The following is a 57,671-nucleotide window of genomic DNA, read 5'->3' as shown; positions in this document are numbered from 1 at the left end:
AGTAACGTGGCATGAAATGTCCACTGCAGCAAGAGAGACGATTCTTCCTTACACACCACAACATTTGTCAAATGAGCTCATTTCACTTTATAAACGGATATTGACCTTGTGAATCAACAGCATATACTTTTTATCATTGATGGATTACCTGGCGGCGGTGCTGAAAACGTCACATTGCGCCTTGCTGATGGTTTTCATCAAGCCGGATATCAGGTCACACTATTATCATTACATGAAAAATTAGCTTATCAATTACCTGATTTTATTAATTATATTGTTGATCACGATAGCTATCGTGGTATTTTTAGAAAATTAACTGAAATATCACGTAGATCTAAATCTCTTGATAATGTACTAACACAGCTATTTACAAAAAAAGGGCGACCTGCGCTCGTCTTATCTAATTTACATAAAACTGACCGCATTGTTTCACGTTCAAAACAGCTGGCGACATGTAATGTTTGGTACTGTATTCACGGTATTTATTCCCAATCATATCTTGGCAACAAATCAGGTTTTTCATATTGGTTAAAGAGAACTAAAATTCAGCAAGTATATAAAGATAAAAACCTGATTTGTGTCTCTAATGCAGTGAAAGAGGATTTAGTTAATCAAATTGGCATTCAAACTCACCAATTAAAAACGATTTATAACCCTTTCAATATCGAAGAAATTCAACAAAAAGCTAAGCAAAATAACCTTTTTAATCAACAAGATTACATTTTACATGTTGGACGTTTACATGAAGTAAAAAGGCAGGATAGATTAATCAACGCTTTCGCTAAAGCTAATTTACCTTGTCAGCTTATCCTATTAGGCGAAGGTACCCCAGCTATTAAGCAGCAACTAGAGCACCAAATTAAGCAACTAAATCTTACTGAAAAAGTGGTATTAGCAGGCTTTATCTCTAACCCATTACCCGCAATTCAAGGCGCGAAAGTTGTTGCATTAAGTTCAGATAGTGAAGGGTTACCTACTGTACTAATTGAGTCTCTTATCTGTGGCACTCCCATTGTCAGTACACGTTGCCCTGGTGGTGTTAGTGAAATTATGACAGATGAGCTTGCCAATTACCTTTCTGATATGAATGCCGACTCACTCGCAGAGAAACTTAGACTAGCTTATTATTCACCACCTCAAATATTGCCATCATCATATGCAAAATTTGAGTTAAACCATATATTAAAGCAGTATATCGCTTTAATTCCTTAATCCGAGCCTGGTTGTTTTTACACACTTTCCGCTACACAGTGTGGTACTATAGGTCTTCGTCCAGATAAGTGAATTTGATAGCATGTTGTTGCGTTTATATCAGGTACTTCTTTACCTTATTCAACCTCTGATTTGGTTGCGTCTTTTGTTACGTAGCCGAAAAGCACCAGCCTACCGCAAACGGTGGGCAGAGCGCTATGGCTTTTGCAAAGGCAAAGTCGCCGCGCATGGTATATTACTGCACTCTGTTTCTGTCGGTGAAACACTCGCCGCAGTACCACTTGTACGTGCTTTACGTCACCATTACCCAGATTTACCCATCACTGTCACCACCATGACACCAACGGGTTCAGAGCGTGTTCGTTCTGCTTTTGGTGATGACGTTTATCATGTCTACCTTCCTTATGATTTACCCGGCTCAGTTAATCGTTTTCTTTGTACCGTTGATCCTAAATTAGTCATTATTATGGAAACCGAACTCTGGCCAAATCTTATTTCTCAGCTTCATCAACGCAAAATACCTTTAATTATCGCTAATGCACGCTTATCAGAGCGTTCTGCTGCGGGCTACCAAAAATTAGGTAATTTTGTTAAACATATGCTGAGAAAAATCACCTTAATAGCGGCGCAAAATCAGGAAGATGGCGAGCGCTTTATTGAGTTAGGTCTAAAGCGCTCTCATTTGCATGTCACTGGTAGCCTGAAATTTGATATTTCAGTAACACCAGAGTTAGCCGCAAGAGCCGTTGCTTTGCGTCGTCAGTGGGCTGCTCATCGTCCTGTGTGGATTGCAACCAGTACTCACGAAGGCGAAGAGACTATTATTTTAGATACCCACAAAAAACTACTTACCCAATTTCCACAACTGTTACTAATTTTAGTCCCTCGTCATCCAGAACGCTTCTCTAAAGCGGAGCAACTCACTCGCGAAGCGGGATTAAAATATATATTACGTAGCACAGATGCCGTACCTGATGCGCAAACTCAGGTTGTGATTGGCGATACCATGGGTGAATTGATGCTGCTCTATGGCATTGCTGATTTAGCCTTTGTTGGTGGTAGCTTAGTTGAGCGCGGTGGTCATAATCCTTTAGAAGCTGCGGCTCATGCAATCCCTGTTTTAATGGGACCTTATACTTTTAATTTTAAAAATATTTGTGCCAAGCTTGATCAAGCAGAAGGTCTTATTACGGTTACTGATAGCGAATCAATGGCAACCGCTATCGCTTCACTGTTGAACGACGAAGATTATCGTCGTTACTATGGTCGCCATGCTGTTGAAGTGTTGCATGAAAATCAGGGCGCACTATTACGCTTACTCACTTTACTTTCTCCTTATCTTCCTCCTCGGAGCCATTGATGAGCCAAAGCAAGCGTCTTTCCGTTGTGATTATCAGTAAAAATGTGGCTGATGTGATTGGCGAATGCCTAGATTCAGTACAATGGGCTGATGAAATTATCGTACTAGATTCTGGCAGCCAAGATGCAACCTGTCACATAGCAACAGAGAAAGGCGCAAAAGTTTTTGTAAATAGTGAGTGGCGCGGTTTTGGCAAACAACGTCAGTTGGCTCAGCAATATGCGACTGGTGATTATATTTTTATGGTTGATAGTGATGAACGCGTAACGCCAGAGCTAAAAAATAGTATTCAAGCAACGTTACAACAACCTGACAATAACTGTGTTTATAACTGTGCTCGACGTAATTTATTTATGGGGCGTTTTATGAAACACAGCGGTTGGTATCCTGATAAAGTCACTCGCCTATATGCCCGTGAACATTATCAATATAATGATAATTTAGTTCATGAATCATTAGAAACTAAAGATGCTATAGTTAAAACACTGCAAGGTGACCTACTTCACCTTACTTGTCGTGATTTAATCGAGTTTCAGCAAAAACAGCTAAAATATGCCGCGGCTTGGGCACAAGAGCGTGCTCAAAAAGGTAAAACAACGCATTATAGTGCTATATTAACGCATACCTTAGGTGCTTTTTTTAAAACATGGTTACTGCGTATGGGATTTTTAGATGGAAAGCAGGGCCTAGCACTGGCATTGGTTAATGCACAGTATACCTTTAATAAATATGCCTCTTTGTGGGAACTTAGCCAAAAGAAACCTGAAAATGAAAAATAAAGCTATCTACCCAGGAACATTTGACCCCATTACTTATGGTCATCTTGATATTTTGACCCGCGCTGCAGGTATGTTTGACTCTGTTTTATTAGCCATTGCCTCAAGTGCACGCAAAAACCCAATGTTTACACTTGAAGAGCGCGTTGCATTAGCTAAAGAAGTAACCAGCCACTTACCCAACGTAGAAATTGTTGGTTTTAGCGAGCTTATGGCAAACTTTGCTCGTGAGCAGCAAGCGACTATTCTTATTCGGGGTGTCCGCAGCGTTTCAGATTTTGAATACGAATGGCAACTTGCCAATATGAACCGCCACTTTGCACCCGATCTTGAGAGTGTATTTTTACTGCCATCTCAAAATCTTTCGTTTGTCTCTTCTTCTTTAATTAAAGACGTTGCGCTGCATGATGGCGATGTATCTACATTCTTACCTGAAGTTGTAACAACCGCAATGTTACAAAAATTAGGAAAAATTTAAGCGTCATCTTCACCGTGCTGGCAGTGGCGACAAAAAAATGTACTACGCTGCCCTTGCTTAATACTTTCAATGGTATTCCCACAAATTAAACATGGTTTATCTTTTCGCCCATAGACAAACAGTTCTTGAGCAAAATAGCCCGGTTTACCATCAGATTGCAGAAAATCCTTTAGTGTTGTCCCACCTTGTTCTATCGAACGCGTTAATACTCGTTTAATTGCCGTGACTAAAACTTCAGACTCTTTTTCGGTTAAGCTGCTCGATTTTCTGTCGGGCATGATTCCTGAAGAAAATAATGCTTCATTAGCGTAGATATTTCCCACACCCACAACGAGCTTGTTATCCATTAACCACGGCTTTATTGCTGTTTTTTTATTACGTGATTGTTGATACAGATAATCTGCATTAAATGCATCAGAGAGTGGTTCAGGACCTAAATGAGCCAATACTGAACTGGTTGCCAAATCTTCACACCATAACCAAGCACCAAAACGCCGAGGATCGGTATAACGCAATACCTTACCATCACGGAAAATCAAATCGACATGGTCATGTTTTTCTTCTGGTTGCTCTTCTAGTAAAATCCTTACACTACCAGACATACCTAAGTGAATAATAATCCAGCCTTTATTGAGTTCAATTAATAGATACTTAGCACGACGTTTTACACTTAAAATCGGCTCATCAAGCAATGTTTTTATTTTTTCTGATACAGGCCAGCGTAATTTACTGTTACGTACCACCGCGTAATGCAATACATTACCAACCAAATGAGGCTCAATACCTCGGCGACTGGTTTCAACTTCGGGTAATTCGGGCACAGGTCACTCCATTATTGTCAGTAGAGAAATACAGCGATAACATCATTTTTATTGTATGATCGCAACCCAATATAGGAATTCAGGAAGACAGCAGATTATGATGATGTGGTTTAAAGACTATAATAAAAAATCCCTTTGGAATTTATCCATTATTGGGCTTTATATTATATTGATCTACTTACCCGATATCACTCGCTATAAAAATATAGTGATGGGCTTAATTGGCGCAACCGCACTGTGGTATCTAGTACGCGATTTTCGTGCCATCTGCAAAGTTTTTAAAAATAATCTGTCGCTCTCTTTGCTCTTTTTATTACTGGCAATTGGTTGGTCAATCGTCATTTCAGTTGAGCCAAGTATCAGTATAAAAGAGATTAACAAACCTATTTTAAATGGCTTACTGCTCTTTGCCATCACCTTTCCTATTGTACTGTATAAAGAAAAACCTGCTGATATTGCAAAAATGGTGATGGTGGCTTTTGCTATAGGGTTGTTGGTGATTATGGTAAAAGAGTTGGTGCAGTATTATTTGGAGTATCAGAAAGGTATTTGGCCTTTTACAGTAAAAAGCCAGTTAGCTCATAGAGAGATTTCCTATGGATTACTATTTTTCTTTCCAATTATTCTTAGCTGTTGGGCACTAAAAAAACACCATAACTTAATTAATTGGTTTTTATTAGCATCATCAGGCGTTTTATTTTTATTTTTAATGTTAGGAACATTAGCCAGAGGTGCATGGGTTGCATTAGCATTAAGTGCATTTCTTATGTTAATTATTAATCGCCAATGGTTGCTAATGATAATTGGTTTAGTTGTTTGCTCTCTTTTCTTTATTGGTGCAACTCAACTACCCGCTAACCAATTTATTGGTAAAAAACTTCAATATAAATTAACCCAAACCAATAGTGGGCTACGTTTTGATAATGGCACCCAAGGTTCCGCTTTAGATCTTATTTTAGAAAAGCCCATCCAAGGTTATGGCTATGGCAATCAGCTTTACCATAATGTTTATAATAAACATGTAAAAGACTATCCAAACTGGGTATTCAAAACCTCTATTGGTCCCCATAATAGCTTTTTAGCTTTCTGGTTTGCTGGTGGAATATTTGGCTTATTGGGTATTCTCTATTTTTGCACCTCAATTATCGCTCAAGGTGTTCAGCTAATAAGAAAAAACCACGGTGTAATTAGACAAGCTTCTCTCGTGCTACTAATGTCATTTTTAGGTATGTATCTATTGCGAGGTCTATTTGAGAATGCCTATATTAATCAGGTAGGTATTTTGGTGGGGTTAATGCTAGCACTGCGTTATTCACTATTAAATAACCCATCAGCGACATCATCTAATGAAAAATCGCACAGCGAAGATTAGTTAATTAATTTTTCAATTGTTTTTAATATCGTCTCAGCCCGTTTATCCCAGTTGTAATAGTTTTCAACTAAAGAGCGGGCATGAGCGACTTTTTCAGCCGCTCGCTGTGGGTTTTCTCTTAACAGTACAATTTGCTTAGCGAAACTTTGAGCATCACCACTATCAGCAAAACTTACTGCTTTTTCATCAACTACATCGCGAATTGAAGGAAAGTCTGATATCACCACAGGCTTTCTCATTGCCATATACTCGAAGAGTTTTAATGGCGATGTGTAACGACTACCAATACTGGTTAACGTCAGTGGTAAAACACAAATATCATGCTGTGCTATTGCTGCAAACCGTTTTTGGGGATCAATAAAACCAAGAAAATTGACGTTATCTTTTACGTCCATCTCTTGGGCTAATAATGTTAATCCTTCAATTTGTTCTGGTGTTCCACCAGCAATATTAAGTCTTGCATTATCAAGGTATTTCATCGCTCGCATCATGGTAGGAATACCTTTCCACTTATGCAAACTACCTAAATAAAGTACTTCGGTTTGATTATTTAATTCAGACGAAGAGGTTTTATGTTGGCAAGCTGCCACCGCATGTAAATCAACACCATCTGCAACGATAGTAATAGGCGTTGTGACTTGATATTGCGATAAAATATCATCTCGCAGCAATGAAGTAAGCACAAAAATTCCTGTTGCTTGGCTATAAACCTGCTTTTCCATTTTTAATAATTTATGGTATTTGGCACGATTTTTTTTCTTCTCAAATGAATGAGACTCAGCAAAAGATTGTGCGAAAATTTCATGGCTTTCAAAAAAGAGAGGAATATCAGGGTGATTCTCACAGAGGTAACAGGCGAGCTTTAAATTACGAGTAAAGAGTGCATCAACCGGATTTTGCTTTAACCAACGGGCGATTTGTAATGAAAATAGCTTTTGTGAATTAAATGGAAAATACCATTTTCGTCTGATATCTCTCAGTGAAACTAAGCTTGCATTAGAGTGAATCGAACGCCCTAAAATATCACTATCTCGATATTGTCCTTTTGGGGTAACCAGTGTTATTTGTGCGCCAGCACGGGCAAAAGCATCGACATTTTGCAAAATCTGCAATGAAGCCACACGTAAATCGGGCACTGGATAAGGGTCGAGATAAGCTATTTTCATAGTTACAAAGTCAAAGCACGTAAAAGACGTTGTGCCGAATGCTGCCAAGTATAACGAGACTCAATACGTAAACGTGCATTTTCGCCCATTTTTTTACCTTTATCGGGTAGTCCACGAAGATAAGTAATCGCAGCCACAATAGATTGTGCGTCGCCTGGCGTAACTAATAATCCGGCGGTTTCTTCATTACCAACAACTTCTGGAATTCCACCAATATGGCTAGCAATTACTGGTTTACCACACGCCATGGCTTCAGCAATCGTGATACCAAAGGCTTCATCTCCAACACTTGGGAAAATACCTGCATCACAAGCGGCATAAAATTCAGGAAGCTCACTATGCTCAACAGGGTGATGAAAAATAACCTGCTCAGAAACACCTTTTGCACTGGCTTTTTTCTTTAGTCGATCAAGATCATCTCCTGCTCCCACAATCAGCAGCTTTACATCTTTATCTTGTAAGGCACTGATTGCATCTATCGCAACACTTAATCCTTTCCAGCCAACTAATCGCCCTGCAAATACCAATAAGAAGGTATCATCACTAATTCCTAACTTTTGGCGTAAAGGTGTCATCATTGGCTTAAATTTTTCAATATCCACACCATTGTAGATAACTTCTGGGAACTGTTTAAAGTGATGCTGTATCTGCCAAGCATTAAAGTGGCTACAAGCCACCCACGCTGAAATATTTTTACCTAAGCGGCGGTCACCTTTAAAAAAACTGGTGCCACCACTCATATAACAAAATCGGGTAGAAGATGATTTAGGCATCAGTGAAGGCCAAAAAAAGTCAAAAGGTTTAGTTAAGATAACCCAGTCAAACTTTTGGCTAATCACATCTTTCTTGGCATGTCTGGCAAAGGTATAGCGTTCAACAATACGGCGAAAACGTCCACCCAAATCAATCACTTTATCTCTTGGGGTATAAGGATAGGTGTGGATCTGAATTTGGCGTCCAGCTAAATTTTGTCGAACATCTCCGTTTCCACCATAAAGATGAACTTCATGTCCAGCATCATGCAATTGCTTTGCCAGTTCCCACACTGCTGTTTGGATCCCGCCATAAGACATTGTGATTGTGACATCAATTAATCCGATCTTCATGAGTTACTGTTTCACCTTCATTCCATTTAATATATCACTAACAGCGTTCCAAACATTTTCTACCGAAATATCGGACATCGTATCTTCACGACTTGCCGATGCCAACGGTATTGGATGTTGAATAACACGACAACACGAATGCTGTAAAGGTGCTAAATAGCACCCAGGGTGATAGCTATGATATAGCGCCACCATAGGAATATCTAAGGCACCAGCCAAATGTGTAGGACCTGTATCGACACCAACATATAGCGATAAATTTGCCATTATTGCTGCATTTTGGCGCATTGTTACACATCCTGCTATAGCTAAGCAGCGCTCTGTACCTATTTTTTTAGCCAGATCTCTTGCTAGCGGCTTACTCTCTTCCCCTCCTAATAACAAAAAATAGACCTGTTCGTCATCAGTAATAATCTGTTTTGCTAGTTGGAGAAAATTTTCTACTGGCCAGTCTCGATAAGCTTTAGCTGGGAAACTCTGTAGTTGAAAGCCAATAATCTTTTTATTAATTAATGAATTAGATATTAAAAATTGTTGAGCAAATACTTTTTCTTCATCACTGATGGTATAACGTAGTTGCCAACAACTCGGATAAATCTCTAATGGATTAATTAATAAGGCACGTTCTTTTTGTGCCACCATAGGTACTGTTGGACGAGCGACCCATGTTATATCAGTTTGTTTTTTTGAAATATTTGCAAATGCAAAAGTATGATGTGATTGTCTGCGAGCATAACTGACTAATTCACTCTCATTACCATAAACAAATGCAAGGTCATAAGGTTTATTGGGTAACCAACCAGACCAACGCGCTCTTTTTTTAGAAAAAATCTTAATGCTATATAAATCTGGATTACCATTGAGAATACACGCACTGCGCTTGTGTGCCAGCACATGAATACGAGCATTAGGCCACCGCTGCTTTAATGCGTGAATAGTCGGTGTAATTAATAACGTATCACCGAAACGAGCGATTGCGATAATCAATATATTATCTGGATTCATACACTTTTTATTTGGCTTAAATGATACATTTACTTCTCAGACTATACACTAAAAAGCATTACAAATATTCATCAATACTATGAATATACCTGTGACTAATCAGGATGATAGTTTCTTATCATCGACTTAGTACCACCTGATAGCTATTACAAACACATCCATCATACTTATTTATTTTTAGAATTGATTGCCTGAATAAATATATTTTCCATTTTATTCAACATATTATCTAAACCAAACTGTGCTATAGCATGCTCGAGTGAGGCTTGCCCCATTTGCTGGCGCAGTTCATCAGATGCCATTAACTTAGCAAGATAACTTGTTAATGTTTCTTGCACTTGAGGCGCTAAAGTAAATCCTGTTTTTCCATCAATAACAGCTTCACTAATTGCACCAACAGTCGTTGAAACAACTGGCAAGCCACACGCCATTGCCTGCATAATACCTTGTGGCACACCTTCATTACCAAAAGAAGGCAATGCAAAAAGATCCATCGCATTAAGGCAATCAGGCACATCATCACGATTGCCTAAGAAAAAAATACTCTGCTCTAATCCTGCCGCTTTTACCATAGGTTCTAAATTTTTACGTTGAGGACCATCTCCAACAAAAATGAGCTGCCAATCAGGAAACTGTTGATGCAATGTTTTCCATGCTTCAACCAAATATTTATGTCCTTTCCAAGTACGCATTGTTGCCACAATACCGAGCGTCTGTTTATTGGGAAGTCCAATTTTTTCTCTAGCGAGCTGTTTCTCTTGCGGATAAAAACGTTGTAAATCAATGCCTGTTGGCACTGATGTCATACGCTCTAAAGGAAAACGGTTATGCAGATGTAGGGTTTGACGTAATTTTTCGCCTGTCGTGGCAATGTGCGCACTTGATGAAAGATAGAGCCAGCGAGTAGGTAACGAGCGAGAAACATCCGTTGATACATGACGGGTACGAACAATAACCGGTGGTTTACGCAATGTTGCACACGCGACAGCAACTAACCAAGCATCTGTAGAGCTATGCGTGTTAATTACATCAAATTGTTGGTGATGTTTTTTCAACCACTGGCAAATTGCTTTTAGTGCAGACCAGCGTTTTTTCTCTATCGGTAAGGTAATAACATGGATGCCATACTCAGAGGCAACTTTGGCAATTTTAGAGTTAGGGCAGCAAATCAGAGATACACGATGCCCTCTGCGGATCATTCCTTGAGATTCAGTCAATATGCGAATTTCCTGACCACCCCATCCACAAGAAGACTCTGTATGTAATATTGATAACACAGGCTTATCCATCTACAACCCATTACCGAATGACCCAAAAAGGAGAGTCAGTATAACGAAAGTGTATGATAAGTTCATAATGGCTTTACCTAGTTATACTTATCAGACCCCAGATAACAAAAAACCCGACACTAGGTCGGGTTTTTTAAGAAGACCAAAATTATTTAATTTTAGCTTCTTTATACAGCACATGCTGGCGAACAACTGGATCGAATTTTTTCATTTCCAGTTTTTCTGGCATAGTGCGTTTGTTCTTCGTAGTGGTATAGAAGTGACCTGTACCAGCAGAAGAAACGAGTTTAATTTTCTCGCGAATACCTTTAGCCATTTTTCAGCTCCTAGAACTTCTCACCACGGACACGTAAATCTGCTAACACAGACTCGATGCCTTTCTTATCAATAACACGCATACCTTTAGCAGATACACGCAGAGTTACGAAACGTTTCTCAGACTCAACCCAGAAACGGTGAGAGTGCAGGTTTGGCAGAAAACGGCGTTTAGTCGCGTTTAATGCGTGAGAGCGGTTATTACCACTCACAGGACGCTTGCCGGTAACTTGGCAGACTCGGGACATGTCTATTCTCCAAAAATCTAATCAGCTCGAGCTTTAGTATCAGGTTTGGCCGCCTCGTCAGGCTTTGGAGCCCATCTCAGCAACTTTTTAACGAACGAAAAACTATGTAATCACCTCAGGAAAAACTTGCTGAGATAGGCTCTTCTCGCCAAACCCAAGATCCTCAAAGGTGGCGTAGTATACGCCCAATGGCGTCAACGCTCAAGACCCGTACAAATAAAGATTGACAAAAATTACAAAAAAGATCTGTTATAACCAACCCTGTTCAGCAAAAGAAACACAGTTATCATGCCCAATAACGAGGTGATCGAGCACATTTACACCCACTAACTGACAGGCAGCAAATATTTTTTCAGTGATCTGTTTGTCTGCAAGACTAGGCTCAGAAATACCAGATGGATGATTATGAGCCAGAATAATAGAAGATGCATTTCTTTTGATGGATTGTCGAACAATTTCTCGAGGATGCACTTCAACACGGTTAATTGTGCCTTTAAACATCTCTTCAAAACCAATCATTTGATTTTGATTATCCAGAAAAAGTACGACAAAAACTTCTCTTTCACGCCAATTTAGTAATTTCTGTAAATAATATTTGGTCTCTTCTGAAGAAGATAACACGTTTTTATACATAAATTGTGTAGTGGAGAAACGTTGCGCCATCTCGTTAATTGCTTGTAGTTGGCTAAATTTTCCAATACCTACACCTTTAAAGCGACCTAATATTTCATAATCCGCACTGATAACATGATATAAAGAGCCACACTCTTTAAGTAAGAAATCAGCGAGCTCTAATACTGACTTTTCATAAGTACCTGTTCGTAAAAATATGGCAAGTAATTCAGTATCAGTCAGTGATTCAGCACCATAAAGAGCGAGTTTTTCTCTGGGTAAAAGAGCGCTTATAGGTAGGTTTTCCATCCTTGGTTCTCCTTAAACATGATATTGCTGAAACCATAATCACGTAAAAAATAATCACAAAATGCATATCATAAAATGTATGTCATAAAACAACTGTTGTTTTATACAGTTGAATTACTATAAACTGCTCAGATTGTATAAAAAAGCCACTTTTAAAAATTATGAGAGATAAGCGGCAAGAATTAATTTTATAAAACATCGCATTACATAGAGTTCCTAATTTACTTGTTCCTTGTGGTAAAATTACGGGTATTTATTTATGTACTTAGGCATTCAATCATGACTACACTTCACGAAAAAAAGATTATTCTTGGGATCAGTGGCGGTATCGCGGCCTATAAAGCACCTGAACTTGTACGCCGTTTACGCGATAAAGGCGCTATTGTACGTGTCGTCATGACACCCGCGGCTCATGCCTTTGTTACACCATTATCTTTGCAAGCGGTTTCTGGCTTTCCAGTGGCAGATAACTTACTTGATCCCGCAGCTGAAGCCGCAATGGGGCATATTGAGTTAGGTAAATGGGCTGACCTTATTTTACTTGCTCCAGCAACTGCTGATTTAATTGCACGTTTACGGGCTGGTATAGCAAATGATTTGTTAACAACACTCTGTTTAGCAAGTACAGCACCTATTGCGATAGCACCTGCAATGAATCAACAAATGTATAGGGCACAGATAACACAAGAAAATTTATCTGCATTAGCTCAAAGAGGCTGCTTAATTTGGGGACCTGATTCTGGTAGCCAAGCCTGTGGTGATGTAGGACCAGGTAGAATGCTTGATCCACTTGATTTAGTCGCTTTAGCAGAAAAACAATTAGCACCTCAGCCGCAAGACTTTGTTGGTAAAAAAATAACGATAACCGCCGGACCAACTCGTGAAGCACTTGACCCTGTTAGATTTATTAGCAATCACAGCTCAGGGAAAATGGGCTTTGCTATTGCACAAGCAGCGGCACTTCGTGGTGCTGATGTCACGCTGATTGCAGGTCCTGTCACATTACCGACACCCGCTTGTGTTAAACGTATCGATGTAGAAAGTGCACAAGAGATGTACGAACACGTGATGAATTTAGCGCCGTCACAAGATATTTTTATTGGCTGTGCCGCTGTTGCTGATTATCGAGCTAAAATCATTGCTAACGAAAAAATAAAAAAACAAGGTGATGAAGTGACTATCACCATGGTAAAAAATCCCGATATTGTAGCCAGTGTAGGAAAAATGACCGAATATCGCCCTTTTGTTGTTGGATTTGCAGCGGAAACCCAGAATGTGGAAGAATATGCTCGCAAAAAAAGAGAACAGAAGGGGCTTGATTTAATCTGTGCCAATGATGTTTCTCTTGAAAATCATGGTTTTAATAGTGATAGTAATGCATTACACCTTATTTGGGCTGATGGAGAAACACGTTTGCCCCACAGTAGTAAAACACAACTTAGCCATCGCCTACTTGACGAGATAGCCAAACATTATGATGAAAAAAATTGACGTTAAAATCCTTGATCCACGTATTGGTCAGGAATATCCACTACCCGCTTATGCAACAACAGGCTCTGCAGGTTTAGACTTACGTGCTTGCCTTGATGCGCCACTTATTTTGGCGCCAGGACAAACTGAGTTGCTTCCTACTGGTCTTGCTGTGCATATAGCAGATGAAGGATTAGCGGCGATGGTGCTCCCTCGTTCAGGTCTAGGACATAAACACGGAGTAGTACTTGGGAATTTAGTGGGATTAATCGATTCTGACTATCAAGGACAACTTATGGTATCGGTATGGAATAGAGGTCAACAACCTTTTACCATCGAACCTGGTGAACGTATTGCTCAAATGGTTATCGTACCTGTTGTTCAAGCTGAATTTAATATTGTTGAAGATTTTACCGCAACGGAACGTGGTAGTGGTGGCTTTGGTCACTCAGGTCGCAAATAATTACAGCGATCTATATTAATTAAATCAATGACGATATCACTCCCTTTGCACTGATAACCTTCGTGCAAAGGTTTACTGATTTGTTTTGCTTTTAGCAGGGGCCTTATCAGTCATGGCAGAAGAAAAAGAAACAAAAAAGAAAAGAAATAGACGGGATGAGATATTACAGTCACTTGCCCAAATGTTGGAATCAAGTGATGGTAGCCAACGTATAACAACAGCAAAGTTAGCTGCTACAGTCGGTGTTTCTGAGGCAGCACTCTATCGACATTTCCCGAGTAAAACCAAAATGTTTGATAGCTTAATAGAGTTTATCGAAGACAGCTTGGTATCTCGTATTAATTTGATCTTGAAAGATGAAAAAGAGACTATCGCAAGAATTCGCCTTATTCTTATTTTGATCCTTGGTTTCGCTGAAAAAAATCCGGGTTTATCTCGTATTCTAACGGGTCATGCCTTAATGTTTGAACAAGACCGATTACAAAGTCGGATTAATCAGTTATATGAGCGTATTGAAGTACAACTTCGACAAGTCATTAAAGAACGCAAAATCCGTGAAGGACACGCATTCTTACATGATGAAGCACTATTGGCATCACAACTACTCGCATTTTGTGAAGGCATGTTAGCACGCTTTGTACGCACTGAATTTCGTTATCAACCAACACAAGAGTTTGAAGCCCGTTGGCCATTAATTCTGGCACAATTACAATGAAATGATAGGCTTGTGATTTAACTCAAAAATTGAAAACGACAGATATGCCGTTTTTTACTTATTTGTGTTAACATGTGTTATTGGGTAGATAAGACCCTAGAAATATTTATCAGGAATGGCACTAATGCGATTCCTCTCTTGTGACTTAGGCTACAGCCTTGTCCCTGCTATAAAAAGTCCTTTTTATATTTCAATGTCTGTGATAATTCTCACAGAGATTTCATTGTACTACTCACCCCGCCCATTATTGGGCGAGGGCTTTTTTTTGCCTATTCTTAATTGACCAATCTACTTATCTATTTGCTTTTAATTTATTTATGCATTTACACCATAGCGTTCACGGTAAGCTTTAACTGCAGGTAAGTGCTCAGATAACGTTTTACTTTCACTTAGATAACTAATTAAATCATCTAAAGTAATAATGGAATAAACCTGACACTGATAATCACGTTTTAACTCTTGAATTGCCGAAAGTTCTGCACGCCCTTTTTCTTGTCTATCAAGGCTTAATAGTACAGCCGACAATGTCGCATCATGCTGCTTAATAATTTCCATCGATTCACGTATTGCAGTCCCTGCTGTAATAACGTCATCGACAATCACCACATTACCTTTTAGAGGGCTTCCTACTAACGTTCCCCCTTCACCATGATCTTTTGCTTCTTTACGATTAAAGCAATAAGGAATGTCGATATCATGATGCTCAACTAATGCAACTGCAGTAGTCGTTGCAATAGGAATACCTTTATAAGCTGGTCCAAATAACACATCACAAGACACATCATTATCTAATAATGTTTGTGCATAAAACTGCCCCAATAAAGCCAAATCACGTCCGGTATTAAATAAACCCGCATTAAAAAAGTAAGGGCTAACACGCCCAGATTTCAGCGTAAACTCACCAAATTTCAATACATTTTTTGCTAATGCTAGTTCGATAAAGCGGCGTTGGTAGGCTTTCATTTTGTTCTCCTCTCTACGTTACTTGATGACAAATTTTAGGCATAAAAAAGGCGACTTCTCAGTCGCCTATTAAAATAGAATTTATTGCTTAAGCGCCTCTTTTTGCGCTTCAAATATTTTCTCTATTCCCCCCTTCGCGAGGGAGAGTAAAGAGAGTAATTCTTCGTGGCTAAAAGGTTCGGCTTCTGCCGTTCCTTGCACTTCTATCATGCGACCATCATCGATCATCACAACATTCATATCGGTTTCTGCTGCAGAATCTTCAACATATTCAAGATCACACAGTGGTTCGCCATCAACAATACCTACCGAAACGGCAGCTACCATCGATTTTAGAGGGCTTTTCTTTAACTTGCCTTCTTCAACCATTTTATTTAAAGCGTCCACTAATGCGACACAAGCACCAGAGATAGATGCTGTACGTGTACCGCCATCAGCTTGAATAACATCACAGTCAACAGTAATGGTAAATTCGCCTAGTGCTTTTAAATCAACCGCTGCACGCAATGAGCGAGCGATTAAGCGCTGAATTTCCATTGTACGACCCGTTTGCTTACCACGAGCAGCTTCACGGGCATTACGACTATTGGTCGCACGAGGAAGCATGCCATACTCAGCGGTTATCCAACCTTGACCTTGTCCTTTTAGAAAACGTGGTACACCTTCTTCCACTGTTGCATTACATAAGACTTTAGTATCACCAAATTCGACTAATACAGAACCCTCGGCATGTTTTGTATAATGACGAGTAATAGTAATAGGACGCACTTGATTTGCTTGTCTGTCTGCTGGACGCATGGTGTTCTCTCCGCTTTCTCTGACATATTGGGGGCGCATTATACGACCTAAAAAGGCTTATGCCTATCCTGTATTGATGCCTAGGGTTATAATCCTATCATCTTTTACTACATTGAGACCCAATTATGATCCGTAGCATGACCGCTTTTGCTCGCCGAGATATCAAAAAAGAGTGGGGTACTGCCGCTTGGGAACTACGTTCTGTCAACCAGCGTTACCTTGAAACTTATATTCGTTTACCTGAACAATTACGTAGTTTAGAGCCCGTTATTCGTGAACGCCTGCGTAATCGTTTAACCCGAGGCAAGATAGAGTGCAATTTGCGTTTTGATCTTAATGCTCGTTTTCAAGGAGAGTTATCTCTTGATGAAAATCTAGCAAAACAGTTGGTAGTTTCTGCCAATTGGGTAAAAAGCCATAGCCATGAAGGAACAATTAATCCATTTGATATTTTACGTTGGCCGGGTGTAATTTCTGCACAAGAACAAGATTTAGATGCAATTGGTACCCAATTACTAGAAGAACTTGACCTTGCTATCGATGCCTTTATTGCCAGCCGTGAAGCAGAAGGACAAGCACTAAAAACATTGATTGAGCAACGCTTGGATGCTGTCAGTGCTGAAGTTGTGAAGGTTAGAACACAGATGCCAGAAATTTTACAATGGCAACGTGAGCGCCTTACTAGCAAGCTAGAAGAAGCTCAAGTTCAAATTGATAATAATCGTTTAGAACAAGAGTTAGTAATGTTAGCGCAACGTTTAGATGTCGCTGAAGAGCTGGATAGATTAGAAGCACATGTTAAAGAGACACATAAAATTCTCGTGAAAAAAGAGGCTGTTGGTCGCCGCCTTGATTTTATGATGCAAGAATTTAACCGCGAATCAAATACTTTAGCGTCAAAATCAATTAATACAGAAGTCACTAATTCAGCCATTGAATTAAAAGTTTTAATTGAACAAATGCGTGAGCAGATCCAAAATATTGAGTAAGATTTCTTAGCGGTTTACAGCCCATCATTAGCCAGCCGATACCTTGTATTTGCTGGCTTTTTATTATAATAAATTTCTAATTTTAGTTGCTTCATTTTTATAAATCGAACAATGTACATCTGAGATATACAATTTAAACGTACAATAAAGAAATGAGAAAAACAGTTATGCATACCTATACTTCTACTCAAGCTCGGGCTCATATTTCTGAAGTTTTAAACACCGCTATTCATGGTGAGCCAGTGGAAATAACCCGTAGAGATGACACCTCAGCTGTAGTTATCAGTAAGGTTGAATTTGAAGCCTACCAAAACACAAAACTGGACGCTGAATTCGATATAATAATGCAACGTCATGAACATACAATAAAGGCATTAACAAACCGATGAATTGGGTAAGTGCAAAAGAAGTCATTGCTTTGGAAAATTTAACGGTAGAAGCCGCTACAGGTACTAAAAATACACAACAGTTAGCACAATACCTAAGAAAATTAAGTGATAAAAACTAAAACTATTTAATCACTCACCCAACGCCTTTCTAATAAACCCTCTATTTTCATTAAGCATTTTCGTAGCTTGCTGGGCATCAACACCCGCTAAAATCATTAAAATTGCCGTTTTACAATGGCGATGACATTGTGATAATGCCTCTTCAGCGACAGATCTTTCACATTCTGTTGCTTGCATAACGATACGAATTTGGCGCTCAACAAGTTTGGCATTCGTCGCTTCTACATCCACCATTAAATTACCAAAGATTTTGCCGATTTTAATCATTGCGCCAGTGGTTATCATATTGAGAACCAACTTCTGTGCGGTGCCCGCTTTCATACGTGATGAACCGGTTATCACCTCTGCTCCAACAATCGGTGTAATAGCGATATCAGCAATGCTGGCAATAGGACTTTCAGGATTACAGCTAATCGCTCCCGTTGTTGCACCCAATGATTTGGCATAGTTCAATGCGCCAATCACATAAGGTGTTCTACCACTTGCCGCAATACCCACTAGCACATCTTTTTGGTCAAATTTAAGTTGGCGTAAATCTTGTTCTCCAAGTTCTTGGTTATCTTCAGCATTTTCGACAGCTTGTAAAATTGCTTTATGACCACCAGCAATTAAACCAATCACCATTTCATGAGGCGTACCATAAGTTGGAGGACACTCACTGGCATCGAGAATTCCTAATCGACCCGATGTACCCGCCCCACAATAAATTAAACGCCCACCTTGATGAAAAGCTTCAGCAACTTTATCAACTAGCTTAGCAATATCGGGTAATGTTGCTTCAACGGCAAATGGCACCTTTTTATCTTCATTATTGATAACTTTTAGCATGCTGAGTGTTGAAAGTGTGTCGATATTCTCACTTTCACTATTTCTGCTTTCAGTTATAAGATTGCTAAGATCGATTGCCATTTTATACCTCGATTTTTATTATTTATTTTTTTAAACTGAAGAAATTAACTGCTTTTATATCATTATTCTTACTAAGATTTTCAAAATCATTACAAATGGTACTCTACATGACATATTTTAAATTTATTCGGACTTTTATCAGTCTAATCACTATTTTATTTTCATTTTCGCTACAAGCAAACTTTGAACAACAAGATAAAAAGCTTTTTGAAGCAACACAAAAAGAAGCGTTAAGCCATAATGCACAAGCTCAATATCAATTAGCAGAAATGTATTTTATGGGTAGAGGTACAGAACAGAACTTATTGAACGCACAATTATGGGCACAAGAGGCAATAAAAAAAGAGTACGCAGATGCCTATGCATTGTTAGCTGAAATCTATTTATTTAATAGCGATCCCTATTTTAAAACCCTTTATGTGGATGCCAGAGAACTTGCCACAATATCGGCAAACAAAGGGAGTAATCGTGGAAAAATCAGCTTAGCTACTTCATTAATAGCCCCCCTTTCCGGTGAAACCGATTATAAAAAAGCGATTTCACTGCTTGAAGACGTTATCGCGGCAAACGATCCAGAACTTGTTTATGCACCCATTTGGCTCGGTGTTATTTATAGTGGTGTAGGTGATGTTCCTGTTGATACAAAAAAAGCCAATATGCTATTTGCTAAAGCTAATGAAACAACCTTTGCTGGGTTTGCTCAAGCCATGGCGTCTTTTATGTTTTCAGGTCAATATCATATTATTCAGCCCAATAAGCAAAAAGCCAAAGAATTAATGCAACAGGCTTGTGAAGAAGCAAAAAAAGTTGGCAATGAGTTTTATTGCCAACAATAACTAAAAATTAACCCAAATTTTAATACGATAAATAACCCTAACTTAATTGAAGACAAGAGACTGTGAACGAGCAGTCTCTACTCTTCTTTTATCCCTATCTGCCTATAGCCTAATATTTACAATGCCATACGGTATTCTATTACACCTGGCTTTTCAGCTACCCAATCATATAAACGTTGCCCACGTAAATTAGTCTCTTGCGTATGCCAATATAAACGTGCGCAATGACGTTTTTTCGCTTCTTGATTCACAAATTCAATTAGCTGTTTTCCAATATGGCGACCTCGGGCATCAGGAGAAACAAATAAATCTTCTAAATAACAAAAATCACTCTCAGCCCATGTTGAACGATGGAAAAGATAATGAACAAAACCCAGTACTTTTTCACCCTCTAATGCAACAGCACAATACATAGGCTCTTGCTCATCAAAAAAGCGTGACCATGTTTTTAATGTTGTCTGTTCTGATAGTTCGACTTTATAAAATGCTTGGTAACTCAACCAATGAGGTAACCATTGTGCATAGTATTCTTGTTCGATAAATTTAATCGACACAGTTATTGGTGTTTGATTCATCACTCAGCTTCCCTCGATTGTTATAAAACGACATAAAACAAAACATCATCACCCTCTCTTTATGTTTGCCATGGTACGTTTTATTCTGGTTCTAAATAAGGTACACTTTTTGTGTTTTTATAGGATCCACTTGTGATGAAACAGAAAAAACCAGCCTACTTTCCTAACTTAGTTTTAGAAACGGGTCCTATTGGCTCACAGGTTTATCACGCCATTAGAAAAGCCATTTTAGATGGGCGATTAACCTCTGGTAGTCGCTTACCTTCAACACGAACATTAGCTGAAATGATGTCGATTTCACGCAATTCTGTTATTGCTGGGTTTGAGCGACTAATTGATGAGGGCTATTTATTAACTCGACGAGGTGCAGGCACTTTTGTTGCTTCGACTATTCCTGATGAACTCATTCAAACAACAAACAACCTAACCTCATTATCATCAAGTAGTGCACCTACTGATGCTCTCAACCCTAACATCCAAAAAGCACAAACGTTTTGGTCGAATTCTCAACCAAATGCTAATAGTGGTCATATGTTTCATATTGGTGTGGGATGTGTTGATCTCTTTCCACATGAACTTTGGGGAAGACTATTAGGACGAATTTGGCGACAATCGAAAAAGGCACTTGCAACCTTCAACTCACCCATGGGTTATCTGCCGCTAAGAGAGATGATTTGCCAATATGTACAATCAACACGAGGGCTTAATTGTCAGCCTGAACAAATCATCATCGTGAATGGCACACAGCAGGCAATTAATCTTACAGCAAGAGTATTATTAAAAGAGGGTGATAAAGTTTGGTTAGATGATCCGGGTTATGACAGCGCACTAGGCATATTTACGTCTTATGGCATAGAAGTACAACCCATTACTTCTGACATTCATGGGATGGATATTTCTCAGGGGATAACTAAAAACCCTGATGCAAAGTTAGTATTTACAACACCGTCTCATCAATTTCCATTAGGTAATACGCTCTCTCTTGCTCGACGTATCGCGCTATTAGAGTGGGCATCAAAAAATAACATGTGGATTTTTGAAGACGACTATAACAGTGAGTTTCGTTACCACTCAAAACCGATTCAAGCGCTACAAGGCCTAGATAAACATCAACGTGTTATTTATGCAGGTACTTTCTCAAAAATGATGTACCCAGGCTTTCGTTTAGGTTTCTTGGTGGTACCACAAAGTTTAGTGTCAGCGTTTGAAGTAGCAAAATATTACACAGACTCTCACTCAGGCTTCTTAGAACAAGCTACTTTAGCGCTGTTTATCTCACAAGGTCATTATGCTCGTCATGTACGCCGTATTAGAAAAGCGTGTTATGAGCGTTATTTAGCTCTCAAAAACGCTATTGAAACCCATCTATCTCATGTATTTAAAGTCGAACCAACCGATTCGGGTATCCATATTGTCTGCTGGTTACAAGCAGGATATACAGAAGAATATATTATTAAAAAGAGCCGGGAAATTGGGTTAGGTATACAGCCGTTGTCGCGCTATTGTATTCAACCATATCAAAAACAAGGTGTACTATTAGGGTATGCTGCACATAATCCCATTAAAATAGAAAGAGATATTATCGCCCTTGCAAAACAGTTATCTTAAATAACTGTTTATTTTCTTATTAAGAAGAAACGATAAAACACTACAAAAATAGCATAAAAATATTATTTTATTTTTGGCGTACAATAATAAACCCATGCAGGTGGGACATTTAACATCACACGTTTTTTTTCCAAATGAAAATAACGAGATAATATTTTTTCATAACGCGTAGTATATTGAAAAAGAACAAAGCAACCTTGGCTTTTTAATAATTCTTGATGTACACGCTTTAAAATTTTCAAACCTGTTTTTTTAGGAATAGATAAAAAAGGAAGCCCCGAAATAATTATATTATAATGACTATCTAACGACTCTGCCGAGGTAGTATAAATCATTAGTCGGTCATCATTAATCTTACGCAATTGTGTTGTAAAACTAGGTTCTATTTCAAAGACATCAAGCGTAGAACCAAGAGACATTCTCTTTAAAATCTGTTGCGTAATAACGCCTGTTCCCGCACCTAATTCTGCAACTTGAATATCACGTTTCCAGTTAAGTTTATCTAGCATTTCATAACATAACCAACGAGATGAAGGTGCAATAGTACCCATTGTAGTCGGCGAGATAACAAATCGTTTTAAGTACGAGTAGTATGTAGACAATGGAATAAATGTTGAGATATCCATACTCACCTCCAGAAGCCTTTTTATAAAGGTAAAATAAAAATCAGATTAAATGAAGAACATTCATCGTTATTTTTAATTTATGAAATTACGTCATCCACTCAATGACCGATCTTCAGTATAAAGCTTGGAGCCATATCTAAGTAAATACGTTTTTCTTATATATTACACTATTTTACATTTACTCCTTTTTACTCAAATTTATTAATCATTTTTTATTTATCTTTAATTTACTAAGAGATATAAGAAATAGAAAATTATTCTTAGGGCGATTAATCTTAATTCACCTCGCTTTTTAACAACTTATTGATATTTGTTCGTTCTGTCACTTTCTTTTGTTAACTCTAGTTAGACTATAAGAAACACTTCTAATTCTTTAGCTAATAATCAATAAATTCACTTGCACCGATGCTTATATTTTGTCAGGTTAGTGTGAGGTCTCTCACTAATTCCTACAGACAAGGACAGGGTAACTACAATGAAAAATGTTGGTTTTGTGGGCTGGCGTGGTATGGTCGGCTCCGTTTTAATGCAAAGAATGGTTGAAGAGCGTGATTTTGATGGGATAAACCCAATTTTCTTCACCACATCTCAACTTGGTGAAGCAGCCCCCGCATATGGTAATCACCGCAGCACACTACAAGATGCTTATGATATTGATACCTTAGCTTCTCTCGATATCATTATTAGCTGCCAAGGTGGCGATTACACCAATGATGTCTATCCAAAATTACGTAATGCAGGTTGGCAAGGCTACTGGATTGATGCGGCATCTGCACTGCGTATGAACGATGATGCAGTCATTATTCTTGATCCCGTTAATGGCAAGCATATTCAAGATAGCCTAAATAAAGGTATTAAAGCCTTCGTCGGTGGAAACTGCACCGTGAGCTTAATGTTGATGTCACTGGGTGGTCTTTTTGCTAATAATTTAGTGGAATGGGCAAGTGTATCAACTTACCAAGCGGCTTCTGGCGCAGGTGCTCGTCATATGAGAGAACTGCTATCACAAATGGGTTCACTACATAATCAAGTGGTTAAAGAACTCGAAAACCCAGCATCAGCTATTTTAGATATTGAACGTAAAGTGACTAACTTTACTCGTAGTGGTTCAATGCCAACTGAGCAGTTTGGTGTTCCATTAGCGGGTAGTTTGATCCCTTGGATTGATAAACAACTGGAAAATGGACAGAGTCGCGAAGAGTGGAAAGGACAAGCTGAGACCAATAAAATTCTCAATACAGGCTCCAACATTATTCCTGTTGATGGTCTTTGTGTTCGTATTGGTGCATTACGTTGTCATAGCCAAGCATTCACCCTTAAACTGAAGAAAGACCTGCCTGTCGCTGAAATTGAGCAACTCTTAGCTGGACATAATGATTGGGTTAAAGTCATTCCAAATGATCGCGAATTAACTATACGTGAACTTACACCTGCCGCAGTAACAGGCACATTAAGCACACCAGTAGGACGTATTCGTAAACTGAATATGGGACCTGAGTTTATTTCAGCCTTTACTGTGGGTGACCAACTGTTATGGGGTGCGGCTGAACCTTTACGCCGTATGCTTAATATTTTGCGGTGATTTCTCTTAATAAGAATATCGACCATATAATGAAAGATAAATGGTTGGTATTCTTATTCTCATTAAATAAGCCTATTTTTCATTTCCTCTCTTATATCTTATATCTTATACCTTTTCCCTTTATTTCATTTAAATAATTTTTAATTTTTAATATTTTGTTTATTTGTGTCCTTTATAAAAACTCACATCTTCTTTTATTTGAATAATAAAACTAAAGAGTACCTCAAAAACCAACAGCATAATCTGCTTATTTTTAAATAAAAATAAGATTAAAAATAAAAAACACTTTTTAAACAGAAGAAAGGTAATGATAAAAAAATAGTAATTATAATTATTTCTAATATATTTCTGGCTTATTTTTTGTTTTCCTTTGATTGCGGTAACTACTTATTATATAAAAATAATTTTACTTTATATTGCTATTTATTTAAGGTTGATTTTACTATTCTAGTAAAAAGATACATTGCAAACATGACAACAAAAACACAACCAAATAAGAAAGGCTTTCTTAACCGAGTCGAGCGTATCGGCAATATTATGCCTGATGTCACTATGTTATTTTTCTATGCATTAGTGATTTGCTGGGTATTCTCCTTCTTCCTTTCTTTCATAAGTTTTGATTATATACATCCAGTTAGTAAAGAAAAAATTGCCGTTATTAATATGTTTCAGTATGAAGAAATCATATTGTTTGTTACCGGTGCTGTAAAAAACTTTATTAACTTTCCACCATTAGGAATAACTATTGTTGCGACATTAGGTATTGGTATCGCTGAAAGCAGTGGTTTTATTAAAACAGCATTGAAAAAAATGCTCTCATTTATTTCGCCTAAAATGTTAACCCCAACTGTTGTATTTGTGGGAATTGTGGCTCACTTAGCGTCAGATTCAGCTTATGTTATTTTAATGCCTGTTTCTGCGATGATGTTTTATGCCAGTGGACGACATCCACTAGCAGGTATAGCCGCTTCTTTTGCAGGTTTAGCAGGTGGATTTACTGCAAGTTATACACCTTCGATTATCGATCCTATTATGCAAAGCTTTACACAAGAAGCCGCTCAAATAATGGCTCCAGGTTATAGTGTAAATGTTTTGTGTAACTACTTTTTTAGTCTTGGAGGAACATTTGGCGTTATTTTAACCTGTTGGTATATCACTGAAAAAATTGTGGAACCTTGGTTAAATAAAAACTGCCCAGTATCTTCAGGGATCGACACTAACGATACCCAATTAGATGAAATTACACCTGTAGAAAAACGAGCATTCCGTTTTGCAGGTTGGGCAGTAGTGCTGATGGGGATTGGTTTATTTGCACTGTTATTACCAGAATCCTCACCATTACGTTCACCAGAAGGCAGTTTAACCAGCCCTAAAGCCCCAATTATGCAAATTGTGGTACCTTTATTGTTTATCTTCTTCTCTGTACCCGGTTTAATCTATGGCTATATGACCAAGTCTTTTGCTTCCACAAAAGATATTGTTAAAGCGATGGAAAATATCACTAAATCGCTGATCCCATTTATCGTTTTTGCCTTTTTTGCGGCTCAGTTCCTTTACTCTTTCCAACACTCGAATTTAGGGACTTTATTAGCGTTATCGGGTGCAGAGTTACTGCGTACGCTTAATATGCCTTCAGGTATGACGGTATTAGGTGTGATTTTGCTGACTGCGATTTTAAATATCATGATCACCTCAGCAACATCAAAATGGGCTGTTATTGCACCGGTATTAGTGCCAATGTTAATGGCTGTTGGGATCTCTCCAGAATTAACACAAGCTGCATTTCGCGTCAGCGATTCAGCAATGAATGTCAGCACCCCAATGTTTCCTTTCTATCCACTTATTTTGATGTATTGCCAAAAGTACTATAAAGGTGCAGGGATCGGGACACTGTGTTCAATGATGATACCGTTTACTGTTGGCTTACTGATTGTTTTAACTGCTACCTTATTCCTTTTCTGGGGATTAGAGATCCCTCTAGGTTTCGATAGCGGATATACATGGCAACCAGCGCCCTAAACCCTATTGACTAGATCGAACATACTGTATTAGGAACAAAACAATAATGAATACCTTAGGTCAAAATTTAGAACAGCGTTTTTTTCGTTATCTCGCTGTTGAGAGTCAAAGTGATGCAACAGCATCAATAGTACCAAGTACTCAAGGACAACTTGAACTAGCGAAATTACTCGCTAAAGAGCTAGAAAGTTACGGGTTAAAAGATATCTATATCGATTCTCATGCCATTTTATATGCAATGAGACCGGGTAATAAACCTACCGCACCTAAAATAGGCTTTGTTGCTCATTTAGACACTGTTGATGTGGGATTATCACCTGTTATTCATCCTCAAACACTGCGTTATGAAGGTAAAGATCTCTGCTTAAATCAACAGAAGGATGTTTGGTTTAAATCTCAAGAGCATCCTGAAGCGGTGCCTTATGAAGGTGAAGATATTATTTTTAGCGATGGCACTAGCGTATTAGGTGCCGATAACAAAGCCGCAATCACTGTAGTGATGGAGTTAATGGATAAACTACAACAAAATAATTTTGATTGTGGTGATATCTATGTCGCGTTTGTACCCGATGAGGAAATTGGACTACGCGGTTCTAAGTTGATGGATTTATCGCGCTTTAACGTTGATTTTGCTTACACCATTGACTGTTGTGCACTAGGTGAAGTGGTATATGAAACCTTTAATGCGGCATCGATTAATGTCTCAGTTAAAGGCATTACGGCACATCCAATGTCAGCAAAAAACGTATTGTTAAATCCAATCCGTGTCGCGCATGATTTCATTGGCTGCTTTGATCGCTTTGATACCCCAGAACACACAGAGCATCGCGAAGGCTATTTCTATGTGACAGACCTTATCGCAAATCCTGATAATGCCGTGATTAAAATGGCTATTCGTGATTTTGATAAGAAAAGTTATGAAGCACGTAAACAGTTTATTAAGCAGTCTGTTGCTTTGATCCAAGCTCGCCATCCTCGTGCACAAATCGACTATGAGATTGTCGATGTGTATAGCAATATCAGTGATTCGATTGGGGAGGATCGCACAGCTATCGAACTTATTTTTGAAGCGTTAAAACAGTTAGATATTCAACCAAACGTTATTCCAATGCGTGGTGGTACTGATGGTTCAGCACTTTCAGCGCGAGGCTTGCTCACACCCAACTACTTTACAGGCGCATTAAATTTCCATTCTCGCTTTGAGTTCTTACCTGTTAGCTCATTTGAGAAAAGCTATTTAGTCACTGAAATGCTTTGCCGTTTAGCAGGACAACGCGGTTAATCGAGTCTCTAGTAGACATAAAAAAGCGGAGCCGTTTTCACGACTCCGCTTTTTTTATCTAACTTGGTATAAAACTAGATATCAATATTCGCTGCTTTTAACGCATTCTCTTCGATAAAGGCACGGCGAGGTTCTACTGCATCACCCATTAAGGTAGTGAATAGTTCATCCGTTGCAATAGCATCTCTAACGGTTACTTGCATCATACGGCGTGTTTCAGGGTTCATGGTCGTTTCCCATAACTGCTCAGGATTCATTTCACCCAGACCTTTATAGCGCTGTACACCTAATCCACGACGTGACTCTTTAGTTAACCAATCAAGCGCTTCTTCAAAACTAGCGACAGGCTGACGACGCTCACCACGTTCAATAAAGGCACCTTCTTCAATCAGGTTACCAATAATGTCGCCTAAATTCGTAATACGGTGATACTCGCTACTATGGATAAAGTCGTAATCCAGTTTATAGTCAGTATCAACGCCATAAGTACGAATACGCAATACTGGCTCATAAAGACGGCTTTCATCATTTTGAGTAATGGTATAACTGTAAGTACTGCCTTGATCTTCAGCTTCATTTAAGCGATTAACTAAACCGCTCATCCACTCTTCCACTTTTGTTTTATCAGATAAAGCGTCTTCTGTCAGTGTTGAGTGATAAACCAAACTATTTAGCATACTCAGCGGATAAATACGCTCCATACGACGAATGATTTTATGAGCCGCATGGTAGTCAATAACCAATTTTTCTAACTGCTGTCCGTGCATTGCTGGTGCATGTTCGCTCACATAAAGAGCGGCACCATCAAGGGCGATAGACATCAGATATTCATCCATCGCGTCGTCATCTTTGATATATTGCTCTTGTTTACCTTTTTTCACTTTATACAGTGGCGGTTGAGCAATAAAGATATGACCACGTTCGATAATTTCTGGCATTTGACGATAGAAGAAGGTCAATAACAGTGTACGAATGTGAGAACCATCGACGTCCGCATCCGTCATAATAATGATGCTGTGATAACGTAGTTTATCTGGGTTATATTCATCACGACCGATACCGCAACCTAATGCAGTGATGAGCGTTGCGACTTCTTGTGAAGCCAGCATTTTATCAAAACGCGCTTTTTCAACGTTCAGGATCTTACCTTTCAGAGGAAGAATTGCCTGTGTTTTACGGTTGCGCCCTTGTTTTGCCGAGCCTCCCGCAGAGTCCCCTTCCACTAAATACAATTCAGAGAAAGCGGGGTCACGTTCAGAGCAATCTGCTAACTTACCTGGTAAGCCACCTAAATCTAATGCGCCTTTACGACGCGTCATTTCACGTGCTTTACGAGCTGCTTCACGCGCACGCGCTGCATCAATAATTTTACCCACAACGATTTTGGCATCATTTGGGTTTTCTAATAGATACTCAACTAGTTTTTCGTTCATCAGCGTTTCTACTGCTGTTTTCACTTCTGAAGAAACCAGTTTATCTTTAGTTTGTGATGAGAATTTAGGATCAGGCACTTTAACAGAAACAACAGCAATCAGACCTTCACGTGCATCATCACCTGTTGCACTGATTTTAGATTTTTTGCTGTAACCTTCTTTATCCATATAGCTGTTTAAAGTACGCGTCATTGCTGTACGGAAACCAACTAAGTGGGTACCACCATCACGTTGAGGAATATTATTGGTAAAGCAATAAACGTTTTCTTGGAAACCATCATTCCACAACATCGCGACTTCAACATTAATGTTGTCTTTTTCTGTAGAAAAATAGAAAACATTCTGGTGAATCGGCGTTTTATTGCGGCTTAAGTATTCAACAAATGCCTTAATACCACCTTCATAGTGGAAATGATCTTCGCGGTTATCACGTTTATCAATTAAACGAATAGAAACGCCTGAGTTTAAGAAAGAGAGCTCACGTAGACGTTTAGCTAAAATTTCATATTGGAACTCAGTCTCACCTTTAAAGGTATCCAGACTTGGCCAAAAACGAACAAAAGTGCCTGATTTTTCAGTATCGCCAATCACTTTTAAGCGATCATCAGGAACACCATGACGATAAATTTGCTGATGGATCTTTCCTTCACGATGAATCGTTAGTTCAAGTTTTTCAGATAACGCATTTACAACTGAAACACCGACACCATGAAGTCCACCAGAAACTTTATAGGAGTTATCATCAAACTTACCGCCAGCATGCAGAACAGTCATAATAACTTCTGCTGCTGAAACACCCTCTTCTTCATGAATACCCGTAGGAATACCACGACCATCATCTCGAACAGAGACTGAATTATCTGAATGGATGGTGACAAGAATTTCGTCACAGTAACCCGCGAGGGCTTCGTCGATAGCGTTGTCAACTACCTCGAAGACCATATGATGCAGACCGGTTCCATCATCTGTATCCCCGATATACATACCCGGGCGCTTACGCACCGCATCCAGCCCTTTTAATACTTTGATACTTGAGGAGTCATATGTATTCGACATCAACGTTTCTCGCTTTATTCTTATGGTTTAACCTCTATTTTGCCACGTTCTACGCTAAATAGCCTGCTATTTACATCTAGCATATCTTTAACTTGCCCTTGTGTTATCGCACTGACAAACACTTGAGCTTGCGTAGATTTTAAACGCTCAGCCAACAATTGACGTCGGCTTGCATCTAATTCAGAAGCAAAATCATCGAGCAGATACAGGCATCTTTGCCCATTCTTACGAGTGAAATATTCACCTTGTGCCAGCCTTAATGCACACATTAATAACTTAAGCTGACCTCGTGACAACATATCTTCTACTGGCGTACCATCAGCTCGAATGCGTAAATCCGCTTTATGAGCACCTAATGAGGTATAAGCCAGTAATTTGTCACGTTCAAATTGACGCGCTAATACTTCTGCATATTCAGTTTCTTTATCCCATCCTCGTTGAAAACTCACTTTTAACGAAAACTCAGGGAGAAATAACCGGCACGTCTCTTCAATATCTTTGGCGATATCTGCAGTATATTGCGCTCGCCATTCACTTATCTGTTGTGTTAACGCGATAAGTTCTTTATCCCAAGGCATAAGCTGCCGATAAGATGACGCCTGCCTTAGTGCTGCATTACGCTGTTTTAAAACGCGTTTTAGATCTGACCATGCAGCAAAAAACTGAGGTTCATTATGAAAGCATCCCCAGTCAATAAATGCACGACGGTATTTAGGACCACCATTGAGTAATGTAAAACCTTCAGGTGTAATCAATTGCATTGGTAACAGTTTTGCTAACTCTGCAATTTTATGTCCATCACTACCATCAATCCGAACGGTACTATTACCTTCTCGGTTCTTACTTAATCCTATCGCATAACCGCGGCTATCTTCATGTCGCCCAGTTAAGCGACCATGAAGAATAAATTCATTTTCATCATGCTTGATAACGCGATTAGCTTGAGAACTACGAAATGCACGTCCATGCCCTAATGTATAAATCGCTTCAAGTATACTCGTTTTCCCGCTGCCATTGGCGCCCACAAGGAAATTAAAGCCATCCGCTAACGGCAAATCCGCCTCTTCAATATTTCTAAAATTGCGGATCAATAAACGGGATAAAATCATCTTCTTAACGATTATAAACGCATTGGCATAACGACATAAGCAGCCGCTGGACTTGCTACATTTTCTACCTGAACACTCGAAACAGCATCAGTTAGTAACAATTTAACTTCTTCACATTTTAATGTGTTAAGCACATCAAGAAGGTAACTGACATTAAAGCCGATTTCCATCTCTTCGCCCTGATACTGAACATCAACAATCTCTTCCGCTTCTTCTTGTTCCGGGTTATTGGCTGTTATCTTTAATTGGCCGTTGGTGAGGTTAATACGCACACCACGGAATTTTTCATTTGATAAAATTGCCGCACGAGAAAATGCTTGTTTAAGAATATCACAACCCGCAGTGACTGTTTTATTCGGGTTTTTCGGTAATACGCGACGATAATCAGGGAAGCGACCATCAACGAGCTTAGAAGTGAAAATAAAATCACCCACATGCGCACGTAAATTATTACTACCAATTTGCAGTTGTAATAAGCTTTCACCACCACCATCGAGTAAACGCATTAATTCAATAACACCTTTACGTGGGACAATAACAGAATGCCCGGGTAAAGATTGTCCTATATCCATAGAACATACCGCTAAACGGTGTCCATCTGTTGCGACTGTACGTAACTCTGTATTTTCTGTTTCAAACAACATACCGTTAAGGTAATAACGCACATCTTGATGCGCCATTGAAAATTGAGTGGACTCAATTAAACGTTTTAATGTTGCTTGAGGTAAAGTGAATTCAACCTCACTTTGCCAATCATCTAAGTTTGGAAAATCAGATGCAGGTAGCGTCGATAATGAGAAACGACTACGACCAGAACGAACTAAAAGGCGATCACCATCCAATTCGACACTGATTTCAGCACCTTCTGGCAACCCACGCCAAATATCAAAAAACTTACGTGCGGGTACTGTGGTTGCACCTATTTCATGAGACTGGCTGAGGTTAACTCTCGCCATCATCTCCATTTCAAGATCAGTACCTGTCAGCGATAAGGTATTTTCAGTTACCTTAAGCAACAAGTTTCCTAAAATAGGTAAAGTCGGACGACCACCTAAAGGGCCACTGACCTGTTGTAGCGGCTTTAGCAGCTGTTCACGTTCAATGATAAATTTCATAGCGCTAGGATGATAATGTTCTGATTAAGTTAGAAAAATCTTCTTTGATATCGTGACTTTCTTCACGCAGTTGCTCTATTTTTCTGCATGCATGAAGGACCGTTGTATGATCACGACCACCAAAGGCATCCCCGATTTCAGGCAAGCTGTGGTTTGTTAATTCCTTCGCCAGCGCCATTGCCATTTGCCTCGGACGGGCAACCGAGCGAGATCGTCGCTTAGACAGTAAATCTGCCACCTTAATTTTATAATATTCTGCGACTGTTTTTTGAATATTATCAATAGTGACTAATTTTTCCTGCAATGCGAGTAAATCACGTAATGCTTCACGCACAAAATCTATCGTAATAGCACGACCAGTAAAATTAGCGTTAGCAATAACTCGGTTTAATGCACCTTCAAGCTCACGGACGTTAGAACGAAGTCGCTTAGCAATAAAGAAAGCCACTTCATCAGGTAACTGAATCTGATTTTCATCCGCTTTTTTCATTAAAATCGCCACTCGGGTTTCAAGTTCAGGTGGCTCAATAGCAACCGTTAATCCCCAACCAAAGCGTGATTTTAATCTATCTTCAACACCGTTTATCTCTTTAGGATAGCGGTCTGAAGTTAAGATAATTTGCTGATTACCTTCTAATAGAGCATTAAAGGTATGAAAAAATTCTTCTTGTGAACGCTCTTTATTAGCAAAAAATTGAATATCATCAATTAGCAAAGCATCCACAGAGCGATAATAGCGTTTAAAATCTTCTATAGCATTATTTTGTAACGCTTTTACCATATCTTGTACAAAACGTTCGGAATGCATATAAACCACTTTTGCATTTGCCTTACGTTCCATAATGCTATTACCGACTGCATGTAATAAGTGTGTCTTACCAAGCCCTGTACCACCATAAAGAAACAGTGGGTTATAAGCACCACCAGGGTTATCAGCAACTTGTCTTGCTGCTGCTCTTGCAAGCTGGTTTGATTTACCTTCAACAAAGTTGTCGAATTTATGTTTAGGATTGACGTTTGAACGATAACTAAGCTCAGGTAACTGAGAAGAGTGATGATTATCCCAACTAGGACGAATAGGTTGACTATTTATCGGAGCGGGGCTAACTGTAGCAGTATGTGTAACTGCTCTTGGAACACTCTCAGTTGTACGCGTTGATATCGGTTTATTACCAACTTCAAAACGCAAAGAAGGGACTTCAGATCCACAAAAATCAACTAAAAGTGCATTAATATTATTAATGTATTTTTCTCTCACCCAATCTAGAACAAAACGATTAGGTGCATACAGCGCCAGCGTGTTATCGCTCAGTTCTGCCTGCAGGGGACGTATCCACATACTAAATTCAGTGGCAGGTAACTCATCCTGCAAGCGGGCAAGACAATGCTGCCAAAGCGAAAGTGACACGGCGGACTCCCCTCAAAAACAAGACTAAAAAATAAACAGGAAAAATATGATTAAAGACTACTTGATTAAATACTTAGGTACACAACACCGTTCCTTTACATCTTTCAATAAGGAACAACTTATGGTGACAACGATTTTTTTGTATCGTTTCCACGAAAGCAGACTGGCTACTCTGGATCGTGACGGGGGATCATATCGCAAAACGAAACGAAGATCCTCTTTCTTTTACACAGTTTTCATGGTTTTTATCCACAGGCTTACTAATTTGTGATAATGCGCCAAATGAAATATGTAAAGGCATTCTAGTGTACTTGAGTCACCCCATAAATAGCAATTGGGGATAACTTTCTCTTTAAAGAAACCCCACTTTATTATTAAAGACGATCAACAATCTGTTGATTGATCCACCAAAGATCCTTGCGCTTTCATACTGAGTCCGTATAATCTTCCACCCTGCGTGCTTGCACTAACATGTCACCCTTTTCTGTCCTATTTTAGGTCGTTGATTTGAGTGTCTGTTATGCATAAGCAAGGATTGATTTTCGGGTTTGCTAAAAAAGACGACAAAAATCGGTACTTAAAGCGTCATCTTCATTGACGCATTTGAGCGATTTTATTACAATCCCGCATCTTTCCATCATTGATGCTGCGATTGAAGTATCGGTTTGTTTATTTAGACATGCCAATCTGTCAACGCATTTGCTGAATCAGTAATTATATTAAGTAGGTAGAAATCGCCATGAAACGCACTTTTCAACCGTCTGTACTGAAGCGCAACCGTAACCACGGCTTCCGCGCTCGTATGGCCACTAAAAATGGTCGTCAAGTTCTGGCTCGCCGTCGTGCGAAAGGCCGCTCTCGTCTGACCGTTTCTTCGAAATAATAAAAGCTAACCATTCCGTGGTTAAGCTAGCTTTTCCAAGGGAGTTACGTTTGTTAACTCCCAAGCATTTCAATTTTGTTTTCCAGCAGCCACAGCGCGCGAGTTCACCAGAAGTTACTATTTTGGGTCGCCAGAATGAGCTGGGGCATCCCCGCATCGGTCTAACAATCGCAAAGAAAAACGTAAAACGTGCTCATGAGCGTAATCGTATTAAACGATTAGCCCGTGAATACTTCCGTTTACATCAGCATGATTTACCGCCGATGGATTTTGTGCTGTTAGTAAGAAAAGGGGTCGCTGAACTTGATAACCATCAATTGACGGAAATGTTGGGTAAATTATGGCGTCGTCATTGTCGCTTGGCTCAAAAATCCTGATCTTGCTGATTAGGGCCTATCAACTGGGGATTAGTCCTCTGTTGGGGCCCCGTTGTCGTTTTAATCCTACGTGCTCTCATTATGGAATTGAGGCATTGCGCAGGTTTGGAATGATAAAAGGTAGTTGGTTAACAGTGAAACGCATATTAAAATGCCACCCTTTACACGAAGGTGGTGATGATCCTGTCCCACCTAGAAAAAACGACGATAACAGAGAAAATTAACGATGGATTCGCAACGCAATCTTCTATTCATCGCTTTGCTGTTCGTTTCTTTCCTGATCTGGCAGCAGTGGGAGGGTGATAAAGTATCACAAAACACCACCACTACTACTCAGGTCTCGCAACAAGCGGACATGCCAAGCAGTGATAGTCTTGCTGTGACTGGTAACAGCAATGAGCAGGCAAAATTGATTACCGTAAAAACTGATGTACTTGATCTACGCATCAATACACAGGGCGGTACTATCGATGAGGCTGATTTGTTAGCCTATCCAGCCGAGCTTAATTCCGATACACCTTTCCGTTTACTGGAAACTACACCTCAATTCCTGTATCAGGCTCAAAGTGGCTTAATCGGCCCTGATGGTCCAGATCAGAAATCTCGCCCTGTCTATAGTGCTGACAAAGCACAATTCGTTCTTGATGCAAACCAAGATGAATTACGTGTACCAATGACTTATGTGAATGAAGATGGCGTTAAATTCGTCAAAACCTTTATTCTGAAAAAAGGTCAGTATGACATCGGTATTGATTACACCATTGAGAATACAACAGACAAAACACTGACAATGAACTTCTATGGTCAGTTAAAACAGTCTGTTAAGTTACCAGAAAGCCGTGATACTGGCAGCAGCAACTTTGCTCTGCACACTTATCGTGGCGCGGCGTATTCATCAGATGAAACCAACTATAAAAAATATAGCTTTGGTGATATTGAAGATAAAAACTTATCTCTGACAACACACAATGGTTGGGTTGCGATGTTACAACAGTACTTCGCAACAGCATGGGTACCATCCAAAGAGAGTCAAAATAACAGCTTTTATTCTATTACTCTGGAAAACAAATCCATCGCTCTGATTGGTTATAAATCAGCACCAGTAACTATTGCACCTAATAGTACTGCTGATATCACCTCTACATTATGGGTTGGTCCAGAAATTCAGTCTGAAATGTCGGCTATTGCCCCTCATTTAGACCTGTCTGTAGACTACGGTTGGTTATGGTTTATCTCTCAGCCACTGTTTAAACTGCTGAAGTTCCTTCACAGCTTTATCGGTAACTGGGGTTTCTCCATCATCATGATCACCTTTATCGTTCGTGGTATCATGTACCCGCTGACTAAAGCGCAGTACACCTCCATGGCAAAAATGCGTTTACTGCAACCAAAAATGGCTGCGCTTCGTGAACGTATCGGTGACGACAAACAACGTATGAGCCAAGAAATGATGGCGTTATACAAACAAGAGAAAGTGAATCCTCTGGGTGGTTGTTTACCACTGATTATCCAGATGCCAATCTTCCTTGCATTGTATTATATGCTGATGGGCTCCGTTGAATTACGTCATGCACCATTTATTGGTTGGATCCAAGACTTGTCTGCTCAAGACCCGTACTACATCCTGCCATTATTAATGGGTGTGACAATGTTCATCATTCAGAAACTGTCTCCAACAGCAGTCACTGATCCGATGCAACAAAAAATCATGACCTTTATGCCGGTTGTGTTTACCGTATTCTTCCTGTGGTTCCCATCAGGTCTGGTTCTGTACTATATCGTCAGTAACTTAGTGACCATTATCCAGCAGCAATTAATTTATCGCGGTCTGGAAAAACGTGGCTTACACAGCAGAGACAAAAAATAAGGTCACATGAGGAAAAACCTCTTCCTTGATTACATTCAAAGGAAAGTGACATAAAATAGCGAAGGCGGTCATTGTAGACCGCCTTCTGTTTTTTTATTTTTAGATGATTAATGATTATTCTGATTAAGCGAGTACACCATGCATAGCACTGATACTATCGTCGCTCAGGCAACACCTCCTGGAAGAGGCGGTGTTGGTATCCTACGCGTTTCTGGCCCTAAAGCCGCTCAAGTTGCACAAGTGGTTTTAGGTAAACTACCAAAACCTCGTTATGCCGATTATCTGCCATTTCGTAATGAAGATAATTCAGTGCTTGATCAGGGTATTGCCTTATTCTTCCCAAATCCAAATTCCTTTACAGGTGAAGATGTTTTAGAACTTCAAGGTCATGGTGGTCCTGTTATTCTGGATTTGTTGTTAAAACGTATTTTACAAATTCCCGGAGTGCGTATTGCTAATCCTGGTGAATTTTCTGAGCGTGCATTTCTTAATGACAAACTCGACCTTGCACAAGCAGAAGCGATTGCTGACTTAATTGATGCAAGTTCAGAGCAAGCCGCTCGCTCGGCAATTAACTCTCTACAAGGTGCATTTTCATCTCATATTAACGAGATGGTTGAGTCTTTAACCAATCTGCGGATCTATGTTGAAGCTGCCATTGATTTCCCTGATGAAGAGATTGATTTTCTTTCTGATGGAGTGATTGAAGGGAAACTCGACACTGTTATGGCTGAACTTGATGATGTACGTGCTAAAGCACATCAAGGCAGCCTATTACGTGAAGGTATGAAAGTGGTTATCGCGGGTCGTCCTAATGCGGGTAAATCGAGTTTACTTAATGCATTAGCAGGTCGAGAAGCCGCAATTGTTACTGATATCGCCGGTACAACTCGTGATGTACTACGTGAACACATTCATATCGATGGGATGCCTTTACATATTATCGATACTGCAGGTTTACGTGAAGCCAGTGATGAAGTAGAGCGCATTGGTATTGAACGTGCATGGAAAGAGATAGAACAAGCTGATCGAGTGCTATTTATGGTCGATAGCACCACAACCGATGCAACCGCACCTGAAGATATCTGGCCTGATTTTATGGCTCGTTTACCAAGTACATTACCCGTTACGGTTATTCGCAATAAGTCCGACTTAACTGGCGAAAATGTAGAAATCACCGCCCAAGGTAACTACCCAATGATCCGTTTATCGGCTCGCGATGGTATGGGTATTGAATTACTTCGCTCACACTTAAAAGAAGCGATGGGCTTTAGCGGTAATACTGAAGGTGGTTTTTTAGCACGACGTCGCCATTTACAGGCATTAAATACCGCAGCGGAACATTTGCAGCAAGGTCATGAGCAACTGGTTTATGCAAAATCAGGTGAGTTATTAGCAGAAGAGCTAAGACTCGCTCAGCAAGCGTTAAGTGAGATCACGGGTGAATTTACTTCTGATGACCTGTTAGGTCGTATTTTCTCTAGTTTTTGTATTGGTAAGTAATTACTAATATTTACCTGCTATACCGTGTAAATGTGTTTTTAACGGCTATAGCAGGTAAAGTAAAATCTACACGCTATAACCATTAAACCTTGATCTACACGCTATAACCGGTATATTAGATATTAACGCCTATAACCGGTAGAATATAATGATCATAATTAACGCCTATCAGCTCAGCGTCCATCTAAAAGATGTGCGATTAACAAAAAAGCTTTCTCAAGGTAAAGTCGCCCAAAAAGTAGGAATTCGACAAGATACTGTGTCCAATTTTGAACTTAATCCTAATTCCACTAAGCTAGAAACCTTTTTCAAACTACTCTCCGCACTGAATTTAGAGATGGAAATTCATCCTAAAGATGCTAAAAGTAATTTAGCACACAAAAGTGAATGGAAAGAGGAGTGGTAAATGGCGAGTCTTGATGTGTATATGAATGAATATTATGTGGGCATTTTTACTAAGAAAAGCTCAGGTGCGCATTCATTCCAATATACTGAAGATTGGGTTAATCAACCGGGAAGTCGTCCTATCTCTCTTTCTATGCCACTACAACTTCAAGAATATCAAGGCGATTGCGTCTATAATTTCTTTGATAATCTTTTACCTGATAATACTGAAATTAGAAATCGTATTGTGAGTCGCTATAATGCAAACTCAAGTCAACCATTTGATCTATTAGCTGCCATCGGTGCAGATACCGTTGGCGCATTGAGGTTACTTCCTAGTGGCAGTACACCCACTAATATCAAAAAAATAGAATATAGCAAACTTAACGAATCTGAACTTGAAAAAATTCTGCTAGGATATCAATCCCGTACTCCACTTGGTATGCTTGAAGAATACACTGATTTCAGAATTTCCATTGCTGGAACTCAAGAAAAAACCGCATTACTTTTAAAAGATAGTCATTGGTGTGTGCCACACAATAACACACCAACTACACATATTATTAAGCTACCCATTGGGGTGATTGAAGGTCATTCTTATACGATAGATTTATCTAATAGCGTAGAAAATGAATATCTTTGTACCTTAATTGCCAAAGAATTTGATCTCCCTGTTCCTCATTGTTCTATTATAGAAACTAAAAGTATTAAAGCACTTGCTGTAGAACGTTTTGATAGAAAATACGCATTAGATAAATCGTGGATAATACGTTTACCTCAAGAGGATTTTTGCCAAATTCTAAACATGCCTTCAGCTCTAAAATATGAAAATGAAGGAGGACCTGGCATTATCGATATCATGAATTATTTACTTGGTTCGTCAAATGCAGATCAAGACCGTTTTCATTTTATGAAATCTCAAGTGCTATTTTGGCTTTTAGCGGCAATAGATGGTCATGCAAAGAACTTCTCTGTTTTTATCAACCAAGAAGGGCGTTTTCATCTCACTCCTTTTTACGACATTATGTCTATCTATCCCTATTTTGGAGGAAGAGGTCTCAATCCACGAGATGCAAAACTCGCAATGGGATTACAAGCAAGCCGTGGTAAAAAATACCCTATAGAGCAAATATTTCCTCGCCACTTTTACAAAACTGCCGAAGCTGTCGGATTTGAATGTTCATTAATGACTGATATCTTTAATTATTTTTATAAAGAAATGGACAATGTAATAAAACGCGTAAAACAACAACTTCCTGAAGATTTTCCGACTGATATTAGCAATACAATATTAAATGGTATGAAAGCTCGCTCTACACGATTAGCGAATATTTAGATACTACCTGCTATACCGTGTAAATGTGTTTTTAACGGCTGCAGCAGGTAAATGATAAGCTGTCGATGTTGCACTTGGTAACGAATTCTTTTTTCAAAAATGAGAAAATTTAAAATAATTCACTTATTTTCTTTCTACCTTTTACATTCATATATTTAAATAGAGATTATTAATTTATTTATTAATAATCTCTATTTAAAAACCTAGAAGTTTATTTAGTTGTTAATTAGCTAACTATTTCAATAACGCAAACGTTTACTTTCTCTTTTTATTTTCCCTAATAAAAATAGATTTTTAATGTCGCATAAACACGCATATTAATTGTGCTTTTTAATGATCTAAATATAGTAAAGCAACTAATGACAATGCTAAACTTCGCGTTTAGTTAACGGGGTAATTATCCCCCCTTATTATTAAGAGTGAATAGTGAAAACGCTTTTTTTTACTGCGCTGACAACAGGCATTCTTTCTGCCGTTTGGGCTTTTGTTGCTAATCAGTTTGGGCTATTAAGCTGGGCTGGTTTTCTAGGATGTACGGCTTATTTTGCTTATCCTAAAGAGGGGCTTAAAGGATTAGCCGTTACTATTGCCACTATTATGAGTGGTGTTATTTGGGCATTAGCGATTATTTATGGCAGTAACTTATTTAACGATATCTCAATATTGGGTTATGCCATTACTGGCGTCATCGCTTTTGTTATGTGTATTCAAGCTAAAAGCACCTTACTTGCCTATATTCCGGGTACTTTTATTGGTGCTTGTACGCTATTTGCCGCTCAAGATAACCTACCTCAAATTATAATTTCATTAATTGTTGGGGTTTTATTTGGTTATTCAATGAAAATGAGTGGACTTTGGGTTGCACAAAAGTGGCGTACTGCTTAGTAAAACAATTTAATAGTAATAAAAAAAGCTGTTTATAACACACTGTTAGAACAGCTTTTTATGGTTAATAACATCGCTATTTAGCAAGGGATGATCATCGGTGTTCCAGCTATTGGATCAGGCATAATTTGGCATTCCAAATCAAATACCTGCTTAATCAACGCTTCGTTAACGATTGTTTGTGGCTCACCTTGAGCAACAATTTTCCCTTTTACCATCACTACTAGATTATCAGCATAACGACACGCCTGATTTAAATCATGTAATACAGCAACAACGGTGCGACCTTGTTCTCGATTAAGTTTGCGAAAAATATTAAGTAGCTCTATTTGATAAGCAATGTCGAGGTAAGTGGTTGGTTCATCTAACAATAAAATATCCGTTTGCTGTGCTAACACCATAGCAACCCAAACTCGTTGACGCTGCCCACCTGATAACGACTCAACCGTTTTATCAGCAAACTCAGTAACTCCCGTCTCTTTCATTGCGGTTTCTACTGCTAATTTATCTTCTTGGCACCATTGGTGCATAAAGCTTTGATGAGGAAAACGTCCTCTGGCAACTAAATCTGCAACGGTAATACCTGCGGGTGCCTGCATTGTTTGGGGCAATAATGCCATTTGACGCGCTAATACTTTGGTTGAAAAATCAGTTAATCGTTGATTATCTAAAGAGATATGCCCTGCTAATGGTTTAAGTAAGCGGCACAAACTACGCAAAAGTGTTGATTTACCACAACCATTTGGACCAATGATCACAGTAACTTGTTTATCAGGGATGGTTAATGAAATATCGTGGCAAATTGTGGTTTGTTGGTATCCCAGCTTTAAACTATGAGTCTGTAGTCGGCTATTGTTCATCACTTTATCTTTCTTATTTAATTACGACATCATCACCAATAAGGGTGATGCGTTCACATCACCCATTTAATATTTAATGACTAAAAACGAACTTCTACCGTTGCACCAAGCATACGTGGACGTTGGTAAATAGCGGTGTCTTTATTGTTATCAGGAATAAGAATACGTTTATCAGAATCAAATAAGTTCTGAGCAAACAGTGTGGTTCTACCCCATTTAAAGTTATAGCCCAACTGTAAGTTTGCTAACCAGAAACTGTCAACTTTACCACTTTCGGCATTGTTTGCTTGAGAGAAGTAATCTCCTGAAAACTGCACATTACCACTTACATCTATGGCTTCGGTTAACTGATATTTAGCCCCAACATTAGCGGTATAATCAGGTGCTCGTGCCAACTCTTTGCCTTCAATTCCACTATTACCAAAATCTTTAATCTTGGTTTTTAATAAACCCACACCTGTATTTAACTCAAGTGAGTCTATAGGCTGATAAGCGACCGTTAATTCAGCACCGTAAGTCTCTACTTTTTTCGCATTACGAATAGTGCTTGAGTTTGGTCCCAAATAGAATGGCAACTGCATATCTTTATAGTCGTTATAGAACAAGTTAGTCATCACACTCAATTTGTTATTAAGCAAACTATTACGGGTATATAGACTGTAGTTCCACACATATTCTGGAGAATAAACATAAGTCACAATAGGGCTACCAATAGTGACTCCAGCACCACCACCGTTATAACCACGACCTACGGCAAAACCAACTGTCTGATTAACACCTGGTTTCCATGCAAAATCTGCTTTTGGTAAGAATGTGTTATAGGTTTCATCAAAATCGATAGCGACTGTTTTACTGCCGCCATTACGCGTATGGTGTTCCCGCTCAAAACGCCCTGATAAAGTTACGTCAATTTCAGGAAATAGTGCATAAGTTAATGAACCATAAGCAGAGGCGGTATCTGTTTTATCATCAAAATAGCTACCACCAAAGATATTTACAAATTCATCTTGTTTTGCGTGGAAATAACGTAAGCCAAAGATGCCACTTAATGTTTCACTGTCTGTTTTAAAACGTAGCATTGGCTCAAATTCAAATTCTTTAGCATCAATATCTGCACGCGGGCTTTTAGCTTCAGTTAAACGTCGAGTTGAAAAATCGGTATAAATTAATGTATTTTCAACACTTAAATTATCGTTAGCTTCCCATGTGGTATTTAAAATGCCGCTAGTAGTTTTACGTTTAATCACAGGACGAAAACGTGATGCAGCATCTGGTGCTAAATTATCATCTATTTCGGCTTCATTTTGAGGTGATCGACTATCAAGATGGCTGACGGTTAATTTTGCTTTAAAGTCAGGATTATCTATAGAGTCATAAAGTAGTTTTCCACGAAAAGTATTGGAATGGATATCACGAGGATCACCGGTTGGTGAATATTTATCCATATGCACAAAACTTTCGCGTTCTTGTCTTTCTGCTGTAAAACGAAACGCCAATTTGTCTTCAATTAATGGTCCTGAAGTCATTACCGCATATTGACGAAAGTCTTGCTGACCCGCGCCCACTTTTACTGCATTTTCCCAATAAAATGTGGGATCCATTGTTTTGACTAAAATCGCACCCGCTATCGCATTACGACCTTGAATATAACTTTGTGGATCACGGAAAATTTCAACGGTATCAACATCCCACAATGATTGAGCGCCATAACCAAATTCGTTATAAGTAAATGACCGACCATCAACAGAGAAATTTACACGAGGACGAGTACCACCAAGAAAAGCAATTGCACCTTGTGCTGGTCCGGAACCATCAACACCACGGATCGCGGGTAATGCGTTACTATTTCCGTTATCAACAACGTTAGGTGTCATTTGTAATAGTGTATTTACATCAGGATTTGGTGTTGATTCTATTTTTTTAAAATCATATACCGTCACACTAGAGCCGGTGTCATAAATCGATTTATTGAGTTTTTCACCCGTAACAATCAGCACGTCTTCATTATTATTATGCTTTTTATTCTCTTGAGAAGTAGCTTCTTTGGGCGTTTCTTGTGCATTTACATTGGGTACTACCATCCAAAGCGTGCTTAATAAAGCAGTTTGCACCACTATTGTTATCGTGTTTTTTTTTGCGCGTAGAGTAAGAACACCAGACATGAGTCTATACCTTTCATGCGATTAGCATGCCATTAAACGATTAAAAAATACGCTCATTACTTACCAAATTTTTAATTTATCGTTAGGCACTTAGCTTAAAAAATACTATGCCCTTTTAACGACCATCCCATTAACTCATCCATAAGTTAGTAAATATTTACTACATTTATTATTATTTGCGCATTATATATAATGCGTATCATTATTAATACGTAATAGTAACCATTCTCAATTTATATTTTATGAGTTCTGGTTAATAACCATAAAAGATAGAGCCCTCCGATAACGCCCGTCATTAAACCGACAGGCATCATTACGTTAAACGGTAAACGTTGAGAGAGCACATCAGCAAAGAGTAAAAGTAGTGATCCCATTAATGCAGAACCAATGAGAGGAAGCTTTCCTGAACGGCTTAAACGAATAACTAACTGAGGTGCAGCAAGTGCGACAAACGCAATAGGTCCAGCACAAGCAGTCGCTAATGATGCCAACATCACCGCACTAAAGATCATCACCCATCTAACTCTGCCAACATGAACACCCAACTGCTGTGCCATATCATCACCCATTTCCATTAGAGTGAGTGATTTAGAATAGAAAGCAATAAGAGGAACTAAAACCAGTAATCCGATAAAAGCGGGGTAAACATGTTGCCAAGTACGCGCATTTAACGAACCTGCAAGCCAAAGATTAGCCACAATAGCGTTATCAATATTGCCTTTAACTAACAGTAGACCATTAAAAGCATGTAATACGGCACCAACACCAATTCCAATAAGGATCATGGTGTAACCCGACATGACACCATTTTTTAGTGACAACAGATAAACCACCAGTGCAGTAACCATTCCCCCGACTAATGTAGAAGCCGCTATTTCAGGGATTGAGCCGTTAAAAACAATAATCTGCAATAACGCCCCAGATGCTGCACCTGTAGTAAAACCAATAACATCCGGTGACCCCAAAACATTACGCGAAATTGACTGGAATATTGCGCCTGATATGCCCAATGCGGCACCTACACCAATCGCGGTAAGTAATCGAGGTAGTCGGATATCTATAACAATTTTTTCTTTAATACCACCTTGTGACTCCCCGATTACAATATTGATTAAGGTGGATATCTCTATCGGAAATTTTCCTGTCGTCATCGCTAAAAAAGCGACTAAAACAACCAGTAAAAATAGAAGAGAAGCCACCATAATATCGCGTCGAGAGAAAACCCAAGACCAAGTACCTAGCTGACAAACTATTTCGTTGTTTTTTAATTTCATAACGTAATAATCCGCCAACGTTTAACCAGATAAATAAAGAATGGACCACCGATAAGTGAGATCATAATTCCTACGCTAACTTCACCCGGAGTACCGATTAGTCGACCTAGACAATCTGCAACTAACATAATGGTTGCACCAATAAGCATCGACATCGGCAATATTCGGCGATATTCAGCACCCACTAAACGCCGAGCAAAATGAGGTGCAGTTAATCCTAAAAAGCTAATCGGTCCCACTGCTGCGGTTGCACTACCCGCAAGTAATACAATAGCGAGCGCAGATAACAACCACACCCGATTTTGATTTGCGCCTAAAGCGTGGCTAATATCGTCACCTAATGTCACGATATCCAAAGCCCGTGTTAACGAATAAGCAATCACACTGCCTATGACAACGAGTATAGTTATAGGATAAAGCACCTCAAAACTTCGCCCTTGCAGCGAACCCACAACCCAGTGGCGAAATTGGTCAAAGACTTTTTCATCACTATTTACCGTAATTAGCTGAGTCATCGCCAATAAAACAACCGAGAGCGCAACACCTGAAAGCACCATTCTGATTGGATTTATCCCGTGCCTCACCCCCCCTAAAAGATAAACACCCACACCAGCCAGAAATGCGCCGAATAAACCAAACCACATATACACAGTGACATCCGTGATACCCGTTAATGCAATCAATGAGACTATCGCTACCATTGCACCCGCATTAATACCAAATAACCCCGGATCGGCTAACGGATTGCGTGTTAATGCCTGCATTAACGTTCCTGCGCCTCCTAATGCAATACCAATAACTATCGCCAATAAAGTACGAGGAAATCGTAAATAGCGAACTAATAGATGCTCACTATTAGTGGCATCAAAAGCCACAAAAGCACTCCATGTTGTTTCAATAGAAACACTGCGGCTACCTACAAATAAGCTAAGAAGAGCAAATATTCCTAATAGGAAAATCGAACCTCTTACTCCCCATTTAATAACATGCTGAGAAGCCAACATAATTTATGACTTATGCTTATGAAAACGAGCCACAATGTCGCTTATTATTTCTTGTGCACTGTAGTAATCAACGCGAAATGAGTTAGCACCTAAGCCATAAACTTGTTTTGCTTTAACAGAAGGAATATTGGCAAGAATAGGATCAGCCATAAAAATATCGGCTTCTTTAGCTGTACCACTTAACAGAAATGTTGTTGGTGCTGTCAGTTGTGTTAAATGCTCATACTGTGCCCAAACAAAATCAGAAACAGGCTTATCTTTAGGTTGCCATGCAAAATCAGCACTTTCGATAGAAAAACCAAGCTGTTGTAACAATATTGCGTGGGGACTGGTTTTTAATGACACTGGATTTACCGTACCGGCGCCAAAATAGGAGATAATATTTACGTTATCTGTAGGTAGCTGAAGTTGTGCTTTACTGCTGGCAACTAAATCATCAAAGCGATGCAAAAGTGCTTTAGTTTCATTTTCTTGCCCTGTAGCTTGTGCCAATTGAACCGCTAAACTTTCCCAACCTTGTTTGCCGTAATCTAAAACAATAGTCGGTGCAATTTGTTGAAATTGTTCAACTTGGGGATAAACAGTATCTCCCCCATTAATAGATACCACTATCAAATCTGGTGCGACTAGATACGCCATTTCCAGTGAAACACCGCCAGCCGACCACAGTTTTTCAACCCCCCTCTCTTTGGCAATCTTATCCCATTGAGCAAAAAATTTACCATTTGCTGCCGTTGAACTCGCAATTACAGGCGCATCCATTGCGAGTAATGTGCCTGTAATCGAAACTGATGCCGATAAAATCCGCTTAGGTTTCTCTTTAATTTCAACGGTAGATCCATCCGCACTGGTAAAAACTCGAGGCCAAGATGAGTTATCAGCACCAACACCGCGGGCATGTACAACACTCAATGTCGCAGAGAATAAAAACAGCAAAAAAGTATATGAAAGTGATTTAAACATGACAGATTTCCAAGCAAAGCACGCGTTACGCTAACGGGTAAATATTATTGTTAATGATAATCATAACCAATATCATTAACAACAAGCATTTATGTGCTTGCTATAGGAAAAATGAGAATGAGTGCACAAAAAACACTTTATATTGGTTTTGTTCCAACACGCTTTGCCTTATCGCTCAGAACCATTATTAACCGGGGTTTTGAGTAACCGGTGCCTAACTAAGCGAGTTAAAAAGTGGTTTCACCAACATTACCAAGAAAAAATGATAGGAGGAATTAAATAGAAATGACGTCAATTAAGCATAACTGACTGATTTTTTTTGAGATTGTGATAATGACTTTTTTACGCCAAAAAAGAAGCCTAAATTATCTATTAACGTTTAACAGATTATTAGCTCAACCTCGACGAATAGCATCATCAAATCAATCAGCTCTACTTAGAAAAGGATCTTCATTTATGCCTTTAAATAATCTAAATGATTTAAAAATTTCCATTAGCCCCTCTTCTTTAGCAGTAAACAAACCTCTGAGCTGTATTAACTATCAAGATTTAAAAGACGGTATGCTTGATATGATTAATAATAATAGCAATACCTTACCTTCAATTGTGGAGGATTTTAATCAGCAAGATCCACTGAATGCACCTATTGTCATTGGTGAAGTGGTAATTGGTCATATTATTGGTTTAATTCCTGTTGTTGGTGGGGTGTTATCAAAAATAACCTCAGCACTTTTTGGCATGATAAATAAAAATATGAAAGACAGTTCACTAGCAACACAAATTATTGAACATGTCTCTCGTATTATTGATGCCAAAATTACCAATAACAATATTGAAATAATTAAACTCACCACTGAAGGTATTACTGATGTTTATCAGCTTTTTTCTGATTCACTTAATCGTTATCTAGAACCCCAAACACATTATTCAGCGCAACAACAACAAGATTTACGCGAGCAAGTACTTAATCGGTTTGATGATGTTATAACCACCATTATATCTCAACACCCTACTATCTTAAATTTAGCACAATCCGCCGGATTGCCTTTTTATTGCCATAGTTGCGCACTGTTTGTTGCTGCACATAACGATATTTTGACCAATAAAAAAGCGCTCGATCTTAAAGATGATTATTTTAACAGTAATTTAAAAACCCTAAGAGATAGTATCGATAAATTTAATACCAATATTCATAACGTTATTTATCAGAAAACCTCGCTCGAATTTAAAGACGATTACACAAAATGTAATACGTTTTTATCGGGCATTTATACTTCTGGGCTCTCTTTTTACCAATCATGGGTAAAACGTAGTTTTGAAATTGAACTATCAACACCATTAACACGTTGGAATAGCTTAGAGCTTTATGGCAAAGACTATAATTTTGATTATCAAAAAAGCTATTATCAAATGTATATTGATATGGGCAAAGATATGCTACAACGCACATCGATGTTACAAAGCATTGAAACATATTCGCACATCGATGCCGTTATTCGGGTTAAACAGAACTATTTAAATACTGAAAAACAACCTAGTTATGTTCAATATGAAGGTTGTTCAGGTGTCACTGGTGATAGCAATGATGTGTTAAAAACAGAAATATTTTTCCAAGCAGACAACAATAAACGTTATTTATCACCAACTGCGTTTTTACCCTCTGTGCGCTATATTTCAAACACGCCTTGGGGAGCATTAAAATATATGGTGCTTGATGATGTGAACAATCAGAGTTTTTCCATTGGACAAGGTAACCGAGAAAATAAATCCTATCTTAATATTCCGGGTTACTGTTTTAATGGCATTAATCTGTATATGAGTCGACATAACGGAAAGCAATGTCATGATGATTCGGGTGCATGGTTAACAGAATCAGGTCCCATTTTTCGTTTTTATGATGGTTATGGTGCTATCTCATTAGAAATGGAGAATGCCTTACCCATTAAACAAAGAAGTTATGAGTTAGACTTAAATCACGGTTTTGACTCACCGTTAAGTCAGGCGCAATTCGCCTATGCTGATATGCTGGTGGGTAAAAATTGTATATTACTTCATCAAGATGCTATTTTCTGCCTGCCTTCTGACGAGGCGATAGGAAAAAATAGTGAGCCACAACGCTTAGTTATCTTGCTGCAATGTGCAAATGAAAGTGAACAGTCACTATCACTATCAATTAGAACTGGCAATGCCTTAAAAGGTACGCTTGTTGCTTCAGGTACTTTTTCGCTCAATCAAAATCAAGACAATATTATCTACAAGTTAACTCCTCTTATTAATCATCCAAGAAGTAATAACAAAGCTTATTTTCGTACATATAAACTGGAATTGGATTACACCTTAACAAGCACCCAAGAATCAGACTTATACATCCATTTACATTTTTCTAAATCAGATACCTTATTAGCAGATATCACATTGCTATTTTAAATTGGGATTTAACAAAAAAACACACCTAAACTATAATACGTTTAGGTGTTACTTAACAAAGAAGTGGCTAATGTAAGTTAAAGTGGAGCGTGACAATCAGTGAATTATTTACATCAATTGGTTTAGGACCTATCGATTTAACGCGTCTTACTGCGGCGATTGCCGCATTATCTAAAGAAGAGATACCTGACGTATTTTCAACAGCAACCGCTGAAATAACACCATCATTTGCTAAAGATAGACGCACAACAACATCGCCCTCTAGTTGCATATGTTTGGCTTGCCTTGGATAACGTTTATGACGTTCTATTTCTCTACGCAAGGCACTCATATAATCATTTTCAGATTGACCTTGCCCAATACCTGCATCGCTTAGCGCTTGGCTTTTTCCGGCATGAGAATTAGCACTATAATCAGAAAAACTAGCTAAAGCAGCGGGTGATGACGTTTGTGATTGCTCACTTTTAGCAACAACCTCTTCTGTCGCTGATTTGGCTGTAAGTTGTTCCTCTTTGACTGGTTGCTGTTTTTTAATTGCTACTTGCTGTGGCTGTCTCTTTTTTTCTGGTAATACTTCTGGCTTTTTCTGTTGTTGAACAAGCTCCCCATTTTCTGCATCAGGCACAGTAAAAGGTAATTCATCAGATTTATATTCAACAATAGCCTCTTCAATTATTGACTGTTGCTGAGGTGCTGAAAACATCACTTGATAAACCGATAATGTATTTTGCTGTTGTTGAGTAATATGATGCGCACTTTCTGTCACCACAATAGAACGTAATAACTCACTAAATAGCATCACATAAACGAAAGAAACACCAATTAGCCAATAATTAAGATTAAGCGATTGCCTGACAGAAAGTACAAACATCAAAAACTCCTATTATCTTTAAATTAAAATTGTGCTGTAACACCTAATTTAATTGTGCGTCCTGGTGCTGGCATACCTGAACGCGTTAATGGATCAATATAATATTCATTTAGTAAGTTACTTCCGACAATTTCAAAAGATAAATCTTGGCTATATTGATAATTTAAATAAGCATCAACCGTAAATACGCTAGCCCAACGCATGGGGTTATTATTTATGCCATAATAATTATGAGGAGATTTTTCTTTTAGCCATATTTCATCTTTATTTTCCACTTCCGATGAGTATAAAAAGCGGCTACCAATTTCTAACGCGTTATTTAACCAACGCGTACCAATATGAAGATTTGCAGCATATTTAGGTTGAATAGAGGTACGTAAAAATCCGCCGGGATATCCACCAGTCATACAGGTTTTCATCTCTAATAAACCAAGAGGATCAAAGGAACTATATGCATTTTTATCGCACACTTTATTTTTATGGTTATACACTAGGGCGGCATCCATAAAAATAAAACCATTATCAAAACGAGCTTGCAGTTCTATCCCTTCTAATATCTGTTTTTCCAATTGTCTTATTTGCCAAGATATGTCTCTATCAAATACATTTTCAATATTATTTTTAAAATAATTTAGTTTAATATCGGCATGATGCTCTACATTTAACCAACCAGATAAATCTAGTACCATCCCAAGTTCTGTATTTTTTGCTCGTTCCGGCTTTAATTTAAAACCGTAATAACTGGCTTTTGAACCTGAAAACCCACTGGTATCTTCAAATAAGCTAGGTAGGCGTAATTGCTCAGTATAGCGCCCGTAAAAACGCAATATATCATTAGCATAAATAGTTGCAGAAATTAGCGGTGAAAAGGCACCATGATGATAACTAGGTTGTATTTCAAAAGGCTCTTTAATATCATTTTTTTTATATATTTCTCTTGGAATCATTTGTTCAAACTCATATTTATAGACAAGTTCTCCCGTTATTGGATGCGGAACCTTCTCTTGTATATCTAAATAGCCATTTAAAAAAATATTTTTACTTTTTAATAATTCACCATTTTTATTATATAACCAAGCAGTGTATTCCGTTATCATCGGAATTGTTTTATCGGACTTTATTTGTAGATTTCCATTAGCATCACGAAGATTGTCGTCACGTAAAAAAAATACTTGTAATCTTCTTACATCATCATGTGTAACAATCTCATTTCTTAACTCTTCAGATAATGCTTCATATTCAGGATAAACAACTTTCGATTGTCGAAACTGGCGAATTTTCTCACCCAACTCAGGATTACGTCGATAGTTTCTTAGCTGTTCAGGTAAGGTTTCTACATCAATGTGATGAAGAGCACGATAATAGAGATACTCTTCTGAATTTAATACTCGCTTATAAAAAATAATATAACCACGAACAGGTGATATTTTCTTATAACCTTCAACCCGATTACGGCGTTTATTATTTAAAAAATCATCATTTAATCGATAGTAATTATATTTACCGCCAGCATTAACCGCTAACCAAGAGAGTGGTTTCCAATCTGTTGATAGTGCTAAATTAATCTCATGACGTCGTCCACTTCGCCCATCAACTGTAAAATCACTGGTTCCAATAGGGAGTTTTATCTCATTGTTTTTTAACTGCTCAAATTGATAATTACCCATTATAGAAAGTGAAAATTTAGGGGATAATTTAAAACTAGAAGATAAATCCACACCATAACGATTATTATCTTGATATAAAGATGCCGTATCGATAAAACTAGTATTAACACTAAAGTCCCATTTATCTATTTTTTTTATATTGGTAATTTCTAGTATATCTCTGATTTTTTCTAAATCACTTTCAACATCTCTACTTTTAGGTTCTCTAGGTTTACCTCCTCGTGTATTAGTATGACCAGCGGTTAAATTTCCCCATAAGCGCAATAATAGATCACCATGTTTATCTTCTGGCTTCCATTGGTAAGTTAAAGAGCCAGCTTGCTGTGTAATATCAGCCAATGGCCATTGATTAACAACATTTTTATCGTAACGTACCCAACTTAAACGTGACGGCATAATATCGCCAAATAATAGATTGGTATATCGATAATTAAGGAAAAAACGATGAGCTTGCTGAGGAAACAATGTCCCCTTTACTAAAAAAGAGCGGTTTCTGCTTGAGGTATTTGTCACTTCATTACCGGGTCGATAAATATGGGCAATAAAGGGTAAATAAGGGTTTAATGGTTTATTATTTTCTTTTACATAAATAGAGTTAAGGTCTTCTTCATTTGATTCACTGTATTTTTTCGCATTTCTTTTACCCGCTAAATAATTCCCTTTTTCTCGTATAGAATAAGCCAATAATAGATTAAATTTATCTTCTTCAAAACCGACACCTAAGCGTAAAGCATAATCTTGAAAGCGCCCCTGTCTATTTTTTTTAGGTACGACTTCTAAAGCAGGATCAATCATAAAAGAATAGTTTTGATAAAACTTGGGGAAATAACGGTAATCCTCAATCATATTGGTATAAATTTCTTTATAACGTGTGGTGTTATTACTAATATCACCTTTTAAATTAATACCAAAAGATTCTCCAACCGGTACAATATCACGAATATTTAGCGTTTTTATTGCAATACCACCACCAATACCCGTTTTCATATCTGGTGTTAAAGAGGGACCTTTTTCAATATAGATACTGCTAATTAAGTTAGAATCAATATAATTACGGTTACTTGCACCACTATACCCCCGATATACCGTTAGCGCTTGTTCAGTACCATCAACGGTGACAGGAATACGCCCTTGCCCCTGAATACCACGAATATTGGGATCAAGAGCGCCACCATTACGGGCTTCACCACTATAAACCCCAATGGCACTTTTCAGTAAATCAGCCGGAGAAACACCTTGATAACGCTCTAAAAGCTCTTTACCTAAATAAACATTAGAGACATCTTTTTCATATACCTGTGCATAACCTTGTTTATCTTCTTGTTGTTTACTTTTTTCATTATTTTCTGAAATTTGAATATGACCTAAATCAGATTTTTTCTCTTCTGCTCGTAGATAAAAACTAGGGGTTATCAATGATATTGCTATTACCAAAGATAATAATTTCCGTTTCCGAAAAAGCATTGTATACATTATATTAATCTATCCTTTAAATTAATTAAGTTATTTATTTAATTAAAATTGTTTCTCTAATTTAAATATAACCTCTTGCTGCTGATAGCGATATAACCATGCCACATTGCTTAAATTCCGGGTGTAACGTAATTCTATTACAGGATAAAAACCCCAAAAAGTTGATACTTGTTTTTTAACTACGGCAGATAACATAAATTCATTATCTTTTCTTTTCTGTTTTAATAATGGATTATAGTAATTAAAATATTTTATTTGATAACGTAAAGATAAATCAGCATACCACTGTAAAGGAAGCCGTGAATTAACGCCAACTTTTATACCATATTGATGGTGATTTAATAAATCATTTTTTTTACTATTTTTTTGATAGCTTATTTGATTACTTAACACAGCGTAATTAGTTAGCTTATATTTAAGACTAACAAAGCCTGATAATTTATTACCATTTAAATTTATTAAATTACTTCTATATTTTTTAATCTTATAATCACTCGCTATATTAATAGCGTACCCTTCTAATAATGGAATAAATAAACTTACTCTTAATCCTGTTAACTGATATTCAAGCTGTTTGTTTTGTGTTTTTATTTCATAAAATGGTGATAACCTAAATTGATAATAATTATATTGATATTGATAATTAAATTGAGTATAAAAATTAATATAATTGTTATCACGATAGGAGAGATAATCAACATAAAGAAAATAAGCATAAATAGAAGTTGAGTGTATACGGTTAATTAAATAGGGCTGATAAAGTGAAAAGAGATGTGAAATACCGACTGATTTTTTTGACTCACCACCATGTCGAATAACTTTATTTAACGATATTTTAGAATTTATCTGCTCTTGATAGTCGGATGCTTGGTTAATATTATCATTATATATAAAGCCTAACTGATAAAATCGACTGCCTTGAAAGTGAGGAGATAGCTTGGCTTGATAATCACTTATTACATTATGAATATTGGCGGGTAAATCAGCAATCTTGGTTAACTCTTGTAGCTGTTTTTTGGCTTTAATATAATTTTGTTGATAAAAATAGAGATGAATTAATCCTGTTTGTGCTGGAATAAAATCAGATTTTTGCTGTAATTGCTGCTGATAGTAAAATTCTGCCTGTAATAAATCTTTCTTAGCCAATGCTAACTGCGCCTTAGCATAGTAGACTAATAACACCTCGTGCTGCGGTATTTGCTGATAATGTTGTAACAACACTTCTGCATTAACCCAGTTCTGCTGTTGCAGACTGTGATAGAGCCTTTTACCTATTAATGATATATCACTACTTACTGCCGAGTTTAAAAAATTATTATTTACTTTTTCTTTCGCCTGTCCAATTATAGGAAACAATATAATACTTAGCATAGAAAATAATTTTATTAAATGCCATAAATAACACATAGTTTTTCCCTATTATTAAATAAGATCTACTCCATTAAACCTATTTATTTTTTATAAAAAAAAACAGATAACCCTGTTCAGATTATCTGTTGCTAATAAATAGCTAAATAACCACTAATACCACTTTAAGAAAAAAGATTTTACTACTTAAAGTAAGATCACCTTATTGAACATAACTCATTACGATATATTTCTATCACTCTGTACTTTCTGTTGATTCTGTACTTTCTGTTGACTCTGCACTTTCAGTACTGTTTTTAGCGCCGCCAAAACCGATATCTTTGGTATGGTCTGAACTAAATACCACAATACCCGCTAGTGCATCAGCCTCGTCACCAAAAAAGGCGCCTTCAATAACCCCTAATGCTGCACCTTCTTTTCCATCAGCAGAGAAGGTCACTTGGCTATTTGCGGTATATAAATTACCGTTTTCTAACTCAACGGTGCGCTGACTGTTAGAGAGCGAGCCCTCTATTTTCTTTTGTGAGAAATCAACATCAAAGGTGCCAGAAAGCAAGTTATTACCACTATATTGGCTTATCCCTGTTACCGAATATGTGGCGTTATTAGTCGGTAAAACACTTGTGACATCTTTACCTATATAATAAGTTTGATGGGTTGCATCTGTAACAGAGGTGGTTTTTGCCCAATCACCAAAATAGATATTAGCATCGGTGATTTTAGCAAAATGAAATACGCCCATATCACGGTGACTTGGAGGAGTTCGTTCATTAGCTTGAATAGTATAGATACCATTAGTATCAGCGCTACCTCTTGTTAAAGAAGCAAAACCCACTTTCTTACCATTACTTATTGAACTAAGACCGACTCCTGGCTCTCCTCCTGCAGATTTATGTGGCCCATATTGTATAGGGTCACTTGCGCCCACTTTCATGGTGGTTAAAGGTCCGCTTTGATTAGAATGAATTGCTGCTTGTACTGCATTGGTACTAAATAATACACATAATGCTACTGTTACTTTATTTAAAGTTTTCATAATAACTTCCTTATTATTGGTAGGGTGTGACTATTTATTATTAATAATAAATAGTCACGGATAAAATGGCTTCTTTATCTTCAGAATTTATTCACATAATTTAACCTCTTTAGGATTTAGCGTTTCTGATTTAATTAAAAACTAGCTAAGGCGCATTGTAAATAACACTTTTTAGTGACCTGCTTTTTAATCAAACCGAATTACATTATGATAAGAAGTTTAATTTAATGTTTTAAATTGATTTTTTATTAAAATAGCCAATAGAGAGAGGAATTATTTCCATTCATTTCTGTGAATGAAATCACAAATATTATTTTTAATTACTTTAATTAGTAATTAAAACAATATAAGAACAAAGATCACTCATTAAATAACCAAATAAAGACCAATGGAATTGGTAATAATAAATTTTATTTGGATAATTATAATATATTTATTTCCTTAGATATTAAATTAATAAAGAGATCACGATTTTTATTCTCAATATTATTATTCCAAATAATGCCTATTTCCCATTGAGAATATGTGCCAGAAAGCGGTAATAATGTAACTCTTTTTTTGTCGCATAATAGCGCTGCACTTTTAGGTACAAATGCCATGCCTAATCCTGCCGCAACAAAAGAAAGTTGAGTTTGAATATCGGGTGATTGCTGCAATATACGAGGCTTAATTTGGTGATAGGTTAAAAAATTATCGATTTGTTGATAAAACCGCTGCCCTTTTTCTGGCATTAATTGAATCAGCCCCAGTATTTCAAAATAATGTAATGGATGATAATCAGCTTCTAGTACGGTAATATTTTGTGTTGGTATTGCTAACATTAACTGCTCTTTAGCCAATACCATACCTTTTAGCGGTTTTTGAACGGGCAACTGAGAAAAAGCAAAATCAAGTGTTCCACCAATCAGTTGCAACTCCATTTTATTAGAAGGCATATCTTCAATATTTACCGAAATATCAGGATAGTACTGATTAAATCTGCTCAATAATGGTGTGATAAAACTTAACGCACAAAGTCCAAACCCAGCATTTAACGCCACTTTTTCAGGTGTTGCCAATTGGTGTGCTTGGTCTTCTAAAATGCGTGCTTCTCGTAACACAGATTGCGATTGGCTTAATAAATATTGCCCTTCTTGAGTTAATTTAGCGCCTTGTCTTCCTCGCTGAAATAACACCACACCAAGTTGAGATTCTAATGTTTTAATCTGTTTAGTGAGTGCCGGCTGACTAATAAAAAGACGTAATGACGCTTCACCAAAATGTCCTGTTTCTGCCAATACAACAAATGCATTCAATAAACGAGTATCCATTAATCATCAACCTTCAGATGGTTCTGCATTTTATTATTTTATCACAGAACAAATAAATTAAATTTATATTTAACGTGATTATGTTAATGCTAATTTTGATAACCATTTGGAATAAGATGTGCTAACCGCTAGAAATAAAGGGATTCTTCCGCTCTGTTTCAGGGAATAACCACCTTATTTTCTGGCATCATAATGACAATAAAGGAGTATTTATGTCAGCTAAGTCCCTTGTTATAACTCTTTCATTATTAGTATTATCTTTCTTCTGTTATGCAGAAAATGGCCTTGTGGATAGAACATGGACAGCATCAGGCTTAGATACTCAAAGTTATCGACAAGCATTAAGACAACCCACAGCAAGCTCTCGTTACACACTTTTCAACATTACGCCTGATATGCCGGTTCCCGGTGGAGAAAGCCATTCAGAACCTCAAGGTATTCGTTATATTGCGATGAAATATGGCCCTTATGGTCAACCTGAACACTA

The 57,671-nt window shown here is 38.1% G+C and carries 54 protein-coding genes (2 of these 54 cut by a window edge); 27 read left to right on the top strand and 27 right to left on the bottom strand.

Annotation, left to right across the window (positions count from 1 at the left end; all coding sequences use genetic code 11):
• The 5 genes from ABN099_RS14980 to coaD form a co-directional block, all read left to right on the top strand.
• On the top strand, nt 1–112 hold the final stretch of the coding sequence (locus ABN099_RS14980) for a glycosyltransferase family 4 protein (RefSeq protein WP_349464771.1). It extends 1,022 nt beyond the left edge of the window; 112 of the gene's 1,134 nt are visible here — the last part of the coding sequence; its start codon lies off the left edge, out of view; the stop codon is at nt 110–112.
• Complete coding sequence (locus ABN099_RS14975) at nt 109–1,212, top strand: glycosyltransferase (protein WP_349464769.1); 1,104 nt, start codon at nt 109–111, stop codon at nt 1,210–1,212. The genes ABN099_RS14980 and ABN099_RS14975 overlap by 4 nt, the downstream gene beginning before the upstream one ends.
• 82 nt (nt 1,213–1,294) lie before the next feature.
• Entirely contained in the window at nt 1,295–2,572 is a 1,278-nt protein-coding gene (waaA, locus tag ABN099_RS14970; protein WP_349464767.1) for a lipid IV(A) 3-deoxy-D-manno-octulosonic acid transferase, read from the top strand.
• Nucleotides 2,572–3,351 carry a glycosyltransferase family 2 protein gene (locus ABN099_RS14965; RefSeq protein ID WP_349464766.1) on the top strand — a complete coding sequence of 260 codons (780 nt, stop codon included), beginning with the start codon at nt 2,572–2,574 and terminating at the stop codon, nt 3,349–3,351. The genes waaA and ABN099_RS14965 overlap by 1 nt, the downstream gene beginning before the upstream one ends.
• Complete coding sequence (coaD, locus tag ABN099_RS14960; protein WP_349464764.1) at nt 3,341–3,826, top strand: pantetheine-phosphate adenylyltransferase; 486 nt, start codon at nt 3,341–3,343, stop codon at nt 3,824–3,826. The genes ABN099_RS14965 and coaD overlap by 11 nt, the downstream gene beginning before the upstream one ends.
• On the opposite strand, the gene mutM is transcribed toward coaD, so the two are convergent.
• Complete coding sequence (gene mutM / locus ABN099_RS14955) at nt 3,823–4,647, bottom strand: bifunctional DNA-formamidopyrimidine glycosylase/DNA-(apurinic or apyrimidinic site) lyase (RefSeq protein WP_349464762.1); 825 nt, start codon at nt 4,645–4,647, stop codon at nt 3,823–3,825. The two genes, coaD and mutM, sit on opposite strands and share 4 nt — an antisense overlap.
• A 100-nt stretch (nt 4,648–4,747) precedes the next feature.
• Between mutM and rfaL the strand changes: the two genes are divergently transcribed.
• On the top strand, nt 4,748–6,019 hold the full coding sequence (rfaL, locus tag ABN099_RS14950) for an O-antigen ligase RfaL (protein WP_349464911.1): 1,272 nt from the start codon (nt 4,748–4,750) through the stop codon (nt 6,017–6,019).
• Here the strand turns inward: rfaL and ABN099_RS14945 are convergent.
• The 7 genes from ABN099_RS14945 to radC all read right to left on the bottom strand — a co-directional run bounded on the left by ABN099_RS14945 (nt 6,016) and on the right by radC (nt 12,069).
• The gene (locus tag ABN099_RS14945; RefSeq protein ID WP_349464760.1) at nt 6,016–7,185 is read right to left on the bottom strand and encodes a glycosyltransferase family 4 protein; all 1,170 of its coding nucleotides are present in this window, start codon (nt 7,183–7,185) and stop codon (nt 6,016–6,018) included. The genes rfaL and ABN099_RS14945 overlap by 4 nt on opposite strands.
• Before the next feature lie 2 nt (nt 7,186–7,187).
• Nucleotides 7,188–8,291, bottom strand: coding sequence for a glycosyltransferase family 4 protein (locus ABN099_RS14940; RefSeq protein ID WP_349464758.1), 1,104 nt, complete (start codon nt 8,289–8,291; stop codon nt 7,188–7,190).
• A gap of 3 nt (nt 8,292–8,294) precedes the next feature.
• Nucleotides 8,295–9,296 carry a glycosyltransferase family 9 protein gene (locus tag ABN099_RS14935; protein ID WP_349464756.1) on the bottom strand — a complete coding sequence of 334 codons (1,002 nt, stop codon included), beginning with the start codon at nt 9,294–9,296 and terminating at the stop codon, nt 8,295–8,297.
• A 167-nt stretch (nt 9,297–9,463) separates the two neighbouring features.
• Nucleotides 9,464–10,585 (bottom strand): glycosyltransferase family 4 protein, encoded by a 1,122-nt coding sequence (locus ABN099_RS14930; protein ID WP_349464754.1) that lies wholly within the window; start codon nt 10,583–10,585, stop codon nt 9,464–9,466.
• Between the two features lie 148 nt (nt 10,586–10,733).
• Nucleotides 10,734–10,901: a 50S ribosomal protein L33 gene (gene rpmG / locus ABN099_RS14925; RefSeq protein ID WP_006534250.1), complete on the bottom strand. Its 168-nt coding sequence runs from the start codon at nt 10,899–10,901 to the stop codon at nt 10,734–10,736.
• Nucleotides 10,902–10,911: 10 nt separating this feature from the next.
• Complete coding sequence (rpmB, locus tag ABN099_RS14920) at nt 10,912–11,148, bottom strand: 50S ribosomal protein L28 (protein WP_349464752.1); 237 nt, start codon at nt 11,146–11,148, stop codon at nt 10,912–10,914.
• 249 nt (nt 11,149–11,397) lie between these two features.
• Nucleotides 11,398–12,069: a RadC family protein gene (radC, locus tag ABN099_RS14915; RefSeq protein ID WP_349464751.1), complete on the bottom strand. Its 672-nt coding sequence runs from the start codon at nt 12,067–12,069 to the stop codon at nt 11,398–11,400.
• 279 nt (nt 12,070–12,348) lie between these two features.
• On the opposite strand from radC, the gene coaBC reads away from it, so the two are divergent.
• The 3 genes from coaBC (at nt 12,349) to slmA (ending at nt 14,717) form a co-directional block, all read left to right on the top strand.
• On the top strand, nt 12,349–13,560 hold the full coding sequence (gene coaBC / locus ABN099_RS14910; protein ID WP_349464749.1) for a bifunctional phosphopantothenoylcysteine decarboxylase/phosphopantothenate--cysteine ligase CoaBC: 1,212 nt from the start codon (nt 12,349–12,351) through the stop codon (nt 13,558–13,560).
• Nucleotides 13,544–14,002, top strand: a complete 459-nt coding sequence (gene dut, locus ABN099_RS14905) for a dUTP diphosphatase (RefSeq protein ID WP_349464747.1) — start codon at nt 13,544–13,546, stop codon at nt 14,000–14,002. Before coaBC ends, dut begins: the two co-directional genes overlap by 17 nt.
• A gap of 112 nt (nt 14,003–14,114) precedes the next feature.
• A complete protein-coding gene (gene slmA / locus ABN099_RS14900; RefSeq protein WP_349464745.1) occupies nt 14,115–14,717 on the top strand; it encodes a nucleoid occlusion factor SlmA in 603 nt (200 codons plus the stop codon).
• A 315-nt stretch (nt 14,718–15,032) separates the two neighbouring features.
• Here the strand turns inward: slmA and pyrE are convergent, their stop codons facing one another.
• A complete protein-coding gene (pyrE, locus tag ABN099_RS14895) occupies nt 15,033–15,680 on the bottom strand; it encodes an orotate phosphoribosyltransferase (protein ID WP_349464743.1) in 648 nt (215 codons plus the stop codon).
• Between the two features lie 81 nt (nt 15,681–15,761).
• Nucleotides 15,762–16,478, bottom strand: coding sequence for a ribonuclease PH (gene rph, locus ABN099_RS14890; RefSeq protein WP_349464909.1), 717 nt, complete (start codon nt 16,476–16,478; stop codon nt 15,762–15,764).
• 125 nt (nt 16,479–16,603) lie between these two features.
• Here rph and ABN099_RS14885 point away from each other — a divergent pair, with 125 nt between their 5' ends.
• The 3 genes from ABN099_RS14885 to ABN099_RS14875 all read left to right on the top strand — a co-directional run bounded on the left by ABN099_RS14885 (nt 16,604) and on the right by ABN099_RS14875 (nt 17,975).
• The gene (locus ABN099_RS14885; RefSeq protein WP_349464741.1) at nt 16,604–17,467 is read left to right on the top strand and encodes a YicC/YloC family endoribonuclease; all 864 of its coding nucleotides are present in this window, start codon (nt 16,604–16,606) and stop codon (nt 17,465–17,467) included.
• A gap of 167 nt (nt 17,468–17,634) precedes the next feature.
• Nucleotides 17,635–17,856, top strand: coding sequence for a type II toxin-antitoxin system Phd/YefM family antitoxin (locus ABN099_RS14880; protein ID WP_349464739.1), 222 nt, complete (start codon nt 17,635–17,637; stop codon nt 17,854–17,856).
• Nucleotides 17,853–17,975, top strand: a complete 123-nt coding sequence (locus tag ABN099_RS14875; RefSeq protein ID WP_349464737.1) for a hypothetical protein — start codon at nt 17,853–17,855, stop codon at nt 17,973–17,975. The genes ABN099_RS14880 and ABN099_RS14875 overlap by 4 nt, the downstream gene beginning before the upstream one ends.
• 10 nt (nt 17,976–17,985) lie before the next feature.
• Here ABN099_RS14875 and murQ read toward each other — a convergent pair whose 3' ends face one another.
• Nucleotides 17,986–18,885, bottom strand: coding sequence for an N-acetylmuramic acid 6-phosphate etherase (murQ, locus tag ABN099_RS14870; RefSeq protein ID WP_349464735.1), 900 nt, complete (start codon nt 18,883–18,885; stop codon nt 17,986–17,988).
• A gap of 107 nt (nt 18,886–18,992) precedes the next feature.
• Between murQ and ABN099_RS14865 the strand changes: the two genes are divergently transcribed.
• Nucleotides 18,993–19,721 carry a tetratricopeptide repeat protein gene (locus tag ABN099_RS14865; RefSeq protein ID WP_349464733.1) on the top strand — a complete coding sequence of 243 codons (729 nt, stop codon included), beginning with the start codon at nt 18,993–18,995 and terminating at the stop codon, nt 19,719–19,721.
• 116 nt (nt 19,722–19,837) lie between these two features.
• Here the strand turns inward: ABN099_RS14865 and ABN099_RS14860 are convergent, their stop codons facing one another.
• Entirely contained in the window at nt 19,838–20,296 is a 459-nt protein-coding gene (locus ABN099_RS14860) for a GNAT family N-acetyltransferase (RefSeq protein WP_349464907.1), read from the bottom strand.
• A gap of 135 nt (nt 20,297–20,431) precedes the next feature.
• Here ABN099_RS14860 and ABN099_RS14855 point away from each other — a divergent pair, with 135 nt between their 5' ends.
• Nucleotides 20,432–21,904 carry a PLP-dependent aminotransferase family protein gene (locus ABN099_RS14855; RefSeq protein ID WP_349464731.1) on the top strand — a complete coding sequence of 491 codons (1,473 nt, stop codon included), beginning with the start codon at nt 20,432–20,434 and terminating at the stop codon, nt 21,902–21,904.
• Between the two features lie 62 nt (nt 21,905–21,966).
• Here the strand turns inward: ABN099_RS14855 and ABN099_RS14850 are convergent, their stop codons facing one another.
• Nucleotides 21,967–22,530: a class I SAM-dependent methyltransferase gene (locus ABN099_RS14850; RefSeq protein WP_349464729.1), complete on the bottom strand. Its 564-nt coding sequence runs from the start codon at nt 22,528–22,530 to the stop codon at nt 21,967–21,969.
• Nucleotides 22,531–23,005: 475 nt separating this feature from the next.
• On the opposite strand from ABN099_RS14850, the gene asd reads away from it, so the two are divergent.
• From asd to pepT, 3 genes are all read left to right on the top strand, one after another.
• Entirely contained in the window at nt 23,006–24,112 is a 1,107-nt protein-coding gene (gene asd / locus ABN099_RS14845) for an aspartate-semialdehyde dehydrogenase (protein WP_349464727.1), read from the top strand.
• Between the two features lie 471 nt (nt 24,113–24,583).
• Nucleotides 24,584–26,131 (top strand): AbgT family transporter, encoded by a 1,548-nt coding sequence (locus tag ABN099_RS14840; protein WP_349464725.1) that lies wholly within the window; start codon nt 24,584–24,586, stop codon nt 26,129–26,131.
• Between the two features lie 46 nt (nt 26,132–26,177).
• On the top strand, nt 26,178–27,413 hold the full coding sequence (gene pepT, locus ABN099_RS14835) for a peptidase T (RefSeq protein ID WP_349464724.1): 1,236 nt from the start codon (nt 26,178–26,180) through the stop codon (nt 27,411–27,413).
• 74 nt (nt 27,414–27,487) lie between these two features.
• Here the strand turns inward: pepT and gyrB are convergent, their stop codons facing one another.
• The 4 genes from gyrB to dnaA are packed head-to-tail and all read right to left on the bottom strand — an operon-like array spanning nt 27,488 to nt 33,534.
• Complete coding sequence (gyrB, locus tag ABN099_RS14830; RefSeq protein WP_349464722.1) at nt 27,488–29,902, bottom strand: DNA topoisomerase (ATP-hydrolyzing) subunit B; 2,415 nt, start codon at nt 29,900–29,902, stop codon at nt 27,488–27,490.
• 20 nt (nt 29,903–29,922) lie between these two features.
• Complete coding sequence (recF, locus tag ABN099_RS14825) at nt 29,923–31,011, bottom strand: DNA replication/repair protein RecF (protein WP_349464720.1); 1,089 nt, start codon at nt 31,009–31,011, stop codon at nt 29,923–29,925.
• An 11-nt stretch (nt 31,012–31,022) separates the two neighbouring features.
• A complete protein-coding gene (dnaN, locus tag ABN099_RS14820; RefSeq protein ID WP_349464718.1) occupies nt 31,023–32,126 on the bottom strand; it encodes a DNA polymerase III subunit beta in 1,104 nt (367 codons plus the stop codon).
• 4 nt (nt 32,127–32,130) lie between these two features.
• Nucleotides 32,131–33,534 carry a chromosomal replication initiator protein DnaA gene (dnaA, locus tag ABN099_RS14815; protein ID WP_349464716.1) on the bottom strand — a complete coding sequence of 468 codons (1,404 nt, stop codon included), beginning with the start codon at nt 33,532–33,534 and terminating at the stop codon, nt 32,131–32,133.
• A 739-nt stretch (nt 33,535–34,273) separates the two neighbouring features.
• Between dnaA and rpmH the strand changes: the two genes are divergently transcribed.
• From rpmH to ABN099_RS14775, 8 genes are all read left to right on the top strand, one after another.
• Complete coding sequence (gene rpmH / locus ABN099_RS14810) at nt 34,274–34,417, top strand: 50S ribosomal protein L34 (RefSeq protein WP_036933424.1); 144 nt, start codon at nt 34,274–34,276, stop codon at nt 34,415–34,417.
• 17 nt (nt 34,418–34,434) lie between these two features.
• Nucleotides 34,435–34,794: a ribonuclease P protein component gene (gene rnpA / locus ABN099_RS14805; RefSeq protein WP_349464714.1), complete on the top strand. Its 360-nt coding sequence runs from the start codon at nt 34,435–34,437 to the stop codon at nt 34,792–34,794.
• The gene (gene yidD, locus ABN099_RS14800; RefSeq protein WP_064718396.1) at nt 34,758–35,018 is read left to right on the top strand and encodes a membrane protein insertion efficiency factor YidD; all 261 of its coding nucleotides are present in this window, start codon (nt 34,758–34,760) and stop codon (nt 35,016–35,018) included. The genes rnpA and yidD overlap by 37 nt, the downstream gene beginning before the upstream one ends.
• Nucleotides 35,019–35,020: 2 nt before the next feature.
• Nucleotides 35,021–36,661: a membrane protein insertase YidC gene (gene yidC, locus ABN099_RS14795; protein WP_349464712.1), complete on the top strand. Its 1,641-nt coding sequence runs from the start codon at nt 35,021–35,023 to the stop codon at nt 36,659–36,661.
• 138 nt (nt 36,662–36,799) lie between these two features.
• Nucleotides 36,800–38,164, top strand: a complete 1,365-nt coding sequence (mnmE, locus tag ABN099_RS14790; protein WP_349464710.1) for a tRNA uridine-5-carboxymethylaminomethyl(34) synthesis GTPase MnmE — start codon at nt 36,800–36,802, stop codon at nt 38,162–38,164.
• A gap of 148 nt (nt 38,165–38,312) precedes the next feature.
• Nucleotides 38,313–38,570, top strand: coding sequence for a helix-turn-helix domain-containing protein (locus ABN099_RS14785; RefSeq protein WP_349464708.1), 258 nt, complete (start codon nt 38,313–38,315; stop codon nt 38,568–38,570).
• Nucleotides 38,571–39,884, top strand: coding sequence for a type II toxin-antitoxin system HipA family toxin (locus ABN099_RS14780; RefSeq protein ID WP_349464706.1), 1,314 nt, complete (start codon nt 38,571–38,573; stop codon nt 39,882–39,884).
• A gap of 426 nt (nt 39,885–40,310) precedes the next feature.
• Complete coding sequence (locus ABN099_RS14775; protein WP_349464704.1) at nt 40,311–40,769, top strand: DUF1097 domain-containing protein; 459 nt, start codon at nt 40,311–40,313, stop codon at nt 40,767–40,769.
• Between the two features lie 80 nt (nt 40,770–40,849).
• On the opposite strand, the gene ABN099_RS14770 is transcribed toward ABN099_RS14775, so the two are convergent.
• From ABN099_RS14770 to fepB, 5 genes are all read right to left on the bottom strand, one after another.
• Nucleotides 40,850–41,629: an ABC transporter ATP-binding protein gene (locus ABN099_RS14770; protein ID WP_349464702.1), complete on the bottom strand. Its 780-nt coding sequence runs from the start codon at nt 41,627–41,629 to the stop codon at nt 40,850–40,852.
• Between the two features lie 80 nt (nt 41,630–41,709).
• Complete coding sequence (locus ABN099_RS14765; RefSeq protein ID WP_349464700.1) at nt 41,710–43,791, bottom strand: TonB-dependent receptor; 2,082 nt, start codon at nt 43,789–43,791, stop codon at nt 41,710–41,712.
• Between the two features lie 233 nt (nt 43,792–44,024).
• Entirely contained in the window at nt 44,025–45,065 is a 1,041-nt protein-coding gene (locus tag ABN099_RS14760) for a FecCD family ABC transporter permease (protein WP_349464698.1), read from the bottom strand.
• Nucleotides 45,062–46,069 (bottom strand): FecCD family ABC transporter permease, encoded by a 1,008-nt coding sequence (locus ABN099_RS14755; protein ID WP_349464696.1) that lies wholly within the window; start codon nt 46,067–46,069, stop codon nt 45,062–45,064. The genes ABN099_RS14760 and ABN099_RS14755 overlap by 4 nt, the downstream gene beginning before the upstream one ends.
• Nucleotides 46,070–46,072: 3 nt before the next feature.
• On the bottom strand, nt 46,073–47,032 hold the full coding sequence (gene fepB, locus ABN099_RS14750) for a Fe2+-enterobactin ABC transporter substrate-binding protein (protein ID WP_349464694.1): 960 nt from the start codon (nt 47,030–47,032) through the stop codon (nt 46,073–46,075).
• Between the two features lie 456 nt (nt 47,033–47,488).
• Between fepB and ABN099_RS14745 the strand changes: the two genes are divergently transcribed.
• Nucleotides 47,489–49,459 carry an insecticidal delta-endotoxin Cry8Ea1 family protein gene (locus ABN099_RS14745; protein WP_349464692.1) on the top strand — a complete coding sequence of 657 codons (1,971 nt, stop codon included), beginning with the start codon at nt 47,489–47,491 and terminating at the stop codon, nt 49,457–49,459.
• Nucleotides 49,460–49,526: 67 nt separating this feature from the next.
• Here the strand turns inward: ABN099_RS14745 and ABN099_RS14740 are convergent, their stop codons facing one another.
• From ABN099_RS14740 to ABN099_RS14720, 5 genes are all read right to left on the bottom strand, one after another.
• On the bottom strand, nt 49,527–50,330 hold the full coding sequence (locus ABN099_RS14740) for an energy transducer TonB (protein WP_349464690.1): 804 nt from the start codon (nt 50,328–50,330) through the stop codon (nt 49,527–49,529).
• 23 nt (nt 50,331–50,353) lie between these two features.
• Nucleotides 50,354–53,431, bottom strand: coding sequence for a TonB-dependent receptor domain-containing protein (locus ABN099_RS14735; protein ID WP_349464689.1), 3,078 nt, complete (start codon nt 53,429–53,431; stop codon nt 50,354–50,356).
• An 81-nt stretch (nt 53,432–53,512) separates the two neighbouring features.
• On the bottom strand, nt 53,513–54,877 hold the full coding sequence (locus ABN099_RS14730; RefSeq protein WP_349464687.1) for a surface lipoprotein assembly modifier: 1,365 nt from the start codon (nt 54,875–54,877) through the stop codon (nt 53,513–53,515).
• A gap of 196 nt (nt 54,878–55,073) precedes the next feature.
• Nucleotides 55,074–55,874, bottom strand: a complete 801-nt coding sequence (locus tag ABN099_RS14725; RefSeq protein ID WP_349464685.1) for a Slam-dependent surface lipoprotein — start codon at nt 55,872–55,874, stop codon at nt 55,074–55,076.
• Nucleotides 55,875–56,296: 422 nt separating this feature from the next.
• Nucleotides 56,297–57,184: a LysR family transcriptional regulator gene (locus ABN099_RS14720; protein WP_349464683.1), complete on the bottom strand. Its 888-nt coding sequence runs from the start codon at nt 57,182–57,184 to the stop codon at nt 56,297–56,299.
• A 212-nt stretch (nt 57,185–57,396) separates the two neighbouring features.
• On the opposite strand from ABN099_RS14720, the gene umoA reads away from it, so the two are divergent.
• Nucleotides 57,397–57,671, top strand: partial view of a UmoA family flagellar biogenesis regulator gene (umoA, locus tag ABN099_RS14715; protein WP_349464681.1) — the 5' portion only. 262 nt of this gene lie beyond the right edge of the window; the window shows 275 of its 537 coding nt (coding positions 1–275); the start codon lies at nt 57,397–57,399; its stop codon lies off the right edge, out of view.

The organism is Proteus hauseri, assembly GCF_040139125.1.
GTDB classification, from domain to species: domain Bacteria; phylum Pseudomonadota; class Gammaproteobacteria; order Enterobacterales; family Enterobacteriaceae; genus Proteus; species Proteus hauseri_B.
Note: the sequence above shows the minus strand (reverse complement) of the source record. Positions and strands in the feature narration are given on the sequence as shown.

Coding starts and splice junctions, on each gene's coding strand:
- recF (WP_349464720.1), bottom strand. CDS start 31,011: ATGATTTTATCCCGTTTATTGATCCGCAATTTTAGAAATATTGAAGAG.
- ABN099_RS14865 (WP_349464733.1), top strand. CDS start 18,993: ATGACATATTTTAAATTTATTCGGACTTTTATCAGTCTAATCACTATT.
- asd (WP_349464727.1), top strand. CDS start 23,006: ATGAAAAATGTTGGTTTTGTGGGCTGGCGTGGTATGGTCGGCTCCGTT.
- pepT (WP_349464724.1), top strand. CDS start 26,178: ATGAATACCTTAGGTCAAAATTTAGAACAGCGTTTTTTTCGTTATCTC.
- ABN099_RS14725 (WP_349464685.1), bottom strand. CDS start 55,874: ATGAAAACTTTAAATAAAGTAACAGTAGCATTATGTGTATTATTTAGT.
- ABN099_RS14730 (WP_349464687.1), bottom strand. CDS start 54,877: ATGTGTTATTTATGGCATTTAATAAAATTATTTTCTATGCTAAGTATT.
- radC (WP_349464751.1), bottom strand. CDS start 12,069: ATGGAAAACCTACCTATAAGCGCTCTTTTACCCAGAGAAAAACTCGCT.
- yidC (WP_349464712.1), top strand. CDS start 35,021: ATGGATTCGCAACGCAATCTTCTATTCATCGCTTTGCTGTTCGTTTCT.
- ABN099_RS14720 (WP_349464683.1), bottom strand. CDS start 57,184: ATGGATACTCGTTTATTGAATGCATTTGTTGTATTGGCAGAAACAGGA.
- ABN099_RS14780 (WP_349464706.1), top strand. CDS start 38,571: ATGGCGAGTCTTGATGTGTATATGAATGAATATTATGTGGGCATTTTT.
- ABN099_RS14940 (WP_349464758.1), bottom strand. CDS start 8,291: ATGAAGATCGGATTAATTGATGTCACAATCACAATGTCTTATGGCGGG.
- ABN099_RS14840 (WP_349464725.1), top strand. CDS start 24,584: ATGACAACAAAAACACAACCAAATAAGAAAGGCTTTCTTAACCGAGTC.
- murQ (WP_349464735.1), bottom strand. CDS start 18,885: ATGGCAATCGATCTTAGCAATCTTATAACTGAAAGCAGAAATAGTGAA.
- rph (WP_349464909.1), bottom strand. CDS start 16,478: ATGCGTCCAGCAGACAGACAAGCAAATCAAGTGCGTCCTATTACTATT.
- ABN099_RS14855 (WP_349464731.1), top strand. CDS start 20,432: ATGAAACAGAAAAAACCAGCCTACTTTCCTAACTTAGTTTTAGAAACG.
- waaA (WP_349464767.1), top strand. CDS start 1,295: ATGTTGTTGCGTTTATATCAGGTACTTCTTTACCTTATTCAACCTCTG.
- rpmG (WP_006534250.1), bottom strand. CDS start 10,901: ATGGCTAAAGGTATTCGCGAGAAAATTAAACTCGTTTCTTCTGCTGGT.
- slmA (WP_349464745.1), top strand. CDS start 14,115: ATGGCAGAAGAAAAAGAAACAAAAAAGAAAAGAAATAGACGGGATGAG.
- ABN099_RS14755 (WP_349464696.1), bottom strand. CDS start 46,069: ATGTTGGCTTCTCAGCATGTTATTAAATGGGGAGTAAGAGGTTCGATT.
- ABN099_RS14850 (WP_349464729.1), bottom strand. CDS start 22,530: ATGGATATCTCAACATTTATTCCATTGTCTACATACTACTCGTACTTA.
- rpmB (WP_349464752.1), bottom strand. CDS start 11,148: ATGTCCCGAGTCTGCCAAGTTACCGGCAAGCGTCCTGTGAGTGGTAAT.
- ABN099_RS14875 (WP_349464737.1), top strand. CDS start 17,853: ATGAATTGGGTAAGTGCAAAAGAAGTCATTGCTTTGGAAAATTTAACG.
- yidD (WP_064718396.1), top strand. CDS start 34,758: ATGGCGTCGTCATTGTCGCTTGGCTCAAAAATCCTGATCTTGCTGATT.
- ABN099_RS14880 (WP_349464739.1), top strand. CDS start 17,635: ATGCATACCTATACTTCTACTCAAGCTCGGGCTCATATTTCTGAAGTT.
- ABN099_RS14885 (WP_349464741.1), top strand. CDS start 16,604: ATGATCCGTAGCATGACCGCTTTTGCTCGCCGAGATATCAAAAAAGAG.
- fepB (WP_349464694.1), bottom strand. CDS start 47,032: ATGTTTAAATCACTTTCATATACTTTTTTGCTGTTTTTATTCTCTGCG.
- rfaL (WP_349464911.1), top strand. CDS start 4,748: ATGATGTGGTTTAAAGACTATAATAAAAAATCCCTTTGGAATTTATCC.
- ABN099_RS14860 (WP_349464907.1), bottom strand. CDS start 20,296: ATGAATCAAACACCAATAACTGTGTCGATTAAATTTATCGAACAAGAA.
- rpmH (WP_036933424.1), top strand. CDS start 34,274: ATGAAACGCACTTTTCAACCGTCTGTACTGAAGCGCAACCGTAACCAC.
- ABN099_RS14765 (WP_349464700.1), bottom strand. CDS start 43,791: ATGTCTGGTGTTCTTACTCTACGCGCAAAAAAAAACACGATAACAATA.
- coaD (WP_349464764.1), top strand. CDS start 3,341: ATGAAAAATAAAGCTATCTACCCAGGAACATTTGACCCCATTACTTAT.
- dut (WP_349464747.1), top strand. CDS start 13,544: ATGATGAAAAAAATTGACGTTAAAATCCTTGATCCACGTATTGGTCAG.
- dnaN (WP_349464718.1), bottom strand. CDS start 32,126: ATGAAATTTATCATTGAACGTGAACAGCTGCTAAAGCCGCTACAACAG.
- gyrB (WP_349464722.1), bottom strand. CDS start 29,902: ATGTCGAATACATATGACTCCTCAAGTATCAAAGTATTAAAAGGGCTG.
- ABN099_RS14785 (WP_349464708.1), top strand. CDS start 38,313: ATGATCATAATTAACGCCTATCAGCTCAGCGTCCATCTAAAAGATGTG.
- ABN099_RS14740 (WP_349464690.1), bottom strand. CDS start 50,330: ATGTTTGTACTTTCTGTCAGGCAATCGCTTAATCTTAATTATTGGCTA.
- ABN099_RS14745 (WP_349464692.1), top strand. CDS start 47,489: ATGCCTTTAAATAATCTAAATGATTTAAAAATTTCCATTAGCCCCTCT.
- pyrE (WP_349464743.1), bottom strand. CDS start 15,680: ATGAAAGCCTACCAACGCCGCTTTATCGAACTAGCATTAGCAAAAAAT.
- ABN099_RS14760 (WP_349464698.1), bottom strand. CDS start 45,065: ATGAAATTAAAAAACAACGAAATAGTTTGTCAGCTAGGTACTTGGTCT.
- ABN099_RS14930 (WP_349464754.1), bottom strand. CDS start 10,585: ATGGATAAGCCTGTGTTATCAATATTACATACAGAGTCTTCTTGTGGA.
- ABN099_RS14945 (WP_349464760.1), bottom strand. CDS start 7,185: ATGAAAATAGCTTATCTCGACCCTTATCCAGTGCCCGATTTACGTGTG.
- mnmE (WP_349464710.1), top strand. CDS start 36,800: ATGCATAGCACTGATACTATCGTCGCTCAGGCAACACCTCCTGGAAGA.
- ABN099_RS14935 (WP_349464756.1), bottom strand. CDS start 9,296: ATGAATCCAGATAATATATTGATTATCGCAATCGCTCGTTTCGGTGAT.
- ABN099_RS14965 (WP_349464766.1), top strand. CDS start 2,572: ATGAGCCAAAGCAAGCGTCTTTCCGTTGTGATTATCAGTAAAAATGTG.
- coaBC (WP_349464749.1), top strand. CDS start 12,349: ATGACTACACTTCACGAAAAAAAGATTATTCTTGGGATCAGTGGCGGT.
- ABN099_RS14770 (WP_349464702.1), bottom strand. CDS start 41,629: ATGAACAATAGCCGACTACAGACTCATAGTTTAAAGCTGGGATACCAA.